Annotated in this window: 46 protein-coding genes (1 of these 46 running past the window's edge); 24 read left to right on the top strand and 22 right to left on the bottom strand. The window is 71.4% G+C overall.

The genetic code is table 11. From position 1 onward, the window contains the following. Positions 1 to 1,156: the 5' portion of an isoleucine--tRNA ligase gene (gene ileS / locus MT346_RS17555; RefSeq protein WP_243564387.1), read on the bottom strand. 2,108 nt of this gene lie to the left of the window's left edge; only the first 1,156 of its 3,264 coding nucleotides appear in the window; the start codon lies at positions 1,154 to 1,156; the stop codon falls past the left edge of the window. A 241-nt stretch (positions 1,157 to 1,397) separates the two neighbouring features. On the opposite strand from ileS, the gene MT346_RS17550 reads away from it, so the two are divergent. Continuing rightward, entirely contained in the window at positions 1,398 to 2,426 is a 1,029-nt protein-coding gene (locus MT346_RS17550) for a cation diffusion facilitator family transporter (RefSeq protein WP_243564386.1), read from the top strand. Here MT346_RS17550 and MT346_RS17545 read toward each other — a convergent pair. Together MT346_RS17545 and MT346_RS17540 are read right to left on the bottom strand one after the other, a co-directional pair. Then, positions 2,423 to 2,974 carry a hypothetical protein gene (locus MT346_RS17545; protein ID WP_243564385.1) on the bottom strand — a complete coding sequence of 184 codons (552 nt, stop codon included), beginning with the start codon at positions 2,972 to 2,974 and terminating at the stop codon, positions 2,423 to 2,425. The two genes, MT346_RS17550 and MT346_RS17545, sit on opposite strands and share 4 nt — an antisense overlap. 155 nt (positions 2,975 to 3,129) lie before the next feature. Continuing rightward, a complete protein-coding gene (locus tag MT346_RS17540; protein WP_243564384.1) occupies positions 3,130 to 3,729 on the bottom strand; it encodes a TetR family transcriptional regulator in 600 nt (199 codons plus the stop codon). 32 nt (positions 3,730 to 3,761) lie between these two features. Between MT346_RS17540 and MT346_RS17535 the strand changes: the two genes are divergently transcribed. From MT346_RS17535 to MT346_RS17520, 4 genes are read left to right on the top strand one after another with little or no spacing between them, the layout of a single operon-like run. Then, complete coding sequence (locus tag MT346_RS17535) at positions 3,762 to 5,393, top strand: ABC transporter substrate-binding protein (protein ID WP_243564383.1); 1,632 nt, start codon at positions 3,762 to 3,764, stop codon at positions 5,391 to 5,393. Between the two features lie 20 nt (positions 5,394 to 5,413). Further along, positions 5,414 to 6,439, top strand: coding sequence for an ABC transporter permease (locus tag MT346_RS17530; RefSeq protein ID WP_243564382.1), 1,026 nt, complete (start codon positions 5,414 to 5,416; stop codon positions 6,437 to 6,439). Beyond that, on the top strand, positions 6,436 to 7,311 hold the full coding sequence (locus MT346_RS17525) for an ABC transporter permease (RefSeq protein ID WP_243564381.1): 876 nt from the start codon (positions 6,436 to 6,438) through the stop codon (positions 7,309 to 7,311). Before MT346_RS17530 ends, MT346_RS17525 begins: the two co-directional genes overlap by 4 nt. Beyond that, entirely contained in the window at positions 7,308 to 8,906 is a 1,599-nt protein-coding gene (locus MT346_RS17520; RefSeq protein ID WP_243564380.1) for an ABC transporter ATP-binding protein, read from the top strand. The genes MT346_RS17525 and MT346_RS17520 overlap by 4 nt, the downstream gene beginning before the upstream one ends. 30 nt (positions 8,907 to 8,936) lie before the next feature. On the opposite strand, the gene proP is transcribed toward MT346_RS17520, so the two are convergent. Further along, complete coding sequence (proP, locus tag MT346_RS17515; protein ID WP_243564379.1) at positions 8,937 to 10,496, bottom strand: glycine betaine/L-proline transporter ProP; 1,560 nt, start codon at positions 10,494 to 10,496, stop codon at positions 8,937 to 8,939. Positions 10,497 to 10,742: 246 nt separating this feature from the next. On the opposite strand from proP, the gene valS reads away from it, so the two are divergent. Then, positions 10,743 to 13,340 carry a valine--tRNA ligase gene (gene valS, locus MT346_RS17510; protein ID WP_243564378.1) on the top strand — a complete coding sequence of 866 codons (2,598 nt, stop codon included), beginning with the start codon at positions 10,743 to 10,745 and terminating at the stop codon, positions 13,338 to 13,340. Positions 13,341 to 13,384: 44 nt separating this feature from the next. Beyond that, the gene (locus tag MT346_RS17505) at positions 13,385 to 13,636 is read left to right on the top strand and encodes a hypothetical protein (protein WP_243564377.1); all 252 of its coding nucleotides are present in this window, start codon (positions 13,385 to 13,387) and stop codon (positions 13,634 to 13,636) included. Between the two features lie 137 nt (positions 13,637 to 13,773). On the opposite strand, the gene MT346_RS17500 is transcribed toward MT346_RS17505, so the two are convergent. Then, on the bottom strand, positions 13,774 to 14,613 hold the full coding sequence (locus MT346_RS17500; RefSeq protein WP_243564376.1) for an alpha/beta fold hydrolase: 840 nt from the start codon (positions 14,611 to 14,613) through the stop codon (positions 13,774 to 13,776). Positions 14,614 to 14,732: 119 nt separating this feature from the next. On the opposite strand from MT346_RS17500, the gene MT346_RS17495 reads away from it, so the two are divergent. Together MT346_RS17495 and MT346_RS17490 are read left to right on the top strand one after the other, a co-directional pair. After that, complete coding sequence (locus MT346_RS17495) at positions 14,733 to 15,323, top strand: TetR/AcrR family transcriptional regulator (RefSeq protein ID WP_243564375.1); 591 nt, start codon at positions 14,733 to 14,735, stop codon at positions 15,321 to 15,323. Between the two features lie 53 nt (positions 15,324 to 15,376). Further along, positions 15,377 to 17,404: a M3 family metallopeptidase gene (locus MT346_RS17490; RefSeq protein ID WP_243564374.1), complete on the top strand. Its 2,028-nt coding sequence runs from the start codon at positions 15,377 to 15,379 to the stop codon at positions 17,402 to 17,404. Positions 17,405 to 17,618: 214 nt separating this feature from the next. On the opposite strand, the gene clpX is transcribed toward MT346_RS17490, so the two are convergent. Further along, positions 17,619 to 18,899 carry an ATP-dependent Clp protease ATP-binding subunit ClpX gene (gene clpX / locus MT346_RS17485; protein ID WP_243564373.1) on the bottom strand — a complete coding sequence of 427 codons (1,281 nt, stop codon included), beginning with the start codon at positions 18,897 to 18,899 and terminating at the stop codon, positions 17,619 to 17,621. A gap of 212 nt (positions 18,900 to 19,111) precedes the next feature. On the opposite strand from clpX, the gene MT346_RS17480 reads away from it, so the two are divergent. Both MT346_RS17480 and MT346_RS17475 read left to right on the top strand, forming a co-directional pair. Then, positions 19,112 to 19,855 (top strand): YcnI family protein, encoded by a 744-nt coding sequence (locus tag MT346_RS17480; protein ID WP_243564372.1) that lies wholly within the window; start codon positions 19,112 to 19,114, stop codon positions 19,853 to 19,855. A 38-nt stretch (positions 19,856 to 19,893) separates the two neighbouring features. Continuing rightward, entirely contained in the window at positions 19,894 to 20,505 is a 612-nt protein-coding gene (locus MT346_RS17475) for a copper resistance protein CopC (RefSeq protein ID WP_243564371.1), read from the top strand. A 266-nt stretch (positions 20,506 to 20,771) separates the two neighbouring features. Here the strand turns inward: MT346_RS17475 and MT346_RS17470 are convergent, their stop codons facing one another. From MT346_RS17470 to MT346_RS17455, 4 genes are all read right to left on the bottom strand, one after another. Next, positions 20,772 to 21,431, bottom strand: coding sequence for an ATP-dependent Clp protease proteolytic subunit (locus MT346_RS17470; protein ID WP_243564370.1), 660 nt, complete (start codon positions 21,429 to 21,431; stop codon positions 20,772 to 20,774). 26 nt (positions 21,432 to 21,457) lie between these two features. Beyond that, on the bottom strand, positions 21,458 to 22,087 hold the full coding sequence (locus MT346_RS17465) for an ATP-dependent Clp protease proteolytic subunit (protein WP_243564369.1): 630 nt from the start codon (positions 22,085 to 22,087) through the stop codon (positions 21,458 to 21,460). Positions 22,088 to 22,259: 172 nt separating this feature from the next. Then, positions 22,260 to 23,102, bottom strand: coding sequence for an aldo/keto reductase (locus MT346_RS17460; protein ID WP_243564368.1), 843 nt, complete (start codon positions 23,100 to 23,102; stop codon positions 22,260 to 22,262). Beyond that, positions 23,102 to 23,473: an FKBP-type peptidyl-prolyl cis-trans isomerase gene (locus tag MT346_RS17455; RefSeq protein ID WP_243564367.1), complete on the bottom strand. Its 372-nt coding sequence runs from the start codon at positions 23,471 to 23,473 to the stop codon at positions 23,102 to 23,104. The genes MT346_RS17460 and MT346_RS17455 overlap by 1 nt, the downstream gene beginning before the upstream one ends. A gap of 89 nt (positions 23,474 to 23,562) precedes the next feature. Between MT346_RS17455 and MT346_RS17450 the strand changes: the two genes are divergently transcribed. Both MT346_RS17450 and MT346_RS17445 read left to right on the top strand, forming a co-directional pair. Further along, positions 23,563 to 24,882, top strand: coding sequence for an MFS transporter (locus MT346_RS17450; RefSeq protein WP_243564366.1), 1,320 nt, complete (start codon positions 23,563 to 23,565; stop codon positions 24,880 to 24,882). Between the two features lie 340 nt (positions 24,883 to 25,222). After that, on the top strand, positions 25,223 to 26,299 hold the full coding sequence (locus MT346_RS17445; protein WP_243564365.1) for a YihY/virulence factor BrkB family protein: 1,077 nt from the start codon (positions 25,223 to 25,225) through the stop codon (positions 26,297 to 26,299). A 57-nt stretch (positions 26,300 to 26,356) separates the two neighbouring features. On the opposite strand, the gene MT346_RS17440 is transcribed toward MT346_RS17445, so the two are convergent. From MT346_RS17440 to MT346_RS17430, 3 genes are all read right to left on the bottom strand, one after another. Continuing rightward, a complete protein-coding gene (locus MT346_RS17440; protein WP_243564364.1) occupies positions 26,357 to 27,844 on the bottom strand; it encodes an aspartate ammonia-lyase in 1,488 nt (495 codons plus the stop codon). A gap of 378 nt (positions 27,845 to 28,222) precedes the next feature. Beyond that, positions 28,223 to 28,519 carry a hypothetical protein gene (locus MT346_RS17435; protein WP_243564363.1) on the bottom strand — a complete coding sequence of 99 codons (297 nt, stop codon included), beginning with the start codon at positions 28,517 to 28,519 and terminating at the stop codon, positions 28,223 to 28,225. After that, complete coding sequence (locus MT346_RS17430) at positions 28,519 to 29,775, bottom strand: inorganic phosphate transporter (RefSeq protein WP_243564362.1); 1,257 nt, start codon at positions 29,773 to 29,775, stop codon at positions 28,519 to 28,521. The genes MT346_RS17435 and MT346_RS17430 overlap by 1 nt, the downstream gene beginning before the upstream one ends. 115 nt (positions 29,776 to 29,890) lie before the next feature. On the opposite strand from MT346_RS17430, the gene MT346_RS17425 reads away from it, so the two are divergent. The 3 genes from MT346_RS17425 (at position 29,891) to MT346_RS17415 (ending at position 33,528) form a co-directional block, all read left to right on the top strand. Beyond that, on the top strand, positions 29,891 to 31,579 hold the full coding sequence (locus MT346_RS17425; RefSeq protein WP_243564361.1) for a sodium:proton antiporter: 1,689 nt from the start codon (positions 29,891 to 29,893) through the stop codon (positions 31,577 to 31,579). Between the two features lie 93 nt (positions 31,580 to 31,672). Beyond that, the gene (locus MT346_RS17420; protein WP_243564360.1) at positions 31,673 to 33,226 is read left to right on the top strand and encodes an ABC transporter permease; all 1,554 of its coding nucleotides are present in this window, start codon (positions 31,673 to 31,675) and stop codon (positions 33,224 to 33,226) included. 26 nt (positions 33,227 to 33,252) lie between these two features. Then, entirely contained in the window at positions 33,253 to 33,528 is a 276-nt protein-coding gene (locus MT346_RS17415) for a hypothetical protein (RefSeq protein WP_243564359.1), read from the top strand. Positions 33,529 to 33,559: 31 nt separating this feature from the next. Here the strand turns inward: MT346_RS17415 and MT346_RS17410 are convergent, their stop codons facing one another. After that, positions 33,560 to 36,307, bottom strand: a complete 2,748-nt coding sequence (locus tag MT346_RS17410; RefSeq protein WP_243564358.1) for an alpha/beta fold hydrolase — start codon at positions 36,305 to 36,307, stop codon at positions 33,560 to 33,562. Between the two features lie 141 nt (positions 36,308 to 36,448). Next, the gene (locus tag MT346_RS17405) at positions 36,449 to 36,982 is read right to left on the bottom strand and encodes an 8-oxo-dGTP diphosphatase (RefSeq protein WP_243564357.1); all 534 of its coding nucleotides are present in this window, start codon (positions 36,980 to 36,982) and stop codon (positions 36,449 to 36,451) included. A gap of 64 nt (positions 36,983 to 37,046) precedes the next feature. Here MT346_RS17405 and MT346_RS17400 point away from each other — a divergent pair, with 64 nt between their 5' ends. Together MT346_RS17400 and MT346_RS17395 are read left to right on the top strand one after the other, a co-directional pair. Then, complete coding sequence (locus MT346_RS17400) at positions 37,047 to 37,397, top strand: tryptophan synthase subunit alpha (RefSeq protein ID WP_308221925.1); 351 nt, start codon at positions 37,047 to 37,049, stop codon at positions 37,395 to 37,397. Between the two features lie 33 nt (positions 37,398 to 37,430). Beyond that, the gene (locus MT346_RS17395) at positions 37,431 to 38,321 is read left to right on the top strand and encodes an aminodeoxychorismate lyase (RefSeq protein WP_243564356.1); all 891 of its coding nucleotides are present in this window, start codon (positions 37,431 to 37,433) and stop codon (positions 38,319 to 38,321) included. A 66-nt stretch (positions 38,322 to 38,387) separates the two neighbouring features. Here the strand turns inward: MT346_RS17395 and MT346_RS17390 are convergent, their stop codons facing one another. After that, positions 38,388 to 39,584, bottom strand: a complete 1,197-nt coding sequence (locus tag MT346_RS17390; protein ID WP_243564355.1) for an amidohydrolase — start codon at positions 39,582 to 39,584, stop codon at positions 38,388 to 38,390. 92 nt (positions 39,585 to 39,676) lie between these two features. Here MT346_RS17390 and MT346_RS17385 point away from each other — a divergent pair, with 92 nt between their 5' ends. After that, complete coding sequence (locus MT346_RS17385; RefSeq protein WP_243564354.1) at positions 39,677 to 40,912, top strand: Fic family protein; 1,236 nt, start codon at positions 39,677 to 39,679, stop codon at positions 40,910 to 40,912. A gap of 9 nt (positions 40,913 to 40,921) precedes the next feature. Continuing rightward, a complete protein-coding gene (locus MT346_RS17380; protein WP_243564353.1) occupies positions 40,922 to 43,090 on the top strand; it encodes a S9 family peptidase in 2,169 nt (722 codons plus the stop codon). A gap of 91 nt (positions 43,091 to 43,181) precedes the next feature. Here MT346_RS17380 and MT346_RS17375 read toward each other — a convergent pair whose 3' ends face one another. Further along, positions 43,182 to 44,711 (bottom strand): CYTH and CHAD domain-containing protein, encoded by a 1,530-nt coding sequence (locus MT346_RS17375; RefSeq protein WP_243564352.1) that lies wholly within the window; start codon positions 44,709 to 44,711, stop codon positions 43,182 to 43,184. 66 nt (positions 44,712 to 44,777) lie between these two features. Between MT346_RS17375 and MT346_RS17370 the strand changes: the two genes are divergently transcribed. After that, complete coding sequence (locus tag MT346_RS17370; protein WP_243564351.1) at positions 44,778 to 45,050, top strand: mycoredoxin; 273 nt, start codon at positions 44,778 to 44,780, stop codon at positions 45,048 to 45,050. A gap of 117 nt (positions 45,051 to 45,167) precedes the next feature. On the opposite strand, the gene MT346_RS17365 is transcribed toward MT346_RS17370, so the two are convergent. Together MT346_RS17365 and MT346_RS17360 are read right to left on the bottom strand one after the other, a co-directional pair. Beyond that, on the bottom strand, positions 45,168 to 47,294 hold the full coding sequence (locus tag MT346_RS17365) for a DEAD/DEAH box helicase (protein WP_243564350.1): 2,127 nt from the start codon (positions 47,292 to 47,294) through the stop codon (positions 45,168 to 45,170). Between the two features lie 397 nt (positions 47,295 to 47,691). Continuing rightward, a complete protein-coding gene (locus MT346_RS17360) occupies positions 47,692 to 48,936 on the bottom strand; it encodes an aminoglycoside phosphotransferase family protein (RefSeq protein ID WP_243564349.1) in 1,245 nt (414 codons plus the stop codon). An 80-nt stretch (positions 48,937 to 49,016) separates the two neighbouring features. On the opposite strand from MT346_RS17360, the gene MT346_RS17355 reads away from it, so the two are divergent. After that, entirely contained in the window at positions 49,017 to 50,075 is a 1,059-nt protein-coding gene (locus tag MT346_RS17355; RefSeq protein WP_243564348.1) for an aromatic acid exporter family protein, read from the top strand. A gap of 20 nt (positions 50,076 to 50,095) precedes the next feature. Here the strand turns inward: MT346_RS17355 and MT346_RS17350 are convergent, their stop codons facing one another. Beyond that, positions 50,096 to 50,446 carry a hypothetical protein gene (locus MT346_RS17350; RefSeq protein ID WP_243564347.1) on the bottom strand — a complete coding sequence of 117 codons (351 nt, stop codon included), beginning with the start codon at positions 50,444 to 50,446 and terminating at the stop codon, positions 50,096 to 50,098. 203 nt (positions 50,447 to 50,649) lie between these two features. Here MT346_RS17350 and MT346_RS17345 point away from each other — a divergent pair, with 203 nt between their 5' ends. Beyond that, positions 50,650 to 51,327: a response regulator transcription factor gene (locus MT346_RS17345; RefSeq protein WP_243564346.1), complete on the top strand. Its 678-nt coding sequence runs from the start codon at positions 50,650 to 50,652 to the stop codon at positions 51,325 to 51,327. A gap of 19 nt (positions 51,328 to 51,346) precedes the next feature. Beyond that, complete coding sequence (locus tag MT346_RS17340) at positions 51,347 to 52,786, top strand: HAMP domain-containing sensor histidine kinase (protein ID WP_243564345.1); 1,440 nt, start codon at positions 51,347 to 51,349, stop codon at positions 52,784 to 52,786. 24 nt (positions 52,787 to 52,810) lie between these two features. On the opposite strand, the gene MT346_RS17335 is transcribed toward MT346_RS17340, so the two are convergent. Beyond that, entirely contained in the window at positions 52,811 to 56,269 is a 3,459-nt protein-coding gene (locus MT346_RS17335; protein ID WP_243564344.1) for an error-prone DNA polymerase, read from the bottom strand. A gap of 97 nt (positions 56,270 to 56,366) precedes the next feature. Further along, positions 56,367 to 57,671 (bottom strand): DNA polymerase Y family protein (locus tag MT346_RS17330; protein ID WP_243564343.1); only part of this gene is annotated, 1,305 nt, incomplete at its 5' end.

Raw genomic sequence — 57,671 nt, 5'->3', positions numbered from 1 at the left:
CGTCGAGCGAGAGCACGACGGGGATGCCCGCGGCGGCGCAGACCTCTTGGTCGTCGGCGCCGTACGCCGGGGCCTGGTGCACGATGCCGGTGCCCTCGCCCGTCTCGACGTAGTCGGCCACCAGGATCCGCCAGGCGTGCTCCATGCCCTCGGCCTCGGCCAGGAAGTCGAACAGGCGCTCGTACTCGACGCCGTCGAGCTCGGACCCGACGAGCGCTCGGGTGACCGCCGCGACGGCGTCGTCCGGCGACGCGTAGCCGAGGTCCTTGGCGTACGCGGCCACGGTGTCGGCAGCCAGCATGTAGGAGACCGAGCCGGCGTCGGCACCGTCAGCGGAGCCTCCAGGACCGGCGGGCAGCACCACGTACGCGACCGCCGGGCCGACGGCCAGGGCGGCGTTCGTCGGCAGCGTCCACGGGGTCGTCGTCCAGGCGAGCGCACGCACACCGGAGAGACCCAGCGCATCGGCGCGAGCGCCCCGCAGCGGGAACGACACCGTGACGGACTGGTCCTGGCGCGTCTGGTAGACGTCGTCGTCCATGCGCAGTTCGTGGTTGGACAGCGGGGTCTGGTCGTTCCAGCAGTACGGCAGGACGCGGAAGCCCTCGTAGGCCAGGCCCTTCTCCCACAGCTGCTTCCACGCCCACAGGACGCTCTCCATGTAGGTGACGTCGAGCGTCTTGTAGTCGTCCTCGAAGTCGACCCAGCGCGCCTGCCGCGTGACGTACTGCTGCCACTCGTCGGTGTACTGCAGCACCGACTTCCGCGCGGCGGCGTTGAAGACGTCGATGCCCATCGCATCGATCTCGTGCTTCTCGGTGATGCCGAGCTGCCGCATCGCCTCGAGCTCGGCGGGCAGGCCGTGCGTGTCCCACCCGAAGCGGCGGTGCACCTGCCTGCCGCGCATGGTCTGGTAGCGCGGGAAGACGTCCTTGGCGTAGCCGGTCAGCAGGTGCCCGTAGTGCGGCAGGCCGTTGGCGAACGGCGGACCGTCGTAGAACACCCACTCGTCGCAGCCCTGACGCGCCTGGATCGACGCCCGGAACGTGTCGTCGCCCTTCCAGAACGCCAGGATCCCCTGCTCGACAGCGGGGAAGGACGGCGACGGGGTGACGCCAGCGGGGGCGTCTGCTGGGCGGTTCAGTGGGTATCGCACCGGTTGCTCCTGTGGGTTCGGTTGCTCTCCACGAGGACGGAGCGTGCTCCGCGGTACCACCTCGCTTGCCGTTCCGGAGACCCGGGCCGACCGCTCGTTGCCGGGATGGTGACGGTCCCGAACCCGTCCGGTTCTACTGACGGCCCGCTCGCGTGGCCCGCGTTCTTCCGGAGACTCCCCGGTGATGGCCGGATCGACGCCTTGTGCACCCGAGTCTACCCAACGGGAGCATGCTGGAGGAATGCCCTCGTCAGAACAGCAGGACCGGCCCGAGTCCCTGACCACCGTCGTCATCGCCTTCGGCGCCAACCTGCTGATCGCGATCGCGAAGACCATCGCGTCGCTGCTGACCGGGTCGGCGTCGATGGTGGCCGAGGCGGCGCACTCGTGGGCGGACACCGGGAACGAGATCTTCCTGCTGGTGGCCGAACGCCGCGGTGCCCGCAAGCGTGACGTCAAGCACCCGATGGGCTACGGCCGCGAGACCTACATCTGGTCGATGTTCGCCGCATTCGGGCTGTTCACCGCGGGCGCGATCGTGTCGATCTACCACGGCATCACCCAGCTCGGCGAGACCGGCCCCGCCGAGGACGTCGTCCTCAACTACGTGGTGCTGGCCATCGCGGTGGTGCTCGAGGGGACGAGCTTCCTGCAGGCGTACCGGCAGGCGCACGGTGCCGCGACGAAGCGCCGCGTGCCCGTGCTGCGCCACGTGCTGCAGTCCTCGAACCCGACGCTGCGTGCGGTGTTCGCCGAGGACGCAGCGGCGCTGATCGGTCTGGTCGTCGCGTTCCTCGGCGTGTTCCTGCACCAGGTCACGGGCCTGGCGGTGTTCGACGCGATCGGCTCCATCGCGATCGGCGTGCTGCTCGGTGTCGTGGCGATCATCCTCATCGACCGCAACCGCCGCTTCCTGCTGGGCGAGAGCACGTCGCCCGAGCTCGAGAACGCCGTGCTCGTCGAACTGCTCTCCCGCAAGCAGATCGAGCGGGTGACGTACCTGCACCTGGAGTTCGTCGGGCCGTCGAAGGTGTACCTGGTCGCCGCGGTCGACCTCACCGGAAACGAGGACGAGTCGCACGTGGCGGTCCGGTTGCGCGACGTCGAGCAGTCCCTCGAGGACAGCCAGTACATCGAAGAGGCCGTCCTGACGCTGAGCCTGCCGGACGACGCCGCGCTCGTGCCGACCGGCGGCGACGTCCCCGAGACGGTGCGCGACGGCACCGTCGAGGACGTCGCCGCGGGCGGTGCGGGGACGCTGCGGGCCTAGCAGTCCGCCTTCGTGAAGGTCATGTCGATCGTCTTGCTGGACCCGTCGAACCCGTACGAGTACCGCATCGCGATGTCGCGGTCCAGCAGCTTCTTCGTCTCCGTGGTCGAGCAGAGCTGCCGCTCCACGCTGTCGTGCAGGGCGCTCTCGTCGAGCTGCGACGGGTCGGCCTGCACGGTGTAGCGGTAGTGGATGGTGCCGTCCTCGGCGGACACACCCGTCCACGTCGTGACCGAGTCCACCTGCTTGGGCAGGGTCGTCTGCGCCTTGATCTGCTTGACGCCCTCGTTGACGATGTCCTGCTTGGACTCACCGAACGCGGCGTTGAACCCCTGGCGGACGAGCACCGCGACGACGATCGCCACGACCACGCCGATGACCGCGACGAGCACGCGCTTGCCGCGGGACTGGCCGGTCGGCGGCGTCGGGGGCTGCTGCTGGTACGGCGGCTGGCCGCCGGGCTGGTACGGCTGGCCGCTCTGCGGGAACGGCGGCTGGCCGTTCGGCTGGAACGGCGGCTGGCCGTTGGGCTGGTTCTGCGCAGGCATGTCGGACATGGTCCCCCGGTTCGTCGGACGCGCCTTCCCCCGTGGGCGGCGCAGGCTGAACCTAACAGTTCCACGCGCGCCTCGGCAGGTGTCGTGCCGCGGCACGGTGCGGACAGGAGGCCCGGTGCCGGCCCGCCACCTGCCCGCGGTCCGTCTCAGCGCGCGTCGAGCCCCGCGACCACCGGCGTCAGCGCCGCGGCGACGTACTCGACGAGCGGTCGTCGCGAGACCCCGTCGGTGACCCACACCCCGAACGCCGCGGCAGCAGCGCCGAGCATCGCCCCCGCCACCGTCTGCGGCCACAGCGCACCCGCGTACTCCCCCGTCCGTCGAGCGACGTCGGCGGCGACCGCCGCGTGCTGCGCGGTCACCCGGGCCGCGACGCTCGCGACGAGTTCCTGCCCGATGCCCATCACCTCGGCCTGCGCGATCGCCCACGGCACCCGATCGGGATCGTGCGCCCGGGCGGCCGCGAGCAGGGCGCCCTCGACGGCACGGACCGCCGAGGTCTCGGTGGACGCGGCGAGCAGCTGCGGGAGCGACCCCACCGCGGCGTCGAGCTCGAGCCACATCACGTCGGACTTCGCCGGGAAGTAGTTGAAGAACGTGGCACGGCTGACCCCGGCGCGGACGGCGATCTGGTCGACCGTCGTGCGCGCGTAGCCCTGCTCGAGGAAGAGCTCGGCGGCGGCGTCCGCCAGCACCTCGGCACTGGAGCGGCGCGGGCGGCCTCCGCGGCGGATCGGTTCGTCCATGGGCTCCATTCAACCGCTAGACTCGGTCGGTCATGATCTTGGACCGAGTACAGAAACGCCGCACGCGCATCGCGGGCACCATCGCCGGAGCGACGGCACTGCTCGTCACCCTCACCGCCTGCACCGGCGGCGGCACGAGCACCGCGGACAGCACCCCGGTCGCCGGCGGCACGCTGACCTACGCGTCGGGCGACGCCGAACCCACGTGCCTGGACCCGCACGTCGGCGGCAACTACCCCCAGGCGCTGCTGTCGACGCAGTACATCGAAGAACTCGTCGGGCTGCGCGACGGCAAGCCCACGCCGGCGCTCGCGACGAAGTGGTCCACGAGCGAGGACGGCAAGACCCTGACGTTCACCCTGCGCGACGACGTCACGTTCACCGACGGCACGCCGTTCGACGCGGCCGCCGTGGTGGCGAACATCGAGCACGTGCAGGACCCGGCGACGGCGTCGAGCACCGGGTACCTGGCGCTGCAGTCCATCGCGAAGGCCACCGCCACCGACGACCACACCGTGACGCTGTCGCTCAGCCGCCCGGACAGCGCCCTGCTCGAGTCGTTCTCGCAGCCGTGGGTCGGCATGGAGTCCCCGAAGGCCCTGCAGCGCACCCAGGCGGTCAACTGCGAGTCCCCCGTCGGCACCGGTCCGTTCCGGATCACCGGCTGGCAGCACGGCGACCGCGTCACCCTGACGAAGAACAGCGGGTACTGGGGGTCGACGAAGCCCCGTCTGTCCGGTGTCACGTGGCGCTTCCTGCCCGACTCGACCTCGCGGTACGCGGCGCTGCAGTCCGGGCAGGTCGACGTGATCGACAACGCCCAGCCCGACCAGCTGCGGGCGGCGTCGTCCAAGGCCGCCATCCGTGACCTCGACGCACCCCGACCCGGCGCGTCGAACCGGCTCGAGCTGAACTCCGGGCACGGGGTGTTCCAGGACGAAGCGGTCCGCAAGGCCTTCATCGCCGGTGCCCAGATCGACCCGGGGATCCAGTCGCTGTTCCTCGGGACGGCGAAGCGCTCGTACTCGCTGCTGTCGAGCGTCGAGCCGTTCGGGTACTCCGACAAGTCGCTGTTCCGGTACAGCCCGTCGACCGCGAAGCAACTGCTCGACGACGCCGGCTGGAAGACGGGCTCGGACGGCATCCGCGTCAAGGACGGCCAGCAGCTCACCGTGACGTTCCCGGTGTCGACCAACCAGTCGGTGCCCGCCGAGCGCAGCCTGTTCCAGCAGATCCAGGCCTCCGAGGCCAAGGTCGGCATCAAGGTCCAGCTGCAGGAGCTCGACCTGTCCAGCTGGTACGCCGCGCTGGCGAAGAACCAGTACGACGTGGTCAGCGCGCCGTACACCAAGGTCGGCGCCGACGTGCTGCGCATCCTGTACGACAGCGCGAGCATCACGCCCGCACCGTCCGGCTACTTCGCGAACCTGGCGCAGCTCGACGACCCCGACCTCGATGCCCTGCTGCAGCGGGCCGCGCAGACCTCGGACCGCTCCGAGCGCGCCGCCCTGTACGAACAGGCCCAGCAGCGGATCCTGGCATCCCGCACGGTGCTGCCGCTCTACGACCAGCAGAACCACTTCCTGTACCGCTCGGCCGTGCACGGCATCCAGACCACGGCCGTCTCCACGCCGTGGTTCGGCACGGCGTGGATCGACCGCTGACGCGGTGACGCGGTGACGCGGTGACGCCCAGCAGGTCCGGCCCGGCTGGCAGGCGCTGGTCGCTGTGGGCGCTCCGGCGTCTGCTCGGCGCCGTCGGGGTGCTCTGGGCCGTCGCGACCATCGTCTTCGTCGCGATCCGGCTGATCCCCGGCGACCCGGCGCTCGCGGTCCTGGGTGGTCCGGGGTCACAGGCCTCACCCGCAGCAGTGGCCCAGGTGCGCGCGGAGTACGGCTTCGACCGACCGGTGATCGTGCAGTACGCGGTGTTCCTCGGTCGTCTGGCGTCCGGGCAGCTCGGCGACTCGTACGCCTTCCGGACCCCCGTCGCCACCCTGCTGGCGCAGCAGCTGCCCGTCACGCTGACCCTGGCGGTCGCCGGTCTGGTCGTCGCCTGGGCGCTGGCGCTGGTCGCCGCGTGGTGGTCCACCCAGCGCGGTCGGGTCGCCGCGGGGCTGACCTCGGCGATCAGCGTGACCGCGAGCGTCATGCCGCACTTCTGGCTCGGCAGCGTGCTCATCGTCGTGTTCGCGAGCGCGCTCGGCTGGTTCCCCGCGGTCAGCGACGGCACCGTCCGGGGCTGGGTGCTGCCGGTGCTGACCGTCGCGGTGCCCGTGGCCGGCTACCTGGCGGAGACGGTGCGCGACGGCGTGGTCGATGCGCAACGGTCCGCGTTCGCGCTCGCCGCCCGCGGTCGTGGTGAGACCCGTGCGGGGCTGTTCGGCCGGCACCTGCTGCGCCACGCGGCCCTGCCCGGGATCGCCCTGTCGGCGTGGGCGTTCGGCTCGCTGGTGTCCGGAGCCGTCGTCGTCGAGTCCGTCTTCGCACTGCCCGGCATCGGTCGCGCCCTGGTCACGGCGGTGACCCAGCGCGACATGCCCCTGGTCGCGGGCATCGCCCTGGTGTCGGCGCTGGCGTACGTCGTCGTGCTGACCGTCGCCGACCTGGTCGAGCGCGTGGTCGACCCCCGCGAGTCCCGACGCGCCCGCACGACCGCACTCGGGCAGCGACCACGCGCTCTCCCCCGCCCCGAGGCGGACGCGCGATGAGCGGGATCGCCGAGCCGAGCCTCCAGGCCGGCACCAGCGCTGCGGACGTGTCGGTCGGACGGGGTCGCCGCCGGGCACTCGGTGTCGCGGGGACGGTGGCGGCCGCCGTCGTCGCCGTCAGCGTGCTGGCCGCGATCTGGCCGCAGGGGCTCGGCGGTGCCGCTCCCCTCGCGGTGCACCCGGCCGAAGCGCTGCTGCCACCCGGCCCCGGGCACCCGTTCGGCACCGACGAGTCCGGGCGCGACGTCCTGGCCCGGGTCGTCGCCGGCACCCGCGCCAGCCTGGTGGTCGGCGTCGTCGCGACCCTGGTCGGCGGCGGTGTCGGCGTGCTGCTCGGGGTCGTCGCCGGGCTCGGTGGTCGGGTCCTCGATGCCGTCATCGGACGCGTGACCGAGGTCGCGTTCGCCCTGCCCCTGCTGCTCGTCGCGCTGGTCGTCATCGCCGTCACCGGTCCCGGTCCGGTCCCCGCGATGCTCGCGGTCGGGTTCGCGACCGCGCCCGGGTACGCCCGCATCGTCCGCGGCCTGGTCCGCGCAGCACGCTCGTCGCAGGTCGTCGAGACGGCCGTGCTGCAGGGGCGGTCCCCGGCGCGCATCGTCGTGCGGCACGTGCTGCCGGCGGCCCTGTGGCCGGTCGTCGCGGTCGGGACGCTCGGCATCGGCCAGGCGATCGTGTGGGCGTCCGCCCTCAGCTACCTGGGCGTCGGGACACCGCCGCCCGCACCGGAATGGGGCGCGATGCTCGCCGACGGCCGCACCTACCTGCAGACAGCACCGTGGATGAGCACCTTCCCGGGACTGGCGATCGTCGTGCTGGCCGCCGCGGTCACCGTGCTCGGACGCGCCCTCCGCCGGACCGGGGCCCTGCGATGAGCGCGGTCCTCGACGCCCGTGGGCTGCACGTCGCCATCGGCGGGACCCCGGTCGTCGCCGGTGTCGACCTGCACGTCGATGCGGGCGAGTGCGTCGCGCTGGTCGGCGCCTCGGGTTCCGGCAAGACCGTGACCGTCCGGGCGCTGCTCGGCCTGTCGGCCGCCGGGTCCGCCGTCCGGGCCGACCGACTCGACGTCGCCGGGCTCGACGTCCGCGCGTTCTCCGACCGGCGCTGGCGGTCGGTGCGCGGAGCGCGTGTCGGCTACGTCGGACAGGAGGCCCTGGGCGCGCTGGACCCGCTGCGTCCGGTCGGACGCGAGGTCGACGACGTCCTGCGGCTGCACACCGAGATGACCGCACGCGAGCGCGTGGACGCCGTGCGCTCCGCGCTCGCCGACGTCGGGCTCGACCCGGCGATCGCGACCGACGGACGACTCGCGGGGACCCTGTCGGGCGGGATGCGCCAGCGCGCGCTCATCGCCGCTGCGACCGTCGGCTCGCCGGCGCTCGTGGTGGCGGACGAGCCGACGACGGCGCTCGACGCAGGGGTCGCCGTGCGCGTGATGGAGCAGCTGCGACGGCCGCAGGAGCGTGGCGCGGGGCTGCTCGTCGTGACGCACGACCTGGGGCTCGTCGCCGGGTGGGCGGACCGCGTGGTGGTGATGGACGCCGGGCGGGTCGTCGAGCAGGGCACCGTGCAGGCCGTGCTGCGGGCGCCGAAGCACCCCGTGACGCAGGCGCTCGTCGCTGCCGCCGGCGCGGGCACGGGCACGGGCACGAAGAAGGGTGCAACCCCGCACGGTGCGGGTCTGGTGCTCGAGGCGCGGGACCTCCGCAAGGCGTACGACGGCGTCGCGGTGGTCGACGGGGTGTCGTTCGGCCTGCAGCCCGGGCGGGTGCTCGGGGTCGTCGGGGCCTCGGGTTCGGGCAAGACGACGGTGGCCCGGATGCTGCTCGGGCTCGCGACGCCGGACACGGGGACGGTGACCCTCGACGGTGCCGCCTGGGCGCCACTCCCCGAGCGCGAGCGCCGCGCCCGACGCCCCCGGATCGCGGCCGTCGTGCAGGACCCCGGCGCGACGTTCGACGAGCGCTGGGACGTCGAGCGTGTGCTGGCCGATGCCCTGAGCGACGGCGATGCCCGGCGTGCGACGGGTCCGCTCGGCCCGCAGGTCGACGCGGCGCTGCGCCAGGTCGACCTGGACCCCGGGCTGCGCGGCCGGTCACCGCTGACGCTCTCCGGCGGGCAACGGCAGCGGCTGGCGATCGCCCGGGCGCTGACGACCGCGCCCGACGTGCTCGTGCTGGACGAACCCGTGACCGCCCTCGACGCGACGGTGCAGGACCAGGTGCTGACGCTGCTGGAACAGCTGCGCGACGACACCGGCGTGGCGATGGTGTTCGTGTCGCACGACCTGCGGGCCGTGCGACGGATGGCCGACGACGTGCTCGTGATCGACGCGGGCACCGCGGTGGAGCACGGTCCCGCGTCGCGGGTGTTCACGCACCCGGCGCACCCCGTGACGATCGCGCTCCTGCGGTCGGCCGAGCGCCTGGCAGCCGGCCCCGGGACGGACCCGGGCCCGACGCGCTGACGCGGGTCGGGCCTCCTGGCCGTACGTCCGTCAGCTGCGGGACGCAGCGGAGTCGTCGGCGGACACGACCGGGATCTCGCTGGTCGAGAACTCCTTGGCCCAGTCCGACTGCGCGAACTCGGACGACGGGTCGTTGTACTCGTCGATGACCTGGGCGACCTCGTCTTCGGACGCGACCGTCGGGCCCGAGCCCATGAGCGGGGTGGCGGCGGTCTCCTTCGTGAAGTACACCGCCACGAGACCGATGAGCGCCGCGGCCATCAGGTAGAACGCCGGGATGTCCTCGGCCCAGCCCAGTCCCGCGTCCTTCGCCGCGTTGATGAGCGCCGCCGTCGCCAGCGGCGTGGTGCCACCGAACAGCGAGACCGACACGTTGAACGCGATCGCCAGCGCGCCGTAGCGGATGATCGTCGGGAACAGGGCGGGGAGCGTCGAGGGCATCGTCGAGGTGAAGGTGACCAGCACGACGCCCAGGATGAGCAGACCGAAGAACACCCCGACCCCGCTGCCGGACTGCACGAGCTGCAGGGCCGGCCACGAGAACAGGAAGAAGCCGATGCACCCCGCGGCGAGCACGGGGCGGCGGCCGAACCGGTCGGACAGGCGCCCGCCGAACGTGATGACGACCATCATCAGGATCATCACGATGACGATCAGGATCAGGCCGAACGTGGCGTTCTGGCCGAGGTTCTGCTCGAGGTAGGTCGGCATGTACGACAGCAGCATGTAGTCGGTCACGTTGAACACCAGCACCAGGCCGATGCAGATGACCAGCGCGCGCCAGTTCTCGGCGAACAGCTTGAGGAACGGGGTCTTCGCGGACTCACGCTCGGCGGCCTGCTCCTGCTGCTTCTGGAAGGCCGGGGTCTCCTCGAGCTTCAGGCGCAGGTACAGCCCGATCAGGCCGAGCGGACCGGCGACGATGAACGGGATGCGCCAGCCCCAGCTCAGCAGTGCCTGGTCGGACAGGCCGAACTGCAGCCCGGTGACGATCGAGGCGCCGAGCACGTAGCCGGCTAGCGTGCCGAACTCCAACCACGAGCCCATGAACCCACGACGCTTGTCGGGCGAGTACTCGGCGATGAAGGTCGCGGCCCCGCCGTACTCGCCACCGGTCGAGAAGCCCTGCACGAAGCGGGCGACGAGCAGCAGGACGGGGGCCCAGAAGCCGATCGCGTCGTACGACGGGATCAGGCCGATCATGAGCGTGCCGGCAGCCATCAGGATCATCGTGAGCGCGAGGACCTTCTGCCGGCCGATCCGGTCACCGATCGGACCGAAGACCGCACCGCCGATCGGGCGGACGATGAACGCGGCGGCGAAGAAGCCGAACGTCGCGACGATGTTCGACGCCGGGTCGCCCTGCGGCAGGAAGACCTGCGAGATGGTGACGGTGAGGTAGGCGAAGATGCCGAAGTCGAACCACTCCATCGCATTGCCGAGGGCCGCGGCGGCGACGGCACGCTTGAGCAGCGACTCCTCGACGACGGTGACGTCGTCCGTGGTCATCGTCCGGCGAGCACGCTTCGCAGCGCCCTTCGTCCGCAGCGGCCGGTCGCCGTGCGTGTTCGGTGCGGTGTTCGGTGTCAAGGGTGTTCCTCCGGTGTGCTGAGCGTCCTTCGGGCGTCCGACGGGACGGCGACGTTGCAGCTCCTACGAACTCGCGTTCGCCGGACAAACCCCGACAGACTAGCAGGTCGCAGTGGAGCGCTCCAGTGGAGGCCGTCGACGAGTCGCGGACAACCGGTACGATCGAGGGCACCACGTGCCACACGTGGACACTCAGGCACCTCATCACGGACTCGGTGCCGCACATACCGATCGAAAGGCGCAGCCATGACCAAGCCCATGCCCGACAAGCCCACGGTGGACGGACTCGAGCAGGTCTGGGGCCCACGATGGGAGCAGGACGGCACGTACCGCTTCGACCGCGACGCCGCCGGCCACCGCGACGCCGTCTACTCGATCGACACCCCGCCGCCCACCGCCTCGGGCTCGCTGCACATCGGCCACGTGTTCTCGTACACGCACACCGACCTCAAGGCACGGTTCGAGCGCATGCGCGGCAAGCACGTCTTCTACCCGATGGGCTGGGACGACAACGGTCTGCCGACCGAGCGTCGCGTGCAGAACTACTACGGCGTCCGCTGCGACCCGTCACTCCCCTACGACCCCGACTTCACCCCGCCGTTCCAGGGCGGTGACGGCAAGTCGAGCAAGGCCGCCGACCAGCTGCCGATCTCGCGCCGCAACTTCATCGAGCTGTGCGACCAGCTGACCGTGCAGGACGAGCAGCAGTTCGAGGAGCTCTTCCGCACGCTCGGCCTGTCCGTCGACTGGACGCAGTCGTACCGCACGATCGACGCCACCTCGCGTGCGAGCGCCCAGCGGGCGTTCCTGCGCAACCTCGAGCGCGGCGAGGCCTACCAGGCCGACGCCCCGACGCTGTGGGACGTCACGTTCCGCACCGCGGTGGCCCAGGCCGAGCTCGAGGACAAGGAGATGCCGGGCGCGTACCACGGCATCGCGTTCCACCGCGCGGACGGGCAGGGTGACGTCGTCATCCAGACCACCCGCCCCGAGCTGCTCCCCGCGTGCGTCGCCCTGGTCGCGCACCCCGACGACGAGCGCTTCACGGACCTGTTCGGCACGACGGTCCGCTCCCCCCTGTTCGACGTCGAGGTGCCGGTGCTCGCGCACCACCTGGCACAGAAGGACAAGGGCGCAGGCATCGCGATGGTCTGCACCTTCGGCGACACCACCGACGTGGTGTGGTGGCGCGAGCTGCAGCTGCCGAACCGCGCCATCATCGGGTTCGACGGCCGCGTGCGCTCCGACGAGCCGGCGTGGATCACGTCGTCGCGTGGCCAGGAGCTGTACGCCGAGATGGCCGGCAAGACCGTGTTCTCGGCCAAGAAGGTCGTCGTGGACGCCCTGACCGAGTCCGGTGAGCTGGTCGGTGACGTGAAGACCATCCAGCACCCGGTGAAGTTCTTCGAGAAGGGCGACAAGCCGCTCGAGATCGTCTCGACCCGCCAGTGGTACATCGTCAACGGCGCCCGCGACGAGCAGCTCAAGGCCACCCTGCGCGAGCGCGGCCAGCAGATCGGCTTCCACCCCGACTTCATGCGCGTCCGCTACGACAACTGGGTGGGCGGCCTGTCCGGCGACTGGCTCATCTCGCGCCAGCGCTTCTTCGGCGTGCCGATCCCGGTCTGGTACCCCCTCGACGCCGACGGCAACCCCGTGTTCGACCAGCCGATCGTGCCGACCGAGGCGCGGCTGCCCGTCGACCCGTCGTCCGAGCCCGCCCCCGGGTACCAGGACGACCAGCGCGGCGTGCCGAACGGCTTCGTCGGCGAGCTCGACGTCATGGACACCTGGGCCACCTCGTCGCTGACCCCGCAGCTGGCGGGCAAGTGGGAGACCGACCCCGCGCTCTACGACCTGGTGTACCCGTACGACGTCCGCCCGCAGGCGCAGGACATCATCCGCACCTGGCTGTTCACCACCGTGCTGCGCAGCCAGCTCGAGGCCGACGTGGTGCCGTGGAAGCACGCCAGCATCTCCGGCTTCATCGTCGACCCCGACCGCAAGAAGATGTCGAAGTCCAAGGGCAACGTCGTCACGCCGATGTCGGTCCTCGAGCAGCACGGCGCCGACGCGGTCCGCTACTGGGCTGCGTCGTCGAAGCTCGGCACGGACGCGGCGTTCGACCCGCAGAACCCGAAGCAGATCAAGGTCGGCCGCCGTCTGGCGATCAAGGTGCTCAACGCGGCGAAGTTCGTGTACGGCTTCGACCTGCCCACCGGAGCCACGAGCGTCACCGAGGCACTCGACATCGACATGCTCGCCGCCCTGGGCACCACGATCGAGCAGGCAACCACCGCGTTCGAGGGCTTCGACCACGCCCGCGCCCTCGAGGTCACCGAGCGCTTCTTCTGGACGTTCTGCGACGACTACCTCGAGCTCGTCAAGGAGCGCGCCTACGGCACCGCGCCGGACGCGACCCACGAGACCCAGGCGAGCGCGGTCCTGGCACTGCGCGCTGCGATCGACGCGCTGCTGCGCCTGCTGGCACCGTTCCTCCCGTTCGCGACGGAAGAGGTGTGGGCCTGGACCCACGACACCAGCGTGCACACCGCCGCGTGGCCGACCGCTGCCGACCTGCCGGTCGACGCGGCCGAGACGGGGCTGCTGGCCGCCGTCGGCCAGGCGCTCATCGGGATCCGCGGCGCGAAGACCGCGGCCAAGGCGTCGCAGAAGACCCCGGTCACCCGGGCCGTCGTGGCCGCGCCGGCGTCGACGCGCGAACTCGTCGAGCGGGCCGCCGTGGACCTGGCGGCCGTCGGGCGAATCGCGAACCTGTCGTTCGTCGACGGGCCGGAACTCGCCGTCGTCGAGATCGAACTGGCCGAGCAGCCCACCGCGTAGGCGGCGGTCCGCCGGTCGTCACCACACACAGCCAGGAGGCTCGGATGCAGTTGGGCACACGATGGAACGTCGGCGCCGTGGCACCGTCACGGCTCGACGCGGCCCTGGTGGCCGCGGTGCAGCAGGTGGAGGCCGAGCTGGTCTCGGCGTCGGTGGACACCGCGGGGTGGGGCTGGACGCTGACGTACCTGGAGGGCAAGCCGCGGGTGGAGCTGGACGACGGCACGTCGATCCACCTGGATGACGCCGGGCACGCCCAGGTCACGAACCCGGACGACGCGGCCGAAGAGGACTGAGTCCGGGTCGTCGTGCGCGTTCGCACGGCCCCGTTCGAACGGCGCGTTCGCACAACAGGAAGCACCCCGAGCCACGCAATGCCGTGGTTCGGGGTGCTTTCGGTTGTGCGGTGTCGCTCGGGCTGAGCCCCGGCGGGTCAGGCCTTGGCGAGCCAGCCGAGCAGGACCTCGTTGACCTCGGCGGTGTGCGTCGTGAGCAGGCCGTGCGGGGCGCCCTCGATCTCGACGTACTCGGCGTGCGGCAGGGCCTTGGTGAACCGGCGGCCCGTCGCGTCGATCGGCAGGATGTTGTCCGACGTGCCGTGCACGATGAGCGCCGGCACGGTGACCTTCGGGATGTCCTGGCGGAAGTCGGTCGGCCAGGTCAGGGGTGCTGCTGCGCTCGCGATCGAACCGGAGCCCGCCGCGACGTTCCAGGCGTTGCGGACGGCCTCTTCCGAGATGCGCGAGCCGAGGTTCTCCGACAGGTTGAAGAAGTCCTGGGTGAAGTTCGTGAAGTACGCGTACCGGTCCTTCTTGACGTCGGCCGCGATGCCCTCGAAGAACGACATCGGGCCGGCGCCGTCGGGGTTGTCGTCGGTGATCGCCAGGTACGGCTCGAGCGAGGCCAGGAACGCGACCTTGGCGATGCGGTCCTCGCCGTGACGGCCGATGTAGCGGGCGATCTCACCGGTGCCCATCGAGAACCCGACCAGGATCACGTCGTGCAGGTCGAGCGTCGTCAGCACGGTGTGCAGGTCGTCGGCGAACGTGTCGTAGTCGTAGCCGGTGGACGGCTGCGAGGACTGGCCGAACCCACGGCGGTCGTACGTGATGACGCGGTAGCCGGCGTCCAGGAGCGGCGGGACCTGACCCTCCCACGAGTTGCCGTCGAGCGGGAACCCGTGGATCAGCACGATCGGCTGGCCCGTGCCCTTGTCTTCGTAGTGCAGCTGGATGTCGACGCTGTTCTCGGTACCGACGGTGATCGAACCCATGATGTGCCTCCCTGATCCGGGGAGAACGAGCGTTCCCCTCCGGTGTGCCCTACGATAGAGAACGGCCGTTCCCAGCGCAACTCGGGTCCGGTGAACACGCAGGGAACGAGGTACGACACATGGCAGCCACGACAGCGGGTTCGGTCGCCGACGACACCAGGGCACACATCGTCGACGTCGCTGACGAACTCTTCTACACGCGCGGGATCCAGTCGGTCGGCATGGACCAGATCCGGACCGACGCCGGCGTCTCGCTGAAGAAGCTCTACGCCGCCTTCCCCGGCAAGGACCAGCTCATCGCGGCGGTGCTGGCGGGCCGTCACGACCTGTGGGAGCGCGGCATCGAGCAGGCGGTGCAGGCGGCGACCACCCCACGGGACAAGCTGCTGGCGATGTACGACTTCCTCGAGTCCTGGTTCGGTGACGACACCTTCCGCGGCTGCGGCTTCATCAACGCGTTCGGCGAGCTCGGCGCGACCTCGCCGGCCGTCGCTGCGATCGCGAAGGACCACAAGGAGTCCTTCCAGCGCTACGTCGCCGGGCTGACCTCGCAGGCCGTCCCCGACCCGGCGCTGGCCGACGAGCTCGCCGCGCAGCTCGCGCTGCTGGCCGAGGGCGCCCAGACCACCGCTGCGATCGCCGGCGACACGGCGCCGGCCCGGCACGCGCGCCGCGCGGCCGCCACCCTGATCGACGCCGCCACGCGGTAGCGCTGCCAGGGGTGCGTCCGAGGGCTGCCAGGGGTGCGTCCTAGGGTGGGGTGATGACGACGACGCCGTTCGATGCCCCGAGCACGCTTCCGTACGCACTCCCCCCGTTCGACCAGATCCGACTCGAGCACCACCGCCCCGCGTTCGACGCCGGCATGGCCGAGCAGCGCGACGAGGTCGAGGCGATCGCCACGAACCCGGATGCGCCGACGTTCGACAACACGCTCGTGGCGCTCGAACGCTCCGGGCAGCTGCTCGGTCGGGTCAGCGCGGTCTTCTTCACGCTGTCCTCGGCCGACTCGACGCCCCAACTCCACGACCTCGAGGCCGAGGTCTCGCCCCTGCTCGCCGCGCATCGCGACGCGATCACGCTGGACGCGCGGTTGTACGCCCGGGTGCAGGCCGTGCTCGACGGCGCCGAGGCCGCCGGGCTGACGGGCGAGGACCTGCGCCTGGTCGAACGCACCGCCACCGAGATGACCCTGGCGGGAGCCGGCCTCGACGACGCCGGCAAGGCGCGCCTGACCGCGATCAACCAGGAGCTCTCGACCCTGACCACCACGTTCGAGCGCAACCTGCTCGACGAGACGAACGACCTTGCCGTGCACGTCACCGACGAGCAGGAGCTGGTCGGTCTGGACGACGGCGCGAAGTCCGCCGCCGCCGCTGCCGCCGCCGACCGCGGGCTCGAGGGCTGGCTCATCACGCTGCCGCTCTACACCGGACACCCGTGGCTGGCCTCGCTGGCCGACCGCGGCCTGCGCGAGCGGATCATGCGCTCCTCGCTGTCCCGCGGTCGTCGCGACAACGAGCACGACAACCGCCCGGTGTTGCTGCGCATCGTGCGTCTGCGTGCCGAACGGGCCGAGCTGCTCGGGTTCCCGAACCACGCCGCCGTCGTCACCGCGGACGAGACCGCCCGGACCCCCGAGGCCGTCGACGGGCTGCTGTCCTCGCTCGTGCCGGCCGCCGCCGCGAATGCGGACGACGAACGTGCCGTCCGCGCCCGCACGCTCGGGCACGACGTCGAGGCCTGGGACTGGGCGTACGCCACCGAGATCCTGCGCGGCGAACAGTTCGCCGCCGACAGCACGGCCCTGCGCCCCTACCTCGAGGCGGACCGGGTGCTGCACGACGGGGTGTTCTTCGCCGCGAACGCGCTCTACGGGCTGAAGTTCACCGAGCGCCCGGACCTGCACGGGTACAACGACGAGGTCCGCGTGTTCGAGGTCACCGACGACGACGACACCCCCGTCGGGCTGTACCTGCTCGACCTGTACACGCGTGACGGCAAGCGGGGCGGCGCGTGGATGAACCCGATCGTCGAGCAGTCCGCACTCATGGACACCCTGCCCGTCGTGATGAACAACCTCAACGTCGCCAAGCCCGCGGCCGGCTCCCCCACGCTCCTGATCCAGGACGAGGTCGAGACGCTGTTCCACGAGTTCGGGCACGCGCTGCACGGGCTCATCGCCCGCACGACCTACCCCCGGTTCTCGGGGACGAACGTCGAGCGGGACTTCGTCGAGTTCCCCAGCCAGGTGAACGAGATGTGGGTGACGTGGCCCGAGGTGCTGGCGAACTACGCCAAGCACCACGAGACCGGTGCCCCGATGCCGCCGGAGCTCGTCCTGGGCCTGAGCGACTCGGCCGGGTTCAACGAGGGCTTCGGCACGACCGAGTACCTGGCAGCGGCCCTGCTCGACCAGGCCTGGCACCGCCTGTCGAAGGCCGAGGCCGACGCCGTCACCGACGTCGAGGCCTTCGAGCGCCAGGCGCTGGCGGACGCGGGCATCGCCGTCTCCGCGGTGCCGCCGCGCTACTCGTCGACGTACTTCGCGCACACCTTCTCGGGCGGGTACGACGCTGGCTACTACGGGTACATCTGGAGCGAGGTGCTCGACGCCGACACGGTGGAGTGGTTCCGCGACCACGGCGGGCTCGACCGCGCCGCCGGCCGTCGCTTCGCCACGATGGTGCTCGCTGTCGGTGGGTCGAAGGACCCGATCGAGGCCTTCCGCGAGTTCCGCGGCCGCGACGCCGAGGTCGGGCCGCTGCTGCGTCGCCGCGGCCTGCAGTAGGCAGCGGCCGGGCGCCACGCTCCCGCCGTCACGGCTGCCGCGCCGTCACGGCTGCCGCGCCGTCACGGCTGCCGCGTTGGCACGGCTGCCGCGTCGGCACGGCTGCCGCGTTGCACCCCCGGACGAACATCGCGCCCCGGAGAACCGGGGCGTGATGTTCGTGCGCGGGTGCGAAGCGCGGCGGGACCGTGCGACGCACGGCGGACCGCTGCGGCTAGGCCGACTTCTCGATGCGCCCGGCCTGCTGACGCGGCACGATCGTCGGCGCGGCGTTCTCGAGCACGGACTCGCGGGTGACGACCACCCGGGCGACGTCGTCGTCCGATGGGACGTCGAACATGATCGGCCCGAGGACTTCTTCCATGATGGCGCGCAGCCCGCGAGCACCGGTCTGGCGCAGCACGGCCAGGTCAGCGATCGCCTCGAGGGCGCCCTGCTCGAAGTCGAGCTCGACGCCGTCGATCTGGAACATGCGCTGGTACTGCCGGACCAGCGCGTTCTTCGGCTTGGTCAAGATCTCCATGAGCGCGGACTGGTCGAGCTGGGACACCGTCGTGACGACGGGCAGACGACCGATGAACTCGGGGATGAGCCCGAACTTGTGCAGGTCCTCGGGCAGGACGTCGGCGTACAGGTCCTGCTGGTCGAGCGGGCTGTGCAGCTGCGCCCCGAACCCGATGCCGCGCTTGCCGACGCGCGAGGACACGATCTCCTCGAGCCCCGCGAACGCACCGGCCACGATGAACAGCACGTTCGTCGTGTCGATCTGGATGAACTCCTGGTGCGGGTGCTTGCGACCACCCTGCGGTGGCACCGATGCAACCGTGCCCTCGAGGATCTTGAGCAGGGCCTGCTGCACGCCTTCGCCCGAGACGTCGCGCGTGATCGAGGGGTTCTCGGCCTTGCGCGCGATCTTGTCGACCTCGTCGATGTAGATGATGCCGGTCTCGGCGCGCTTGACGTCGTAGTCGGCGGCCTGGATCAGCTTGAGCAGGATGTTCTCGACGTCTTCGCCGACGTAGCCCGCCTCGGTCAGGGCCGTGGCATCGGCGACGGCGAACGGCACGTTGAGCCGCTTGGCCAAGGTCTGCGCCAGGTACGTCTTGCCGCAGCCGGTCGGACCGATCAGCAGGATGTTCGACTTGGCGATCTCGACGTCGTCGCGGTCTTCGGCGGCGGTGATGGTGCCCTGCGCACGGATGCGCTTGTAGTGGTTGTAGACCGCGACGGCGAGTGCACGCTTGGCCGGGTCCTGCCCGATGACGTACTCCTGCAGGAAGTCGAAGATCTCGCGCGGCTTGGGCAGCTCGAACTCGCCGCTGCCGGTCTCGTCGCTGGCTTCTGCCAGGCGTTCTTCGATGATCTCGTTGCAGAGCTCGACGCACTCGTCACAGATGTAGACGCCGGGACCGGCGATCAGTTGCTGTACCTGCTTCTGGCTCTTGCCACAGAAGGAGCACTTGAGGAGGTCCGCGCTCTCTCCGATGCGTGCCATGCCCGAGCCTTCCCTGGTCGACGTGCACCGATGCGCCGGTGCACGAGGTCGTCGTGGGTCCGAGCCTAACCGCATCCGACGACACTGACGGCGACGCCGAGCGCGTTTCGAGGGGCGCGTTCGCCGTGGGCGTTGCGTCCTGCTAGGTTGGAGCCCGAGGTTCTACAAGTTGTAGAGCAAACCCCGGTGACCACCGTGAGAGGAACCACCCCATGCAGAAGCGCCTCGCCGTCGGCAGCGCAGCGACCCTCGCCGTCGCCGCAGCCATCGTCCTGGGCACCGCCGCCTCCGCCAGCGCCCACGTCGAAGCGACGAGCACGAGCACCGCGGCGAACTCGTACACGACCGCCACGTTCTCGGTCCCGCACGGCTGCGACGGCTCCCCCACGACGACGCTGCAGTTCCACATCCCGTCCTCGATCATCGAGGTCACGCCGACCGTCAACCCGAACTGGGACATCACGAAGGCCACCGAGCCGTACACCAGCACCAAGGCCGCGTCCGACGACGAGTCCGCCGCCGACGCCGGTGAGCGCGTGACGAGCGTCACCTACACGGCGAAGACCCCGCTCCCCGCCGACGAGCGCGACACGTTCTCGCTGTCGTTCTCGCTGCCCGACGGCAAGGCCGGCGACGTCGTCGCGTTGCCCGTCACCCAGACCTGCGAGAAGGGGTCCACCGAGTGGGACCAGGCGCAGAAGGCCGGGCAGGCCGAGCCCGAGCACCCCGCGCCGTCGATCACCCTCACCGCCGCATCCACCGCCGCCGGTGACGACGACGACGCCGCCGCGACCGACGACGCCGCCACCACCGCGTCCTCGTCGTCGTCCGCCACCACGCCCGCCACGTCCCAGCCCGACCTGGTCGGTCGCTTCCTCGGCCTGGGCGGACTGGTCCTCGGTGCGGCCGGACTCGTCGTCGCCGTCGCCGCGACCCGGCGCCGCAGCACCAAGTGACCAGAACCGGTCGCCGGCACGCACCGGCCAGGAGGATCGTGGCGGGCGCCGCCACGATCCTCCTGGCCGTCGGTGGTGCCGTCTTCGGGCTCGCCGGTCCGGCGAGTGCCCACAACTACATGATCGCGTCGACCCCCGCGGTCGGCGGCACGCTGACGTCGCTGCCGAAGGCGTTCGAGATCACCACGAACGACAAGCTGCTCGACATCGGCGGCACCGGATCCGGGTTCGCCTACCGCATCGTCGGGCCCGACCAGCGGTACTACGAGGACGGCTGCGTCGCGATCGACGGCCCGTCGATGACCACGAAGGCGGCGCTCGGCGCCTCGGGGAAGTACCGGGTCGAGTGGCAGATCGTCTCGGCGGACGGGCACACCGTGTCGGACGAGTACGCGTTCACGTGGAAGGCCCCGTCCGGGTCCACCCCGGCGACGGGCTCGGCGAAGCCCCCGACGTGCGCCACCGCGGGGTCGACCGCGTCGTCCGACAGCACGACGGGCACGGCATCCGGCAGTGGGGACTCCCCCGCGTCCGACGCACTGTTCATCGGCGCTGGCGGGCTGGTCGTCGTCGCGGCGATCGTCGGGGTGCTGCTGCTCGTGCGGCGCCGTCCCGCGCCCGAGGCCGACACCGACGACACCGACGCCTGACGACCCCGACGGCACCGACGACCCCGACGCCTCACCGGTCACAACACCCCGCTCACGTTCGTCCACCGGTCGGTGATCGTCGCTGCCGGCCCCACCGACCGACGATTCCCGACCGGCCGGCGCTCGACCGACGGGGTGTCGTGACCAGTCGACCAGCGCCGCAGGCGTCCCGACCCACCGCCCCACCGCCCGCCGGCCCGCCCGCCACTGCCCCACGCACGACGAAGGCCCCGCACCAGATCGGTGCGGGGCCTTCGTGCGTTGCGCTACTTGACGAGTGCCGGCAGGTTCTTCCGGCTCGTCAGGACCTGGTCGATCAGGCCGTACTCCACGGCTTCGGCAGCGGACATGATCTTGTCGCGCTCGATGTCGTGGTTGACCTGCTCAGGCGTCTTGTTGGAGTGCTTCGACAGCGTCTCCTCGAGCCAGGTGCGCATGCGGAGGATCTCCGCCGCCTGGATCTCGATGTCGGACGCCTGACCGCCACCCTGCTGGGTCGCGGGCTGGTGGATGAGCACGCGGGCGTTCGGCAGCGCCAGACGCTTGCCGGGGGTGCCGGCAGCCAGCAGCACCGACGCGGCCGAGGCAGCCTGGCCGAGGCAGACCGTCTGGATCTGCGGACGGATGTACTGCATCGTGTCGTAGATCGCCGTCATCGCGGTGAACGAGCCACCGGGCGAGTTGATGTACATCACGATGTCGCGGTCGGGGTCCATCGACTCGAGCACGAGCAGCTGGGCCATGACGTCGTCGGCCGACGCGTCGTCGACCTGCACGCCGAGGAACACGATGCGGTCCTCGAACAGCTTCGCGTACGGGTCCTGCCGCTTGTAGCCGTAGGCCGTGCGCTCTTCGAAGCTCGGGAGGATGTACCGATCAGAGGGAGCCGGGACGTTCTGCGCGCCACCGAGCATGGGGAGATGCATTCTCGTTTCCTTTTCTTCGGTGGGGGTCAGGACTGGGCGTCGGGCTCGGCCGCGGGGGTCTGCGTCTCGCCGTCGCTGACGGTGCCGCCACCGCCGATGACCTCGGCGCTCGATGCGCGGAGGTGGTCGACGAAGCCGTAGTCGAGCGCTTCCTGCGCCGTGAACCAGTTGTCACGGTCGTTGTCCTTGAGGACCTGGGCGACCGTCTTGCCGGTCTGCTCAGCCGTCAGCTCGGCCATCCGCTGCTTCATGTCGAGGATGACCTTGGCCTGCGTCTGGATGTCCGCGGCGGTCCCGCCGAAACCACCGGACGGCTGGTGCAGCAGCACGCGGGCGTTCGGCGTGATGTACCGCTTGCCCGGGGTGCCGGAGGACAGCAGGAACTGTCCCATCGACGCGGCGAGGCCGATGCCCACCGTGACGATGTCGTTCGGCACGAACTGCATCGTGTCGTAGATCGCCATGCCGGCGGTGATCGAACCACCGGGCGAGTTGATGTAGAGGTAGATGTCCTTCTCAGGGTCCTCGGCGGCGAGCAGCAGCAGCTTGGCTGCGATCTCGTTCGAGTTGTCGTCGCGGACCTCGGAGCCGAGCCACACGATCCGGTCTCTCAGAAGGCGGTCAAAAACACTGGGGTTCAGTGTTGCTTCGGCCATGGAAAAGCTCCCGTTCAGTTGTCGCTTGATGTCGAACTTATCGGTTGCAACGCACCAGTTCGCGCCTGTTCGCTGTCGGCTGTGCGGGTCGCGGGAAACGCGGCCGGAACACACAGGAGGCGCGGTGCCAGCTGGCACCGCGCCTCCTGTCCGACGCGTCAGCGCGTCAGCGCTACATCTCCTCGTGGGTCAGCGGGTCACCGTCCCACAGGCGGCCGCGCTCGAGACGCGAGATCGCCGTGACCTCGTCGTCGGTCAGCGTGAACCCGAACACGTCGAGGTTCTCGCTCTGCCGGTCGACGTCGCCGGACTTCGGCACCGGTACCGCGTCGAGCTGGGTGTGCCAGCGGAGCACGACCTGGCCGGGCGAGACCCCGTGCGCGGCGGCCGCGTCGGTGATCGGCCGCTCGGTCAGCAGCTCCGAGCGCTTGGCCAGCGGGCTCCAGCTCTCGGTCACGATGCCCCGCTCGGCGTGCGCCCGACGGAGTTCCGCCTGCGGGAAGTACGGGTGCAGCTCGACCTGGTTGACGGCCGGGGCGACCCCGGTGGCGTCGATGATCCGGTCGAGGTGCTCGGGCGTGAAGTTCGAGACGCCGATCGAGCGGACCTTGCCGCTGTCCCGCAGGTCGACGAAGGCCTTCCACGTCTCGACGAACTTGTCGACCGACGGGTTCGGCCAGTGGATCAGGTACAGGTCCACGTGGTCGAGCCCGAGGTTCGCCAGGGTCTCGTCGATCGAGCGGTGCGCCTCGTCGTAGCCGTGGTGGCGTCCGGGCAGCTTCGACGTGACGACGAGCTCGTCGCGCGGCACGTCAGCGTCGCGCACGGCACGGCCGACGGCGTCCTCGTTGCCGTAGTTGAGCGCGGTGTCGAGCAGCCGGTAGCCGCTCGCGATCGCCGCACCCACGGCCCGGGCGCCCTCGTCGCCGTCGAGCGAGTAGGTGCCGAGGCCGAGCAGCGGCATCCGGTGGCCGTCGTTCAGCTCGACGGTGGGAGCCGGGGTGACGGCCGGCATCAGCGGACGCCGAGCAGGTCGATGACGAAGATCAGGGTCTTGCCGGACAGGAAGTGGCCGCCACCGGCAGGGCCGTAGGCCAGCTCCGGCGGGACGACGAGCTTACGGCGCCCGCCGACCTTCATGCCGGGGATGCCCTCCTGCCAGCCGCGCACGAGCGCCGCGAGCGGGAAGTCGATCGGCTCGCCGCGGTTCCACGAGCTGTCGAACTCCTCGCCGGTCTCGTACTCGACGCCCGCGTAGTGCACCTTGACGGTCGAACCCGCGGTCGCCTCGTCGCCGGAGCCCTCGACGATGTCGGTGATCACCAGGTCGGTCGGGGCGGGGCCCTCGGGGGCGTCGAACTCGGGCTTGCTGTTGAGGTCAGTCATGTCGGCAAGTCAACCAGAGCCTCCCGATCGCGCATCGACCCCGGCACCGTCGCGCGCGTCGCGGCCGGACGCACCAGAATGGTTCCACCGTGACACAACCCACCCCCGCACCGCCGCGCCGCAGCCTGTTCGCCGACCTCACCCCGCTCCGCCGGTCCCCCGCGTTCGCCCGGCTCTGGGCCGGCACCGCGGTCGCCGGCATCGGCACGCAGATGACCACGGTGGCCGTCGGACTCGAGGTGTACGAGATCACGAACTCGACCTTCGCGGTCGCACTCGTCGGGGTGATCGCGCTGCTGCCGATGATCGTCGCGGGCCTGTACGGCGGGATGCTCGCCGACGCCTTCGACCGCCGCACCGTCGCGCTGGTGTCCTCGATCATCGCCTGGGCAGCGGTGGCGCTCATCGCCACGCACGCCTGGCTCGGGCTGCACAGCGTGGCGCTGTTGTACGTGCTGGCCACCGTGAACGCCGTCGCCGCGACGGTGAGCAACGCATCCCGTTCGGCGATCGTGCCCCGCCTGGTCGGCACCGACCTGCTCCCCGCGGCGAGCGCCCTGGGCGGCATCGCGTCCGGGTTCCAGGTGACCGTCGGACCGGCGATCGCGGGCGTGCTCATCGCGAGCGTCGGTTTCGCACCCACGTACACGATCGACGTCGTGCTGTTCACGTTCGCCTTCGCCGGGGTCTTCACGCTCCCCCGGATGGCTGCCGACCACGGTGCCCTGCGCCCCGGGCTCGGGTCACTCATCGAGGGCGCGAAGTTCCTGCGGCGGTCACGCAACATCACGATGACCTTCGTGCTCGACATCATCGCGATGACGTTCGGGCAGCCGCGCGTGCTGTTCCCCGCGATCGGCGCGCTCGTCATCGGCGGCGGTGCCATCACCGTCGGCACGCTCACGGCGGCGTACGCGATCGGTGCCCTGCTGTCGAGTGTGTTCTCCGGCCCGCTGGGACACGTCCGCCGCCAGGGCGAGGCCGTCGGCTGGGCGATCACGGTCTACGGCGCCGCGATCGCCGCGTTCGGCGTGGTCGTCGCGCTGGCGCACGTGCTCGGTGGTCGGCAGGGCGAGGCGTTCAGCAGCGGGCTCCTGCCGGCGCTGGCGCTCGCGTCGTTGTTCCTGGCGCTGGCCGGTGGCGCCGACAACGTCAGCTCGGTGTTCCGCAACACGATCCTGCAGGCGGCCTCGCCGGACGGCATGCGGGGGCGGCTGCAGGGGATCTTCATCGTCGTGGTCACCGGCGGGCCACGGCTGGGTGACCTGTACGCCGGACTGGTGGTGGCCGCGGGCTTCGCCTTCCCGCCGATCCTGGGCGGCGTGCTGATCATCGGGCTGGTCGCGACGCTGCTGCGCCTGGTGCCGTCGTTCCGCCGCTACGACGCGCTGCACCCGAACGCGAACTGAGCCGCTGGGGCGGGGCACGGCCGGCCGGCTTCCGCGTGCCGAGTCTCGGCCCACCGGACAGATCGCGGCGTCCGAACGCCGCAGACTGTCCGCCGCGCCGAGACTCGGCGACGGGCGGCGTGGCCGCAGTGGGCGCGCCGAGACGGACGGGAGGCGCGGGTCGGGCCCGCCCCGCGCCTCCCGTCCGCGTTCCGTGCGCCATGGCGACGGATCGCGCGTCCGACGCGCCCACCCGTTCGCGACAGCGACAGATCGCCGCGGACTGTTCGCGGGGAACTGTCGCTTTCGCGAACGGGAGGGTGCGGGACCAGGACCGCGCCGCGCCGGTAGATTCGACGACATGTCGGAACCGAGTGTGCGGGACCTCCAGCGGACCGGGGTCCGCGCGGTGGCGCGTCGCACCTACCACTCGGTGATCCGACACCGGGTCGTGGATGCCGCGGCCTCGTTGACGTTCTTCGCGCTGCTGACGGTGTTCCCGGCGGCGCTGACCGTGGTGTCGGCGCTGGCGATCGTCGACCGACAGGGCGACAGCCTGACGGACATCATCCAGGTGATCGGGTTCATCGTGCGGCCCGAGACGGCTGCGCACCTCGAGGAACCGCTGCGGCAGCTGCTCACCCTGGACAACCCGTGGCTCGGCTTCGCGACCGGGGTCGTCCTGACGCTGTGGTCGTTGTCCGGGTACGCCACCGCGTTCGGCCGCGCGATGAACACCGCGTACGAGGTCGAAGAGGGCCGGCGCATCTGGAAGTTCCGCAGCATGATGCTGCTCGTCACACTGCTCGTCATGGTCGGCGGGGCGATCGCGATCGTGATCCTGCTCGGCACCCCCACGATCTCGGCCGCGATCGTGCTGCAGATGGGATGGCCGACGTGGATCGACGACCTGTGGAACGTCGTCAAGTGGCCGGTGCTGGCGGCGGACCTGGTCGTCATGGTCGCCGTGCTGTACTTCGCGACACCGAACGTCCGGACGCCCCAGCTGCGGTGGGTGTCGGCCGGTGCGGCGCTCGCGATCACGGCGTGGGCCATCGCCACGTTCGGGTTCGCGCTCTACGTCGAGACCGTCGGCGGCGGCAACAAGGCGTACGGCTGGCTGGGCGGCGCGATCCTGCTGCTCGTGTACCTGTACATCTCGAACTTCGTGCTGGTCGTCGGCGGCGAGCTCGACTCCGAGGTGATCCGCCTGCGGCAGCTGCTCGCAGGGATCGACGCCGACGAGTCGATCCGTCTGCCGCTGCGCGACGTCACCCGCAACTTCACGCTCGCCCGCTGGCGGGACGCGGACATCGCGGCGGCGCATGCGGTCCGCACCGCCGCGCTCGAACTCCCCCGCGACGAACAGCCGGACGAGGACGAGCTGCGCGAGGTCGCGGACAAGCTGCGTGTCGACGAGCCGCCGTTGCCGCGGTAGCCGGGGCGGCGGAGCGACGTCAACCGCGGCCGCCCTGCCCGTCAGCGGCGTCGCCGCTCAGCTGCGGCGCTTGGCCTCGGCGTCCAGCATCGCCTCGGTCACGATCGGGATCGCTCCCGTGGCGAGTTCGATGCCCGACAGCCGGGCGGGGCTCAGCACGCGCTGGACCTGGTCCTCGTCCATCAGTCCGGCGGCGATGACGAGCGTCGAGATCGGCGTCGAGGTCGTCAGCGCCGTGTGCGCGATCGACGCCGCGGCCGCGTAGCCGATGTAGGGCGTCAGGGCCGTCACGACGCCGACGTTCGTGTCCACCTGGGCCGCGAGCTTGGCCTCGTTCGCCTCGATGCCCGTGATGCAGTGCTCGCGCAGGGTCGCGCAGCCGCGGGTCATCCACTGCAGCGACTGCAGGATCGAGTGCGCGATGATCGGCTCGAAGGCGTTGAGCTGCAGCTGTCCGGACTCGGCGGCCATCGTCACGGTGGTGTCGGCACCGGCCACGGCGAACGCGATCTGGTTGACGACCTCGGGGATCACCGGGTTGACCTTGCCCGGCATGATCGAGGACCCGGCCTGGCGTGCCGGCAGGGTGATCTCGCCGAAGCCGGCCTGCGGACCCGAAGCCAGCAGCCGCAGGTCGTTGCAGATCTTCGACAGCTTGGCCGCGCTGCGCTTGACCGCGGCGGACAGCGTCATGAACGCCCCCGCGTCGCTCGTCGCCTCGATCAGGTCCGGCGCCGTGACGACGTCGATGCCACTCGCCTCTTGCAGCTGCCGGCGCACTTCGTCGCGGTAGAGCGGGTCGGCCGTGATGCCGGTGCCGATCGCGGTCGCGCCGAGGTTCATCTCCGCCAGCAACGGCGTGACCTTGCGGAGCAGGACCGCGTCTTCCTGGATGGTGTGCGAGAACCCGGTGAACTCCTGCCCGAGGGTCATCGGCACGGCGTCCTGCAGCTGCGTCCGACCGACCTTGAGCACGTCCGCGAACGCGCGCCCCCGCTCGGCGAACGCCTCGGACAGCTGCTCGAGCTGGTCGATCAGCCGGTGCACGCCGAAGATCATCGCGATCTTGACGCTGGTCGGGTACGTGTCGTTCGTCGACTGGCTGCGGTTCACGTGGTCGATCGGGTGCAGGTACGCGTAGTCGCCCTTCACGCGCCCGAGGATCTCCAGCGCCCGGTTCGCGAGCACCTCGTTCGTGTTCATGTTCGTGCTGGTGCCCGCACCGCCCTGCACCACGTCGACGACGAACTGGTCGCGGAAGGCACCGTCGCGCACCTCTTGTGCCGCGCGGTCGATCGCCTCGGCCCGTTCGGCGTCGAGCACACCGATGGCCCGGTTCGCCCGGGCCGCCGCCTGCTTCACGGTCGCGAGCGCCTCGATCAGGTCCGGGTAGACCGCGATCGGCACGCTCGTGATCGGGAAGTTCTCGAGGGCGCGGAGCGTGTTGATGCCCCAGTAGACGTCGTCCGGCACCTCCCTCGAGCCCAGGGAATCGGTCTCGGTGCGGGTACCAGCACTCACGTGCGCCTCCTCGTCGTGGTTCACGCGTCCGAGGCTAGTCCAGTCCGTCCAGCCGGTGCGGTGGGCGCGCCCGCTTGCCCGTGGGCGCGGGCGCAGGGCGCGCCGGTGCGGGCGGCGGCGCACGGTGCGGGCGGCCGGGCGGGCGGGCGGCGCGGCGGCGGGCGCCCCGTGCCCCGTTGGTGCCCCGCACCACCCTGCCAACCGCGCACGAGCCGCGATCGCAGCACCGTGCGAGCGGCGCCACAGACCGACAGGAGGCCCAGCACCAGCCCGCCGCGCGCCTCCAGTCCGCAGCCGCGCACGCGGACCTCGTGACGGGTCAGCAGCCCCGTGCCCGGTTGGTGCCCCGCACCACCCCGTCAACCGCGCACGAGACGCGAACGCAGCACCGTGCGAGCGGCGTCAATGGAACTGCGGGACGATCAGGTAGATGCCGTAGAGCACGACCACGCCGCACAGGACGAAGCAGGCGACGGCCAGCGCGCGGAGCCCGCGCACCGCGGCCGAGGCGCCCTGCGGGTTCGGGAAGCCGGCGGTGGCGGGGCCGATCGTGCCGTCCTCCTTCACGGTGAACTTGCCGGCGCGGGTGTCGGCGGCGCTCCAGAAACGCAGGCCGACCGAGTACACGGCGACCACGAAGCAGGCGGAGACCACGGCGACGAGCGCCACGGTGACGAAGGCAAACCAGTCGATGCCCATCAGCGTCGTCCCCCGTTCCGTCCGGACATGCGGCGCAGGGTGCGCTCGCGGCTGAGCTCGGCGCGTCGGGCTGCCACGGCGTCCGCGCGCTTCTTGCGCTGCAGGTCGCGCAGCTCCTTGCGGGTGTAGACCGCGTTCGCGGCGACGTCGACCTCGATCGCCGAGGCCTGCTCGTGCGGCTTCCGCAGCGACCACAGGTACAGGCCGAGGATCACCGCGGCACCGACGACCGCGTCGATGACCAGGCCGATGATGCCGAACCGGGCGATGCCCGACGCCACGGCACCGACGGCGGCAGCCGCGGGCAGCGTGATGAACCAGGCGATGACGATCTTGCCCGCGGTGGACCACTGGATCTTCGAGCCGCGTCGGCCGAGGCCCGCGCCGATGATCGAGCCCGACGACACCTGCGTGGTCGAGAGCGCGAAGCCGAGGTGGCTCGAGGCCAGGATCGTGGCCGCGGTGGAGGCCTCGGCGGCGAAGCCCTGCGTCGCGCGGATCTCGGTCAGACCGGAGCCCAACGTGCGGATGATGCGCCAGCCACCGGTGTACGTGCCGAGCGCGATGGCCAGGGCACACGCGACGACGACCCAGAACTGCACGCCCTGGTTCGCGGACTGCGCACCCGAGGCGATCAGCGTCAGCGTGATGACGCCCATCGTCTTCTGCGCGTCGTTCGTGCCGTGGGCCAGCGACACCATCGAGCTGGTGAACACCTGCCCGATGCGGAACCCGCCGCGCTCGTTCGGGAACACCGGCCGGCGCGTGATCCGGTAGGCGATGCGCGTCGACAGCAGCGACACGAGCGCCGCGATGACCGGCGACAGGAACGCGGGGATGATCACGACGGTCAGCAGTGCCGCGTAGTTGACGGACTGGAACCCGGCACCGACGATCGCCGCCCCGATGAGCCCGCCGAACAGCGCGTGCGAGGACGACGACGGCAGTCCGCGCAGCCACGTGATCATGTTCCAGACGACCGCGCCGATGAGCCCGGCGAAGATCATCTCGGGGCTGATCGCGACGCCGCCGGGGCCCTCGTTGATCAGCCCGTGGGAGATCGACGTGGCGACGGCGGTGCTGAGGAACGCACCGACGAGGTTGAGCACCGCGGCGACCGTGACCGCGACCTTGGGCTTCATGGCCCCGGTCGCGATCGGTGTCGCCATCGCGTTGGCGGTGTCGTGAAAACCGTTTGTGAAGTCGAAGAAGAGGGCCAACGCGATGACCAGGACGACTATGAGTGTGATGTCCACCGCGGGCAAGTGTCCCGCATGAGCGCCTCGCGGGCAAACCCGGTCGGCAACCTCGCGTTCACCTCGGCTTCACGTTCGTTCAGTTCCGGAAGCATGCCGATGGGAGAATGAGCGCATGGACATCGCCGAGCTCCTCATCCTGCTGGTCGGATCACTGGTCGTGACCGGCTTCGCACGGGCGAAGGGGCTCCCCGCTCCGCTGCTCGTCACCGCGGTGGCGCTCGCGGTGTCCTTCATCCCCGGGCTGCCCCACATCGAGATCAACTCCGAGCTGATCCTGACGGTGATCCTGCCGCCGCTGCTGTACTCGGCCGCACTCGACGTGTCGTGGCAGAGCTTCCAGCAGTCGATCAAGCAGATCCGACGCCTCGGCATCTTCCTGGTCATCATCACGGCGCTGGCCGTGGCGGTGGCCGCGTACGTCATCATCCCGGACATGGACTGGCCCGCGGCGATCCTGCTCGGAGCCGTCGTCGCCCCGCCGGACGCCGTGTCCGCTGCCGCCATCGGCCGCAAGCTCGGGCTCCCCCGGCGGGTCATGACGGTGCTGTCCGGCGAGAGCCTGATCAACGACGCGGCGTCGCTGACGCTCGTGCGGGTGTTCACGCTCATCGCCGCCGGCACCTCGCTGACCATCTGGCAGGACCTCGGCATCTTCGGCCTGGCGATCGGCGTCGGCCTGGCCGTCGGGATCGTGCTCGGCGTGCTCGTGCACTGGATCCGGATGCGCATCAACGACCCGGTCGTCGAGACGATCATGAGCATCCTGCTGCCGTTCGTCGCGTACATCCTGGCCGAGGACCTGTCCGGTTCCGGGGTCATCGCGGTCGTCACGGCGGGGCTGTACATCGGCTACAACTCGCCGAAGGAGGGCTACGCCACCCGACTGCAGGAGCGCCCGCTGTGGACGAGCATCGACGTCATCCTGGAAGGGTTCGTCTTCGCGCTCATCGGACTGCAGCTCAACACCGTCGTGCAGGACCTGATCGAGAGCGAGCGCAGCCTCGGGCAGACGATCACCGCGGCCGTCGTGGTGCTGGTGGTGGTGATCCTCGTCCGGCCGCTCTTCGTGTTCGAGTCCTACGTCCGCAACCGCTTCAACGGACGGTGGTTCCGGCCCCTGCGCATCCGGATGTCCCGCGGGCACCGATGGCTGCGGTGGATCCGTGGATCGGCGGAACCGAAGCTCAACTGGCGCGAACTCACCGTCATCTCGTGGACGGGCATGCGTGGCGTGGTGACCCTGGCTGCGGCGGTGTCGGTCGTGGCGAGCCCCGTGCAGGTCAAGGCGCAGGACACGATCTTCGTGATCGCGTTCATCGTGACGATCGGCACACTCCTGCTGCAGGGCCTGACGCTGCCCTTCGTGATCCGGTCCCTCAAGGTGTCGGACCCGTCCGAGGGCGAAGCGGACATCCGCAGCGAGATGCGGCTGAACCAGCGCACCACCGAGGCGGCGATCGAGCTGCTCGACGCACGGCGTGCCGAGTGGGCCAAGCGCTACGGCGACCAGGCGATCGACACCGTGGTCAGCCGGCTCAAGGCGCGACTCGAACGCCAGGCCGAGGTCTTCCGGCAGGACGCCGAAGAAGAGCAGGACGAGGAGCGCAACTCCCCCGTGCGGCTCCGGGGAGCGCAGATCCAGGACATCCGGCGCGAGCTGCTGGACCGCCGTCGCGAGATCGTGCTGGAGGAGCGCGAGCGCGGCAACCTCGACGAAGAGGTCATGCGCCGCGTGCTCGTGACGCTCGACGCCGAAGAGCTCGCGATGGACTCGGCGCAGGCGTCCCGCAGCCGGTCCTAGCCGGTCGCCGCGGTCGCGCGGTCGCCCGGACCGCGGTCAGCCCTTCGGCGTATCCTGACGTCTTCTCGACCAGACCAGGAGCACAGCGCGCCAGTGAGCACCCCGCGGAACGACGTCCCCCAGCACAGCGACACCCCGGACCGCCCCGGGGCTCAGCGGTCCGCGCCGAAGCAGCGCCAGACCCGGCCCTCGGCTCGCGGTTCCGGTCCACGTCGCGGTGCCAAGGTCGCCGGCTCCACGCGCCCGGTCCGTCGTCGTCAGGCCCCGGTCCCGCAGCCGCAGAAGATCAGCGCCTGGCGCCGGTGGTACAGCACCCTGCACCCGTCCCTGCAGCTCATCGGCCTGCAGCTGTGGATGCCGCTGTTCTTCATCGTCGGCTTCTGTCTGTGCTACGTCTTCGCCTTCCACGCCCCGCACCCCCACGACGTGCCGATCGCGCTCATCGGCAGCGACCCGACCTTCGTGCAGGCGGTGCAGAAGGCGCTGCCCGGCGAGTTCGTGTTCCACACCTACGACTCCCTGGTCGCCGCCAAGCGTGACGTTATGGCCGGCTCGATGGCCGTCGCGTACGACCCGTCGAACAACGAGTTCTTCAAGGCCAGCGCGCACCAGTTCCAGGTGGCGAGCCTGGTGCCGGCGACGCTGACCGCCGTGCTCACCGCGATCGGCGTCGCGACACCGAAGGTCACCGAGCTCGCCGCGCTGCCGTCGTACGACGAGTACGGCACCGTGCCGATGTACGTCATGCTCGCGTGGTGCATCGGCGGCTACATGGTCGCGATGTTCATCGGCATCATGGGCGGTCCGCTCCGCCACCGGGTCCGCATGGCGGTGATCGTCATCGGCGGTCTCGTCATCTCGCTCATCACGAACACCCTGGCCGGCCCGGTCGTCGGTGCCATCCACGGGCACTGGATCGAACTCGTGCTCATCGCCTGGGGCTGGATCGTCGCGATCGGCCTGGCGGTCAACGGGCTGAGCTACTTCGTCGGCCGGTTCATCGCCGCGCCCGCCATGATCTGTTTCGTCTTCCTGTCGATGCCCTCGTCCGGCGGGGCCTACCCGAAGTGGTTCATGCCCGAGCCCTTCGCGTGGCTGAACAACGTCGTGGTCGGGTCGAGCATGGTCGACATGATCAAGCACCAGGTCTACGGCGTCGGCCCCGGCCCGGCCCGCGGGCTCATCACGATGGCCTGCTACGCGGGCGCTGGCCTGGTACTCATGTACTTCGGCAAGATGCTCTGGGAGCGTCGCCGCATCCGCGCGATCGTCACCGGCCGCACGACGATGTTCCAGGACGCCCAGACCGCCAACCGCGAGTTCCTCGGCAGGCAGCGCGACGTCGAGCTCGAGCGCCACGGGCTCGCCTCGACCGAGACGGGCACGCTGCAGGTCCTGCGCGACGACGACTGGGAGGACGACCGCGTCAGCGGCGACGTCTTCACCGGTGGGCGCGACGGGCTCGAGAACGAGCCACTCACGACCGGGCGCATCGCCGTGGTCCGGCAGGCGGACCGCCAGAGTGTCGGCGGCCGGAGCGGAGGCTCGGGGTCGGGTCCGCGCGCACGTCCCGCGTCCGGGCCGGACACCACCGGTGCGCCGGCGGATCCGGGCGACAAGCCCCGCCACCGGCACGCGGCCCGCTGACGCCGGCGCGGTATCCTGGGCCGATCATGACCCGTTCCGCCTGGCACCGCCTGCTCGTCACCGCCGTCGTCGTCCTGCTCGTGCTGACCGCGGGCCTGTGGGTCGCGAGTGTCGCGCTCGCCCCGGCCGACGGGCGCAACACCGCCGGGCTGTTCGTCGGCTGGGCGATGTTCGCCCTGGTCGCCGCGATCGCGGTGGGCATCGTCGACTTCTTCGTCCGGCCGCTCGGCGGGCAGAGCGGGGACGCCGACGTCATCGCCGCGGCCGAAGAGGCCCGGACCGGCAGCACCCGCACGCGCTGACCAGCAGGACGCGTCAGCCCAGCCGGACGCGTCAGCCCAGCTGGTCGCGGAGCGCGTCGGCGAGTTCCGCGACGTAGGGCTCCCGCAGCACCGAGCTGTGCTCGCTGTGCATGCGCACCACGTCCGGGCCGTCCACCAGGAACGGCGCCCAGCGCTCGGCCCCGGAGTCGTTGCCGTCCGCGACGACGAGCGTCACCGCGCCGGAGTACACCGGCGGCCGGTAGCGCCGCGAGACGATCACCGCGTGGTCGAAGAACGCGCGGAACTGCTGCTGTCCCTGCCAGCGGAACACCCCGGCGCCGTACGCCCGTGCACGACGCCCGATCTGGCCGAACGGTGCGAGCACACGGTCACGGAGGAACTCGGTCCTCGACGCCAGGGCCTTGCGGACCCGACTCCGGGTGGCGGTCGACCCGCGCCCCAGGTCCAGCTCGCCGAACTCGACGACGTCGACCTGCTCGGCGCTCTGCTCGGGCAGGTACGTGTCGACGAGCACGACGCGGTGTACCTGCTGCCCCGAGGCCGTCAGGATCGACGCCATCTCGAGCGCGACCAGGCCGCCGAACGAGTGCCCGGCGATCGTGTACGGGCCACGGGGCTGCACGACGCGCATGAGCTCGATGCTGCGCTTCGCCATCGCGGGGATGCTCCAGTCGGGCACGGAGCGACGTTCGAGCCCGTGCTGCTGGAAGGCGTACACGGCACGGTCCCCGAGTCGTCGCGACAGCGGTGCCCAGGTCAGGCCGAGCGCACCGGCTCCGGCGACGCAGAACAGCGGGGCGTTGGTGCTGCCGGCGCCGTCGGCCAGGGTCATCACGTCCGGGTGGCTCGGGACCGCGGTGGCGCCGAGGCGTGCACGAGCGGCGAAGGTCCGGACGGTCGGGAACTCCAGCAGGTCGGTGGACGGCAGCTCGACGCCGAGTCGGTCGCTCACGGTGGCGAGCATCTCCTCGGCGGACAGCGAGTCCCCGCCGAGTTCGGCGAAGTCGTTGTCGAGCCCGACCGACGGCAGCTGCAGCGGACCGACCGCGGGCAGTCCGAGGACCTCGGACCAGATCTGCGCGACCGCGAGCTCCCACTGGTCGTACGTGTCGGCGTCGGGCAGCGCTGTGCCGCCCTCACCCAGGGTCATCGCGAGCGACGGCGCCTCGGGCAGGGCTGCCCGGTCGACCTTGCCGCGTTCGTTGCGGGGCAGTTCGGCCATCGGGACGATCGCCGTCGGCACCATGTAGTCCGGCAGCATGTCGCGCAGCGCCTTGCGGATCGCCGCGGGTGATGCTGAGCGCCGCCCCCGCTTCGTGACGACGTACGCGACCAGGCGGGTCGGTGCCGGCGGGGCCTTGACCGCGATCACGGCGGCCTCCTGCACGGTGTCGACCGTGCGCAGGGCGGACTCGACCTCGCTCGGCTCGACCAGGTAGCCCCGGACCTTGACGGCGTCGTCGGCGCGGCCGAGCAGGGTGATGCGACCGTCCTCGTCGAAGCGGCCCAGGTCACCGACGGCCCACGAGGGGGTACCGTCCTCGGCGGTTCCGGCCCGGGTCGCCGTGGTCTCGGGGGCACCCCAGTAGCCGCTCGTCATGGCGTGTGAGATGCAGACGATCTCCCCGGACTCGCCGACGTCGGCCGTGGTGCCGTCCGGTCGGCGCAGCACGATGCGCTTGCCGGCGACGATCCGACCGGAGGGGATGCTGCGCTCCGGGATCGGGTCGGTGGCCAGGATCTCGTTGACGGCGTAGACGTTCGTCTCGCTCGAGCCCGTCCAGTTGCAGAACGACGTCGTCGGTCCGAGCAGCGGTCGGAGCGCGGCCAGGTCCGGACCGGTCACGGCCTCGCCGACGGTGGCGACCATGCGCAGGCCGCGCAGCCGGTCGTCCGCAGCGTCGAGTGCGCCGACCAGGGACCGGACCAGGTGCGGGGTGGTGTGCAGCGTCGTCAGCTCGGCGTCGTGGATCCAGGCGGCCAGGCCGTCGACGCCGGTGCGGCGCGGGTCGGCGACGTGCATCGAGGCGCCGGCCAGCAGCCCGGACAGCACCAGCGAGAACCCGGCCGAGAAACCGTGGGGCAGCACCGACGCCAGCCGGTCCTCGGCCGTGAACCGGAAGACCTCGCGTTCGGCGACGGTGTCGGCCATGGCCTGCCGGTGCGTCATCACGACGCCCTTGGGGGCGCCGGTCGAACCGGAGGTGAAGATGATCACGAGCGGGTCGCGCCCGCCTCGGCCCTGGGCCGCCGCGACGTCGCGGATGTCGGCGTCGGTGGCGGCGACCGCGCGGGCCTCGGCCACGAGCGGTGCGAACAGCAGGACCGTGCCCCGGTCCGCCACCAGGGTCGCGGCCTGCGCAGCGTGCGCCCGGTCCGCCACGATGTCCACGATGCCGGCCAGCGACATCACGTGGCGCAGTCGGGCCTCGGGCAGGAACGGATCGAGCGCGACGATGGTGCGGCCGGCACGGATCAGCCCGAGCGTGGCCAGGACGGATCCGACACCGTGGGTGACGAGCACACCGACGGGGACGGACGCACCGCCCTGGGGGACGTCGACGCCGAGCCCGCTGTGGTCGTCCGGGGTGAGTCGTTCGTCGAGCAGGACCCCGACGGCGCGGGTCACCCGGTCGAGTTCGGCGTGGGTCAGGGACAGGTGCTCGTCCGTCACCGCCAGGGCATCCGGCACCCGCCGCGCGACGTCCGACAGCCCCGCCAGCAGCGAGGTCTCGGGCACGTCGGCACCACGGTGGTCGGACAGGGAGCCCGGCAGGGTTCCGGAGGAGGTGAGCACGTGGGCCCCTTCACGGTGCATCGACGGCGGCGGTCGACCGACGCTAACTCCGGGTCGAGGTACTCCGACGGGTTCGTACGCCCGGATGCGGGAAGCCGCCGAAGGGTGCGACATGCCGCAGGGGGTCCGGCGGTGCCGCCGTCAGTGCGCTCCGTGACCTTCGGGCGCGACGACGCCCGTGCCGCTGAACCCCACGACCGTGGCGTCGTCGTCGGCGAACGTGAACCGCGCATCGACCGTCCCGCCCGCCAGCACGCCGGGCAGCCAGTACCGCGCATCGTCCCACATCGCGTCGTAGGGGACGTCGTCGACTGGCACCCACCGCGCGGCGAGCTCGTCGCTGGCGGTCGGCGTGCCGGACCAGCGCCGACCGACGAACACGTCGGAGACCTGGGACCAGGACGGCCGGTACGGGAACCGGTAGTCCAACGTGCCCCGGGCCTCCAGGTCGGCCGGGTCGAGCCGCAGGCCGACCTCTTCGGCGACCTCGCGCACCGCGGTCTCGACCGCCGTCTCGGCGCCCTCGCGCTTGCCGCCGGGCCCGACCACGCGCCCCGCGCCGAGGCCCCGCCGCTTCTCGCCGAGCAGCACCTCGTCGCCCGTGACGCCGCTGCGCAGCAGGTACACGACCACGACCCGGGGGTGCTGGTTCTTGGTCTCGTCGCGCTCGCTCACGTGTCCAGTCTGGCCGACGATCTGGCGTACGCTCGATCCATGGCAGGCGTGCTGCGGGGGCGTCGTGGCTGAGCACCGGCGATTCGGGCGCAGCCTCGAAGTGCTGCGCGCCGAGGCCGCCGAAGAGATCTCGATGATCGTCGAGCACCGGTCACGCCAGGGCGACGATCCCTGGGAGTTCATGCACCTGCTGCCCACCGTCGACGAACAGGTCGTCCTGATCCTGCGCGAGGAAGCGCTCGAACTCGATGCCGCCATCGGCCAGCGCAGCGCGCAGTGGTCCTCGCACCCGGCGTCGGGTCAGGGCACCCGGCTGGGCGAGGAGTACCACCGGCTGCGGCGCATCGCCCTGCAGCACCCGGAGCTGACCGCGACGGTGTGGAAGCTCATGGGCGCGCTCCCCGAGCGGTCCTGACCGGCACCACGGCTGCTGCGGTTGGATGGCCGCATGACCGAAACCGTGCTCGCCGTCCTGAACCAGCCCTCCCGAGACGCCGCGGCGCACGACCCGTCCGCTGACGCGTTCACGTTCGAGGCGCCGCTGGACCACCAGCTCGAGGTGCAGGACCTGGGCGTCGTCCGCGGTGACGGCGTGTTCGAGACCATCACCGTCGTGGACGGCCGTCCGCAGGCGCTCGAGGCGCACCTGGCACGGTTCGTGCGGTCCGCCGGCATGCTCGACCTGCCGCTGCCCGACCTCGACGCGTGGCGGCGGGCGATCGAGGCCGTGTGCGCCGAGCTCGACCCGGTGCGCGAGGCCTTCGCGAAGACGGTCCTGACCCGCGGCGTCGAGGGATCGGGCCGGCCGACCGGCTGGGTGTACGCCGCCGCGTCCGGGGACTCCACCCCGGCCCGCACCGAGGGCATCTCGGTGGTCACGCTCGACCGCGGCTACCGGCACGACGTCGAGCGCACCTCGCCGTGGCTGCTGCAGGGTGCGAAGACGCTGTCCTACGCGGTGAACATGGCGGCGCTGCGCGAGGCCACCCGACGGGGCGCCGACGACGCCCTGTTCGTGACGACCGACGGGTACGTGCTCGAGGGCACCCGGGCCAACCTGGTCATGTCGGTCGCCGGACGCCTGGTCACGCCGCGCACCGACATCGGGATCCTGGCCGGTACCACGCAGGCGGACGTGTTCCGGTTCGCCGAGCAGCAGGGCATCGAGACGTCCTACGAGCTGGTCACGATGGACGACCTGCGCGCCGCGGATGCCCTGTGGCTCGTGTCGAGCGTGCGCCAGGCGGCGCCCATCCGCTCGGTCGACGGCCACGAGCACGCGATGGACCTCGCGATGACCGAGCAGGTCAACGACTTCCTGCTGTCGCGCGAGTCGTGACGTGACCCTCTGGAGGCCCGGTGCCGGTCCGTCGGACCGGCACTGCGCCTGCAGGCGGTCACCGTGTCACCAGCGGGGCACGGTCGTGCCGACGCCGTCGGCCCACGTGTAGACCTGGTTGCCCTCGATCCACACGCGCGTCGCGCGGCTGGTGGCATCGAGCGGGTCGCCCGTCCACAGCACCAGGTCGGCGTCGTGTCCGACCGCGAGCTGCCCCACCCGGTCTCCGAAGCCCAGGAAGGTGGCGGGGTTCACCGTGAGCGCCTCGAGGGCCGTCTGGTGCGGCAGGCCCTCCTTCACCGCGGCGATCGCCTGGTCGACGAGCATGTTGATCGGGACCACGGGCGCGTCCGTCGTGATCGCGACCCGGACGCCGGCCGCGGCGAGCGCCGCGAGGTGCGGGATGCCGCGGTCGCGCAGCTCGACCTTGGACCGGCTGGTGAACAGCGGCCCGTAGATGACGGGGATGTCCTTCGCTGCCAGCACGTCGGCGATCTTGTGCCCCTCGGTGCCGTGGTTGACGACGAGCCGGTAGCCGAACTCCTCGGACAGCCGGATCGCGGTGGCGATGTCGTCGTGGCGGTGGGTGTGCTGGTCCCACGCGAGTTCGCCGTCGAGCACACGCACCAGCGTCTCCTTGGTCAGGTCACGCGCGAACGGCTCGTCCTTGCGGGCTGCAGCGTCGCGGGCGGCCCGGTAGTTCTGCGCGTCGACGAAGGCGTCGCGGATGACCTTGGCCACGCCCAGCCGGGTCGAGGGCGTCTGGCCCTTGTCGCCGTAGACGCGCTTCGGGTTCTCGCCGAGGGCGCTCTTGACGCTGACCGCGTCGGAGATGAGCTGCTCGTCGATCGTGCGTCCGCCCCAGGTCTTGATGGCGACGGTCTGTCCGCCGATCGGGTTGCCGGAGCCGGGCTTGACGACGATGCTCGTGACCCCGCCGGACAGGGCGTCGCGGAACCCCTCGTCGTCGATGTCGACGGCGTCGATCGCCCGGACGCCGGCCATGTTCGGACCGGTCAGCTCGTTCGTGTCGTTGCCCGCGGGGCCGTTCGCCTCTTCGTGGATGCCGACGTGCCCGTGGGACTCGACGAACCCGGGGACGAGCCAGGCACCGGCGGCGTCGACGACCGGCAGCCCGGCGGGCGGGGTCAGGTCCGGGCCGAACGCGGTGATGCGGCCGTCCTCGACGACGACCGCTCCGTCGAACTCGGCGGAGGTGACGGGGACGACGTGCGCACCGGTGATGACGAAGGAGTTGGGCATGCGGTCCACGGTAGTCGCCCTGCTTCGGGGACAACGGAATACAACATACGAATTCGTTGCACCACAGGGCGCGCGGTCCCTACCGTGACGACATGCCGCATCACCCACCGTCCCGCCACAGCACGCTGCCCGAGCTGGCCGTCCACACGTCCGCGCTGGTGCCGTGGCGCAGTGCGTTGCGTGGGTCGCGAGCGGACCGCCTGACGACGTCGATCCGGGTGTCCATCCCGCCGCACATCGCCGACATCCGGTACCGACCGCAGTGGGACCACCTGCCGCTGCTCGACCGTGCCACGGACGCCCTGCGCGACCTCGACCAGACGCACGGCGAGCGCCTGGCTCCGCTCGGCGGGCTGCTCACTCGGACCGAGGCCGTCGCGTCCTCGCGGATCGAGGACGAGCACGCCGACCTGGTCGACTACGCCCGGGCGGTCGTCGGCTCCCGAGCGAACGACAGCGCTTCGCTGATGGTCGCGGCGACCACCGCCCTCCGTCGCATGCAGGACGACGCCGCCACGGGTGCGGTCACCACGGCGTCGCTCCTGCGCGCCCACCACGACCTGTTACGCGACGACCCGGTCGACGGCCACGACGCCGGTCGGTGGCGCACGGTGCAGAACTGGATCGGCGGCGGTCGGTCGCCGCGGCTGGCGTCGTACGTCCCACCACCGCCCGAGCTGGTGCCCGAGCTGATGGACGACCTGCTGGCGTTCGTGGCGCGCGACGACCTGCACCCCGTGGCACAGGCTGCGATCGCACACGCCCAGTTCGAGTCGATCCACCCCTTCACGGACGGCAACGGACGCATCGGCCGCGCGCTGATCGGCGCGGTGCTGCGACGTCGCGGTGTCACGAGGTCGACCACCGTGCCCGTGGCGACCGCCCTGGTGGCCGATCGTGCGCGGTACTTCGACCACCTGGTGCGGTACCGGTCGGGCACCGTGCACGACTTCGTCGCCGACCTGGCCGTGGCGATCGGGACTGCCTGCGACGAAGCAGCCCTCACCGCGCTGGTGCTCGACGAGCGCGCGGCGAGCGGGGACCCGCTGCACGTTGAGCGCGCAGGCAACACGGACCCACTGCTGACCGACGTCGTGCTCACCGAGGACCAGGCCGACGCGTTCGCCCATGCCGCGGGCACCACGACGGACGGGTTCGTCGACCCGCTCGTCCGGACCGGCCGGCTCCGGGCGGTCACCACGCGCCGCCGCAACCGTGCGTGGCTCGTGGTCGACGTCGCCGACGAGCTCGACGCGCTCGCCGAACGCGTCGGTGCCGCCGTGCACGAGCGGGCGCTCCGGAGCGGACTGCACGGGCGCGCGGCCTAGGGTGGTCGGGTGAGCGACGAGCACGGATCCACCACCCCGCCGACCGCCGACAAGCGGCCGATCACCCGAACGCACCACGGCATCGACTTCGTGGACGACTACGAGTGGCTCCGCGACAAGGAGTCCCCCGACACGCTGCGGTACCTCGAGGCCGAGAACGCCCACACCGCGGCCTCGACCGACCACCTCGCCGACCTGCGCGAGCGCGTCTTCGCCGAGGTCAAGGGCCGCGTGCAGGAGACCGACCTGTCGGTGCCGGTGCGCATGGGTCACTGGTGGTACTTCACCCGCACGACCGAGGGCAGCCAGTACGGCGTGCAGTGCCGCGCACCGATCACCGGACCGGACGACTGGACGCCGCCGACCCTCGACGAGGACACGACGACCCTGCCCGGCGAACAGGTCGTGCTCGACGGCAACGCCCTGGCCGAGGGACACGACTTCTTCTCCCTGGGTTCCTACGACATCACCGACGACGGCACACGGTTGGTCTACGGCGTCGACGTGGCGGGCGACGAGCGGTACACGCTGCACGTCCGTGACCTGACCACGGGCGACGACCTGGCCGACGTCGTCGAGAACACCGGTGCCGGTGCCACGTTCGACCCCTCGGGCCGGTACGTGTTCTACCCCACGGTCGACGACTCGTGGCGTCCGGACCGCATCTGGCGGCACACCGTCGGCACGCCCGCGTCGGCCGACGTCGTCGTGTTCGAAGAGCCCGACGACCGCTACTGGGTCGGCGTCGGCGTCACGCGCTCGTCGCAGTACATCGTCATCGAGCTCGGGTCGAAGATCACCTCCGAGGCCTGGATCCTCGACGCGGCCGACCCGACCGGCGACTTCCACGTGGTGTGGCCCCGGCGCGAAGGGGTCGAGTACGAGATCGAGCACGCCATCGTCGGCGGCAGCGACCGGTTGCTCGTCCTGCACAACGACGGTGCCGAGAACTTCGAACTCGTGGACGTCCCCGCGGACGACCCCACATCCGAGTCCGACCGCCGGGTCGTCGTGGCGCACCACCCCGAGCGCCGCATCGAGTCGGTCGACGCGTTCGCCGGGCACCTGGCGCTGGAGTACCGCGCCCAGGCACTCCCCCGGGTCGCGATCATCCCGATCGACGGTGACGGCTACGGCGAACCCGACGAGGTCCACTTCGACGAGACCCTGTTCTCCGCCGGCCTCGGTGGCAACCCGGAGTGGCACCAGCCCACGCTGCGCATCGGGTTCACCTCGTTCGTCACCCCGTCCGAGGTCAGCGACCTCGACCTGGCGACCGGACACGTCACGGTGCTCAAGCGCCAGCCGGTGCTCGGTGGCTACGACCCGACCGACTACGTGCAAGAGCGCGACTGGGCCACGGCGTCCGACGGCACCCGCGTGCCGATCTCGCTCGTGTGGCGACGCGACGCGGTGGACACCGACACCCCGGCGCCGCTGCACCTGTACGGGTACGGGTCGTACGAGCACTCGATCGACCCGGGGTTCAGCGTGATGCGCCTGTCGCTGCTCGACCGCGGCGTCGTGTTCGCGGTCGCGCACGTCCGGGGCGGCGGCGAACTCGGACGGCACTGGTACGAGAACGGCAAGACCCTCACCAAGAAGAACACCTTCACGGACTTCGTCGCCGTCGCCGACCACCTCATCGCGACGGGCCGCACGAGCGCCGACCGCCTGGTCGCCGAGGGCGGCAGCGCGGGCGGACTCCTGATGGGCGCGGTGGCGAACATCGCCCCCGACCGGTTCGCGGGCATCCTGGCCGCCGTGCCGTTCGTCGACGCGCTGACCAGCATCCTCGACCCCGACCTGCCGCTCACCGTGATCGAGTGGGACGAGTGGGGTGACCCGCTGCACGACGCCGAGGTCTACCGCTACATGAGCGAGTACACCCCGTACGAGAACGTCCGCGACGACGTGCAGTACCCGGCGATCCTGGCGGTCACCTCGATCAACGACACCCGCGTGCTGTACGTCGAGCCCGCCAAGTGGACCGCGAAGCTGCGCGAGGTCGGGGCGCCGGTGCTGCTGAAGACCGAGATGTCCGCGGGCCACGGCGGTGTCAGCGGGCGCTACGCGTCCTGGCGCGAGCGCGCGTTCGAGATCGCGTGGATCCTCGACACCCTGGGGCTCGCCAAGGACTCCCCCGCCACCAGGCCCGCCGCCGCGCCCACCGCCTGAAACATCGAGCGAGCAGCAATCGTCGGGTGGTCCACACGGACCCGACGACTTCTGCTCCCTCGACCGCGCACGGCGCGCACGCGCGACGCGCTCACACGCGGTTGAGTGCGTGCACCGCCTCGTCGTAGGACTCCTCGGCCAGCCGCACGCGGTCCCCGGCCAGCACGCCGTACGCGAACGTGCTCTCGCCGGCGCGCTCGGCGATGCCCGACAGCGTCCGCAGTGCGTCGAGCGCCCAGAGCGACCGCACCCGCTCCGTCAGCACCTCGGCCGCGGTGCCGATCCGCTTCCACAGTGCGTGCGGGAAGGCGTCGTCGCCCAGCACGTCCATCGCGAGCCGGGCGCGCATCGTCCCCTGCCAGGCGAGCTCGGTGGCGGCGCGGTCGGCTGCCTCGCGTGCGGCTGCGGTGTCCGAGGTGTCGTCGGCCACCGCGTCACGGACGAGTTCGCGCACCTCGGGCTTCACCGTCGCGGTGACGTCCTGAGCGACCTTCTTCGGCGACCGCAACGACCACGGGGTCGGTGTCGGCCGCTCGACCGCGTCGTCGAGGGCGTCGAGCAGTTCCAGGAACGGTTCGCCGTGCAGCGCGGTCACGACGTCGCGGACCGCTTCGTCGCGGCGCTCGCGGGTCGCCGCCAGGATCCGCTCCCGCGTCATCGCGTCGACCAGCTCGTCCTGGGCGGGGCTGCTCGCACGCGGCAGCCGCTCGACCAGGTGGTCGGCCAGTGCGGCGCGCGCGGTGACCTCCGCCAGGTCCTCGGCGCCGGCAGCTGCGCGGTCGAAGACGTCCCCGTCGGGGAAGGCCGGACGGTAGGTCTGCAGGATCGCGGCGAGTTCGAGGGTGGTGGCGGCCGTCTCGCGCAGCTCGGCGTCCTCGCCGGACCGCAGCCGGGCCTCCTGGACGAGCAGCGCGGAGCGCAGCTTCCTGAGCCGCTTGGTGATGACGCGGGCGGTCGTGCCCTTGTCGGGCTTGTCGGCGGTCTGGAGGCGCGGTGCCGGTGCGCCGGCCAGCCCGCGTGCCAGCTTGGATGCGACGGCGGCGGGGCCGGCCCCGACGGCCTGGAACCGGCCGTCCAGCGATCCGAGGAACTCGTGCGCGATCTGCGGGTCGACGCCCGGGACGGTCTCGACCTCGACCTCGCGCCAGGTGCGCGGGTCGGCCGGCGCGTCGGCGTCCAGCCGCTGGGCGCTGACGCGGTCGTCGGCGAGCTCGGCGATCTGGTCGCCGTCCTCGTCGAGCAGGCGGGTGACGGTGCGCGTGGTGGTGATCCGCACGACGGGCTGCAGGCCCCGTCCGCGGCGCTCGGTGAACAGGGCCGCCAGGACCTCCACCGGCACGGTGTCCGCGTCGTCGGTGAGGGGGAAGTGCTGCTCGTGCCGGACGGTGTCGGACTCGGCGCGCTTGATGTGCCACCCGGCGTCGTGGCCACCCGTGCGACGACGGACGGTCACACGGGCGGCGACCAGGTCGTACCGCGCGGTGTCCCAGTAGGTCGCGTCGAGTTCGAAGGGTTCCTGGTGGTCGACCTGCAGGATGCCACCGACCCCGATCAGGTCCGGCAGGTCGGCAGTGTCGGGCAGGTCGTACGTGCGCTCGATCTCGAGGTGCGTCTGGGTCACACGTCCCTGTCTACCAGGGCGCACCGGTGGACCGGACCGCTCAGACGCCGGGGTTAGCCTGAGGGGATGAGCGAGACGATCTCCCGCGACGCGTTCGTGCCCCAGGCCGGCGGCGTCACGATGTTCACGACCACCTGGTGCGGCTACTGCAAGCGCCTGAAGAGCCAGATGTCCAAGGCCGGCGTGCCCTTCACCGAGGTCGACATCGAGCAGACCCCCGGCACGGCCGAGCTGGTCGCCGAGGTCAACGGCGGCAACCAGACCGTGCCGACGCTGGTGTTCCCCGACGGCAGCACCGCGACGAACCCGTCCCTGGCCGAGGTGCAGTCCCGCATCTGAGGCCGGTGCGGCTGGTGCGGCGCCGACGCGTGCTGGTCGCACGGTTCGCACAACCGAGAGCACCCTGCGCCACGTGAATCCGTTGCGCAGGGTGCTTTCGGTTGTGCGTGCCGGGTCTCAGCCCTCGAGCGCGTCGGTCAGCAGGGCCGCCATCGCGTCGAGCTGGATGTCACCCGAGTCGACCAGTTCCTCGTCGGAGCCGTCGAGCGCCCGCGCGGCCAGCCCGGCCTTGGAGTCGATGAGCTCGGCGATCTTGGTGTCGATCGTCTGGGCGGCGATGATCCGCCACGCGGTGACCGGCTCTGCCTGCCCGATGCGGTGCACGCGGTCGATCGCCTGGGTCTGCTCGGCGCTCGTCCACGACAGCTCGGCCAGCACCACGTTCGACGCCACCTGCAGGTTCAGCCCGACACCCGCGGCGGTGAGCGAGCAGACGATCACCGCGACGTCCGGGTCGTTCACGAACGCATCGATCTGTGCGGTGCGCTGCGTGGGCGTCTGGTCACCACGGATGGTGGCCGTGCGCAGACCACGGCGGGCGAAGACCTCTTCCGCCTGGTCCATCACGTCGAGGTGCTTGGCGAAGAACACGACCTTGCCGACGTTCGAGGCCAGCTGCGCCGCGTAGTCCGCCGCCAGCTGCGCCTTGGCACGGCCGATGCGCCGCACCATCGAGAACACGTTCTCGCCGGTGGACGATGCGTCCTGGTCCTCGAGCTCCCAGCGGGCGACCTGGCGGACCAACTTGTGGTCGATGCCCTCGACCGGCGCCTGACCGGTCCGGGCGTCGAGCGCCTGGTGGTAGCGCTGGACGAGCTTGGCGGTGAGTTCGCGTTCGGCGTCGCGGATCGAGCGGCCCTCGTCGCCGTCGAGCTCGACCGGGATGTCGGCGATGCGCCGCGCGGGGATGTCGGCCGCGACGTCGACCTTGCGGCGCCGGACGATGCCGAGGTCGATCACGGCACGACGAGCCTCGGAGAAGAACCCCTGGTCTGCCGGGGTCAGCCCGATGTCCTCGAGCTCGTTCATGAGCTTGGCACGAGGCTTCTTGTCGTCGATCCAGCCGAGGTACTCCCAGATCGTGCGGAAGTCCTCGACGGAGTTGATCAGCGGGGTGCCGGTCAGCGCCATCATCAGGGGCGCAGCCGTCCGAGCGCGGATCGCCTCGGCCAGCTGCAGCACGAACTTCGAACGCTGCGAGTCCTTGTTCTTGATGAAGTGCGCCTCGTCGACGACCATCCCCTTGAACCCGAACGCGCTGAGCCAGCCGACGTGCCGGTCGAGGATCTCGTAGTTCACGATCACGACGTCGGCGAAGCCGTCCAGGTCGTCGCCGTCCCCGTGGATGACGGTCGCCTGACGGTTCGGCACCCAACGGGCTGCTTCACGCGCCCAGTTCGTCTTGACCACGTTCGGCACGACGACCAGCAGCGGGTACGCCCCGGCTGCCTCGGCCGCCAACAGCGACTGCGCGGTCTTGCCGAGGCCCGGCTCGTCAGCGAGCAGGAACGTGCGGTGACCCTCGGCCACCGCGGCGACGAGCTCGGCCTGGTGCTTCATGAGGTTGGTGCCGGAGAGCGTGCCGAGCGGACCCGGGTCGGGCAGGTCCATCGACGCCGCGCCACCACCCGCGCCGTACTCGAACGACTTGAAGAGCGGACCGAACAGCTCCCAGTTCGCCAGGCGTCGCGGGTGCGCGACGGGCTGGTCGGCCAGGGCGAAGTCCGGCGGCAGGAACGGGTTGGCGAGCTGGCGCTGCACCACGGCCTGCGGGACGACGGCACGCTCCTGCGCGGTGGACGCCGGCGCCGGCTCGGCCGCGATGACCAGGTCCTCGGGCTGCATCTCGACGCCGCCCGCGATCATCATGTCGCGCTTGACCGTCCGGGTGGCCTCGGAGACCGAGGCTTCTTCGGTGAGCAGCTGGATCACGCTGGTGTCCCGCGCTGCCGTCTTCGCCAGGATCGTCGCCACGCCGTCGAGCCGCTTCATCTGCTCGGCGCGCTGCGCGTCGGTCAGTGTGGCGTCCGCCTTGACCCGCGCACGTTCCTCGCGCATGAGCAGGGCGACCGCCTGGAACTTCGTGCGGTTCGTCGTCTTCAGCGGTCCGCGCTGCGCGGCTGCCTCGACCTCGCGCACCGCGCGGGCGAGCACCGGGATGACGCCGTCGTTGTCGAGCGGCCGGGTCCGGCGCGACGCGGTCCGCGTCCCACCGGCTGCACGCCGCGTGCCTGATCGAGCCAAGGCTCCTCCTGTTCCGCCCCGCGACCGGGGCGAGCCGCCCGACCGGGCGGAAGTCTCGTCGATGCGTCCGTCGCACCGATGCCGGCGACGGGCCAGGGTGGCCCGCCGATCCCCACGACGTCTGTGCGACCGATCCCATCGAGGGCGCCGGGTGACGTCCTGCCGATGCGACGGTCTGCGCGGAGGGATCCGGCGCCGTCGCACGCACGCGAGGCTGCAGGGCTGGTCGCCCCGGGCGTTCGCGGACCCGGTGCCCACGTCGACCACGTGGTCGACTCGTTGCGCCAGAGGACGACGCGACGCGCGGGCACGCGGTGCGTGCGCGGTCAGTTTACTCCCGGACCACCCGTCCAGGCGACTCCGCGATCCCCGCGCGCGTCGGCGCGGGGGACGGGCGTCAGCGCTGCGGTGCGGACCGCGGGCGGCTGGCCGGGTCGGACGGGAGGAGCGGGGCCGGTACCGCGAGCGCCGCACGCGTCGCCGCCAGCAGCTGTTCCGCGGTGGCGATCCCGTTCGCGGAGCCCGTGGTGGCCTGGCCGCCGGCGTGCGCCAGCAGCTGTGCGCCGATGGCCGGCCCCAGGCGTTCAGCCTCGATCGGGTTGCGCGCCGCCCAGTCGCGGGCGATGCCGTCGGCCAGGCGCTCCGCTGCCGCGCCGCGGTCTGCGTCGCCGCGCGAACGGTGCCACAGCCCGGTGACGACCAGGTGTGCGACCACGGCACCGATGTCCCGGACGGCGTAGCCCCAGCCCGCCGTGTCGATGTCGAGCAACCCGGAGATCCGCCACGGCTCGGCCTCGTCGACGAAGACCTGCTCGAGGTGCAGGTCGCCGTGCACGACCTGTTTCGTCGCCGCGGCCCAGCCGATCGAGCGACGGCCGATCGCGTCGTAGAGCTCGTCGATCTGCTGCGCGTCCTGGGGCAGCGCGGACACCAGGGTGCGGCGGTGCCAGTCGGCGTGGTCCATCGCGTCGGCACGGGCCTGCTGCGTCATCGGCACCGTCGCGATCCGCCCGGTCAGCGCGGCGAGCGAAGCGACGAACCGCGGGTCGTCGGCGATGTCGAGGATGCGACTGCCCGCCGGCACGCCGCGGATGCGCTCGAGGACGAGCAGTCCGTCCCCGCGGCTCGACAGCACGCGCGGCACGGGGAGCCCAGCGGCGACGAACTGCTCGTGGGTCCGCACGATCGGCGCGACCCGGTGTGGCCGGACGACCTTCAGGAAGAGCGTTCCCTCGGGCGCGTCGACCCGCACGACGGCGCGCTTGCCCGGGCGGTAGGCCGCGACGGTCAGGGTCGGGTTCGTCACCGGCATGCCGAGGGTCGTCAGGAGTTCGGCGACGGCGTCACGGTAGGTGACCTGCGGCAGGACGGGCAGTCCCGGGTCGTTCGGGTACGCCCACACCGACACCGGCTCGTTGGTGGCGGGATCGGTGACGAGCGCACTGTTCTGGTCGTGGTTGCCGCCGGTGTCGACGTAGGTCAGGACCGTGGCGCGCTGACCGGCCCGGTCGACGGTGTCGACCTCGTAGCCGTACAGGTAGCCGTTGCCCGACGGCTCGACCGAGTGGGCCCGCGCGGCCACGACGGACGTCCCGGAGCCGACGAAGGCCTCCGGGATGACGCGCTCGTGATTCGGCCACACGGGATCAGTCAACCGTGTCGGCACCGTTTCGTCGCGTTCGTGCACGGCTCGGCGTGCGGACCGTGGCTAGCGTTGGGGTCGTGAACCCGGTCGCGCGCCTCCGCAGCTCGAAGCGCACACCCCTGCTGCAGGTCGTCAAGACCGCCGTCGCCGTGGTCGCGGCCGTCCTGCTCTGCCGCCTGCTGATCCAGGGACCGTTCCCGACCTTCGCGGCCATCGCGGCGCTGCTCGTCGTGCAGCCGAGCATCAACCAGTCGTTCGTGAAGGGCCTCGAGCGGAGCGCCGGCGTGGTCCTCGGGGTCGTGCTCGCGACCGGGTTGCACTTCCTGCTCGGGGACTCGGTGTGGGTCGTGCTGCTCGTCATCGTGCTCGCGATCACCATCGCCTGGGCACTGCGCCTGACGCCGACCTCGGCCACCCAGGTCGGCATCAGCGGCATGCTCGTGCTGACGGCCGGCGTGGTGACGCCGAACTACTCGGCCGACCGGGTGCTCGAGACCGTGCTCGGCGCCGCGGTGGCCCTGGTCGTCAACGCCGCCATCGTGCCGCCGGTGCTGCTGCGCCCGGGGCACCTGGCGGTCGCTCGGCTGGCCCGGGACACCGCGGTCGCGTTCGAACGGGTGGCGATCGGCCTGACCGAGGGGTGGGACCACGACCGGTGGCACGAGGCGCTGCTCCGGGCGCGGGCGCTCCGCCAGCAGCACGCGCAGGCCGAGGCGTCGCTGGGGTCGGCGCAGGAGTCGCTGACGATGAACCCGCGGGGTGGCCGGCTGCGGACGGTCCTGGAACGGGACGTGGTCGTCGCCGAACACCTGCGGGTCCTGGTGACCCGCGTCACGGGCATGACCCGGGCGATCCGGGACAACACCGCCCCCGACCTGCGTGACGACCCGATGGTGGGACGCATCGCGACCGAGGTGGCGCGCATCGGCGCCGACCTGCGGGCGCTCGGGGCACAGGTCGAGACGACGGAGCTCGCCGTGACCCAGGACCTGCACGTGGGCGACGACCCGCACGAACCGGCCCTGACGGCGCCGCTCGCGGTGGTGCGACCGAACTCGCGGCACTGGATCCTGATCGGCGCGCTGCTCGAGGACATCCGCCGCGTGCGCGAGGAGCTGCTCGGCGAGGACGACTGAGCTCTGGCGGCGGGCCGGCGCTACCGCCGGGCGCCGGTGACCGGGGCGGGGTCGTGGGCGGCAGCCATGGCGGCGACCGACGCCATGTCGACGATCTCGCCCCAGATCGCGCACGTGGGCCGTTCCGCGTCGGTCGCGTCCACGTCGATGTCGGCGAACCGTCGGATCTCGGCGACCACCGCCTGGTGTCCGGCCTCGTGGGCTGCTCGACCCGCCATGTCCGGCACCGCACCACGCAGCTCGGCGATGATCCGCGCGCGCAGGTCGTCGTCGACCTCGGCGAGGGTGCGCATGCTCTTCCAGGCGGCGTCGAGTTCGACGCGGAGGCGGGCGATGGCCGGGTGGTCGGCTCGTTCGGGTCGGTCGATCATGGGTCCCCCAGAGACAGGACGTTCTGTCGGGTACAGCGTCCACCGCGGAGCTTACCAAGCGCTCAGGGACCGCTCATGTCCCTCGATCGCGGGCCACCGGGCGCGTCCGCACGGGTCCGACTGTGACGAGATTCAGTCAGGATGCTCGTGGGAACGCCACGAACGTGACGTTCGATGCCAGAGTGGGTCCCAGGAGGTCCACTATGCGGTTGTTGGTGGTCGAGGACGACGACGAGATGCGCGCCCTCATGGAACGCGGGCTCGCTGCCGAGGGGTACCGCGTCACGGCGGTCGAGAACGGTGTCGAGGCGCTCATCGCGCTCGGCGAGCAGGCGTTCGACCTGGCGGTGGTCGACGTCATGATGCCCGGCATGTCCGGGTTCGAACTGGCTCGACGGATCCGCGAACGCGAGGACCCCGTGCGGATCCTCCTGGTGACCGCGCGCGACGCCGTCGACGACCGGGTGTTCGGTCTCGACGCCGGTGCCGACGACTACCTCACGAAGCCCTTCGCGTTCGCCGAACTGACCGCCCGGCTCCGCGCACTCGGGCGACGCGAGGCCACCGGCGCCCCGCGCACGATCGAGGTCGGCGACGTCTCCATCGACTCCGAGGCCCGCCGGGTCTCGATCCAGGGCCAGCGCGTGGCCGTCAGCCCGACCGAGTTCGCGCTGCTCCGACTGCTCGCCCGCTCCGTCGGCACCGTCGTCGACCGGCCCAAGATCCTCGAAGAGGTCTGGGACGGGTCGCAGCACGTCGACCCCAACGTCGTCGAGCAGTACATCTCGTACCTGCGCAAGAAGCTGACGTCGCACGAGGCAACCGTCGCCATCGCCACCGTGCGCGGCCGGGGCTACCGCCTCGACCTGCTCGGTTCCTGACCCGCAGACCGCACTCCCGATGCGTCTGATCAGGCCGCTGGGCCTGCTGTCCCTCCGGTCGCGGATCACGATCGGCTCGACCGCCATCGCGGCCGTCGTGATCGTGTTGCTCGTCCTGGTCATGCGGTTCCAGGTCGTGAGCGTGGTCGCGTCCGCCACGCACACCCTGCTCGACGCGGACGCCGACCCCTACGTCGCCACGCTCGAGGTGGACAGCGACCCCGCACTGTCCTCGCCCGGCAACGCCCAGCTGGTCGCCGTGGTCTCACCGACCGGCGAGATCAAGCTCTCGACGATGCCGAGCCGGGTCGAACGCGCGCTCGGCAGCCTGCGGTCGACCGAAGCCGGTACATCCGTGATCGACGTCTCCGGGTCCGAGTACCGCGTGGTCGTCGAGCACCCGGTGAACGGTGCCGGCCGGTGGACCGTCGTGGCGGCCCGCAACTCGCAGGCCGAGGCCCTGGTCGTCGACGACCTGACCACCACCCTGTCGATCACCGGCCTCGCCATCCTTGTGGCGTTCGGCATCGCATCGTGGGTGCTCGCGACCGCGGCACTGCGCCCCGTGAACCGGATGCGCCGCGAGGCCGAGCGGCTGTCGGTCGCCCCGGAACGGGCCGAACTGCCCGTCGGTCCGGCGCAGGACGAGCTCGCCTCGCTGGCGACCACCCTCAACGCGTTCCTGGCCCGCACACGGCAGGCGACCGAGCGCGAACGCCAGATGGTGTCCGACGCGTCCCACGAGCTGCGCACCCCGCTGGCGATCCTGACGACCCAGCTCGACCTGGCGTCGCTCGACGCCGACGACGCCCAGGCGCTCGCCGGCCACATCGAGCGGGCGAAGAACAACGTCGCCCGCCTGTCCCGCCTGGCGAACGACCTGTTGACGCTGTCCCGCATCGAGGAGTCCGAGCGGCGCTCCGAGGACGGCGACCAACGCCCGCTGACCGCCTGGTCAGACCTGGGCGACGAGGTGATGGCCGCCGTCGACCGGGTCCGTCTCATCGCGAGCACGAAGGACGTCACCGTCGACTTCGACCTCGAGGCACCCGAGTCCGGTGCCACCGAGCCGCACTACCACCTGGACACCGGCGGGATGGCGCAGCTCGTCACGAACATCGCCGGGAACGCCGTGGCGGCGCTCCCCCGCGGCGGCGGCATCCTGGTGACCTGGCGGACGGACGGCGACGTGGGCGAGCTGCAGGTCACCGACGACGGCCCCGGCGTCCCCGAGACCTTCGTGCCCGTCGCCTTCGACCGGTTCACCCGACCCGACGAGGCACGCAAGTCCCGCCCGGCACCCGACCCGGCGACCGGCGTGATCCCGCTGCCGGGTGGCTCGGGTCTGGGGCTGGCGATCGTGCGTGCGGTGGCCGAGCGTGCCGGCGGGACCGCGTCGCTGCGGAACGTGCGGTCGGGGGGCCTCGAGGTCACGATCCGCGTGCCGGCGGCGCACTGAGCACGCTGGACGACCCTGCGGCGGTCACTGGAAGTCGCGGGACCGTGTCCGCACGGACAGCGACAACCGCTCGATGCGGTCGGCGACCACGTTGACCACGCCCTCGGGTGAGCGCTCGAGGATCCCCCGCACCACCACGGCCGGCGACTCGCGCGCCACCCGCCGGTAGCGTCCCCACACCCCGACGCTGCAGATCACGTTCACCAGACCGGTCTCGTCCTCGACGTTGAGGAACGTGATCCCCGACGCCGTCGCCGGACGCTGCCGGTGGGTCACGATCCCGCCGACCTCGATCCGCCGACCGGTTTCTGCCGCTGCCAGGTCCGCCACGCTGAGCACCTTCCCGACGGACAGGCGCTGGCGGACGTGGGACACGGGGTGGTCGTCGGTGGTCATGCCCGTCGACCACATGTCGGCGATCAGGACGTCGCCGCTCGTCATCTGTCCGAACAACGGCGGCTGCACGACGACCTGGGTGTCGGGCAGCTGGTCGGGGCGTTCGGCTGCCGCCTGTGCCGCGGACCACATGCCCCCGCGGCGGTCGACACCGAACGGCGCGAACGCGTCCGCTGCCGCCAGGGCCTCGAGCTGCGCGGTGGTCAGTCCGACCCGGCGCGCCAGGTCGGACATGTCCGTGAAGGGACCGTTCGCGTCGCGCTCCGCGACGATGCGTTCCGCGGTGCGTCGACCGAGCGAGGCCACCTCGACCAGCCCGAGCCGCACTGCCGACCCGCCGTCCCGCCGGTGCCGGGCCGTGTCGTCGGGCCGCGTCCTGTCGAAGGGCAACACCGGCGGCTGCTCGGTCTGCAGACAGGCATCGTCCCCGAGTCCGTTGGCGGTCCCGCTGGGACCCTGCCCGTCGTCCCCGGACCCGGCAGTACCCTCGATCGGCTCGAGCGTGGCGTCGACCCCGGACCGCAGGATGTCCGGCCGGAGCACCTGCACCCCGTGCCGTCGGGCGTCGGCGACCAGCGTCTGCGGCGAGTAGAAGCCCATCGGCTGCGCCCGGAGCAGGGCGGCCAGGAATGCGCCCGGGTAGTGCAGCCGCATCCACGCGCTGGCGTAGACGATCAGGGCGAAGCTGATCGAGTGGCTCTCGGCGAAGCCGAAGTTCGCGAACGCCTGGATCTTCGCGTAGATCGCGTCGGCGTCCGCCCCGTGGATGCCGTTGTCCGCCATGCCCGCGTAGAGCTTGTCGCGCAGCCGGTCGATCTTCTCGTGCCCACGTTTGGACCCCATCGCCCGCCGCAGCAGGTCGGCGTCGTCCCCCGAGCAGTTGCCGACCGCGATGGCCATCTGCATGAGCTGCTCTTGGAACAGCGGCACGCCCAGGGTCCGTTCCAGCACCGGTTCGAGCGACGGGTGCATGTAGGTGATGGGTTCTTCGCCGGTGCGGCGACGGATGTACGGGTGTACGGCGCCACCCTGGATCGGCCCGGGACGCACCAGTGCCACCTCGATCACCAGGTCGTAGAACCGCCTGGGCAGCAGCCGGGGCAGCGTGCCCATCTGCGCGCGGGACTCGACCTGGAAGACCCCGATCGTGTCCGCCCGGCACAACTGGTCGTAGACGCCCTGCTCCTCTTTCGGGATGGAGTGCATCTCCCAGCGCTCCCCGCAGTGTTCTGCCGCCAGGTCGAACGAGTACTGCAGCGCCGCGAGCATGCCGAGCCCGAGCATGTCGAACTTCACGAGCCCCATGTAGGCGCAGTCGTCCTTGTCCCACTGCAGCACCGTGCGGCCGTCCATCCGTGCGTGCTCGATCGGCACGACCTCGCCGACGGGGCGGTCGGTCAGCACCATGCCGCCCGAGTGGATGCCGAGGTGCCGTGGGAACCCGAGGACGTCGCTGGCCAGCCCGACGACCGCTGGTGGGATGTCGTGGTCCTGGCTCTCGGTGATCGATCCCCACCGCTCGACCTGCTTCGACCAGGCGTCCTGCTGACCGGGGCTGTGGCCGAGCGCCTTCGCCATGTCGCGGACGGCCCCCTTCGGCCGGTAGGTGATCACGTTCGCCACCTGGGCCGCGTTGTACCGGCCGTACTTGTCGTAGACGTACTGGATCACCTCTTCGCGCCGGTCGGAGTCGAAGTCGACGTCGATGTCGGGCTCTTCGTCACGCATGGCCGACAGGAACCGTTCGAAGGGCAGGCCGTACCGGATCGAGTCCACCGCGGTGATCTCCAGCAGGTAGCAGACGGCCGAGTTCGCCGCCGAGCCACGCCCCTGGCACAGGATGCCGCGACCCCGGGCGAACTGCACCATGTCCCGCACGATCAGGAAGTACCCGGGGAAGTTCTTGTCCTCGATCACGGCCAGCTCGCGCTCGATGCGTGCCCGCTTGTGCGGGTCGACCCCGTCGGCGCTGCCCGGGTAGAACCGCCTGGCGCCGGTCCAGGTGAGCTCGCGCAACCACGACATCGCGGTGTGCCCGTCGGGGACGTCCAGGTCGGGCAGCCCGGGCTTGACCGTCTTCAGCTGGAACCCGATCTCGTCCGCGATCCGCACGGTGTTCTCGATCGCACCCGGGTACCGCGCGAACCGTCGGGTCATCTCGACGCCGGACCGCAGGTGCGCCGTGTCGGCCGCCGGCAACCAGCCGTCGAGCTCGTCGAGGCTGCGGCGCGCCCGGACCGCGGCGAGCGCCGTCGCCACCGGGAAGCGGTCCGGCGTGGCGTAGTGGACGTTGCCCGTCGCCACGAGCGGCAGCGCGTGCCGAGCGGCGAGCGTGGCGAGCAGGTCGTTCCTGGCGCTGTCGAGTGGGTCGCCGTGGTCGAGCAGCTCGACCACGACGTTGCCGGTGCCGAACCGGTCGAGCAGTGCCCGCAGTGCGGTGTCGGCCGCCGACTCGCCACCCTGTTCGAGCGCCTGGCGCACGGTGCCCTTCCGGCACCCCGTGAGCACCCGCCAGTGCCCGTCGCCCCGTGCGGCCAGGTCGTCGAGGTCGTACCGCGGCCGTCCCTTCTCGGACCCGGCGGCCAGGTGTGCGCTCGTGATCGCTCCCGCCAGCCGGTGGTAGCCGTCCTGCCCGTCGGCGAGCAGCAGCAGGTGCGAGCCCTCGGGGTCGGGCACACCGTTCTGCGGCGCCGTCAACCCGAGTGAGAGCTCGGTGCCGTAGACGGTGCCGACGGTCGGGTACGCCTCGGCGACCTCGGCCATCCGGGCGGCGCCGTACAGCCCGTCGTGGTCGGTCAACGCCAGGGCGTGCAGGCGCAGGCGGGCGGCTTCCTCGAAGAGGTGCTCGGGCTGGCTGGCGCCGTCGAGGAAGCTGAAGGTCGAGTGCGCGTGCAGTTCGGCGTACGGCACCGCGGGCGGCCCGTCCGTGCCGTCCGGCACCGGTGTCTGGGGCGCGTAGGGCTCACGCTTGCGCGACCACGCCGGGCTGTCGCCGCCGTCGCCGTCGTGCGAGGACCCGGGGCTCCGCTTGTCGGACAGGGCGCGCTCGAACGCCGACCACGAGATCGGCGGGTTGCTGTAGCCCATCAGGCCCCCCTCGTCGTCGTCACCGCAGGCGGTGCGACCGTCACCGCACGCATCGTCACCGCACGCGGTGCACTCGTCATCACACGCATCGTCGTCGTCACGTCGCGATCGCCTCGGCCCACCAGCGGTGGTCCGCCAGCACGAGGTACCAGGCGCGACCCTCGGCGTCGACGAGCTGCAGCCGGTGCAGCCGCCGCCCACCGGCTTCCCACCAGCGCACGACGAGCGGCCACGGTCCGGCCCACGCCGTCACCGCCGCGAAGCCCCCACCGCGGTCGCCCTCGGCACGGAAACGACCGGGGACGCCCGACAGGACGCCGCGCTCGTCGACGTCGACGCTGGTGCCGTCCACCGCGACCACGTCGACCGGACGCGGTCGTTCGAGCACCGTGGCGGGTGGTGGCCCCGGCAGCTTGCCGGGCCAGGGCCGGTCGCGCACGGTCGCCAGGGCGCGCTCGCCACCGGGCGGGGCGTCACCCCAGGGAACCAGGACGATGCGCTCGGACAGGGTGCGCCCGCCGCCGACCCGGGGGCTGACCACCCCGTCGTGACCGACCATGCCCTGGATGCGGGCGAGGCCGTGGTGCACGCGCTCGTCCGGTCCGGAGCCCCAGAGCCCGCGCTCGTGGTTCGCCATGTCGTCGACGGCCACGGGTTCGAGCACGACCGAGGTCACCGGGGCTTCGAGCCCGGTCGGGTCGACACCACCCGCCAGCTGCCAGCGCACCCGGTCGACCACGTCGGCGGCGTCGAACCAGCGGGGGTGCGCCCACGTGCGCTCGAGCAGGATGTCCCGCTCGTCGACGATGCCGACACGGATGGTGGTGGCCACGAGCCCCGCGGCCCGGAGTCGCGTCGCGAAGTCGTCCGCCGACCGCCGGAACGCGAACGCGATCTGGTCGGCGCGGTCGAGCGGGGGCTCGAACGCGGCTTCCACCCGGAGCTCGGGCGGGACCGCGCGCGCAGCGATCTCGCGCGGGTCGCGCCCGGCTGCCAACCGGTGCAGGAACGCCCCGGGCACGCCGAACCGGTCGCGGACCTGCTCGTCGCTGAGCGCCGCGAACTGCCCCAGGGTGACGATGCCCAGCCGGTCGAGCACGGTCGCCAGCTCCGGGTCGCCGAGCACGCCGAGGGGCAGCGACGCCAGGAACTCGGCCGAGGCCGCAACGGGCACGATCCGCACCCGCTCCCCCGGGCGCACCGGACGGGCACGGGCGGCCTGTTCTGCCGCGAACGGGGTGTCCGCCACCCCGGCTCGGACCATCGGGGCGCCGTGGTCGGCCGCGATGCCCGCCAGGGTCGACGCGGCGGCTCGTTCACCGCCGTAGTAGCGCGCCGGCCCCCGGGAGCGCAGCGCGAGGGTGCCGGGGCGGACCACCTCGACGCCGGGCACTGCGGCTTC

The sequence above is a fragment of the Curtobacterium sp. VKM Ac-2922 genome, from assembly GCF_022815645.1.
GTDB lineage: Bacteria > Actinomycetota > Actinomycetes > Actinomycetales > Microbacteriaceae > Curtobacterium.
This window is presented reverse-complemented; position numbering and strand designations above follow the sequence as displayed.

Excerpts from the sequence above, each read along its gene's own strand:
- MT346_RS17550 (WP_243564386.1), top strand. The coding sequence starts at position 1,398 with ATGCCCTCGTCAGAACAGCAGGACCGGCCCGAGTCCCTGACCACCGTC.
- MT346_RS17545 (WP_243564385.1), bottom strand. The coding sequence starts at position 2,974 with ATGCCTGCGCAGAACCAGCCCAACGGCCAGCCGCCGTTCCAGCCGAAC.
- MT346_RS17540 (WP_243564384.1), bottom strand. The coding sequence starts at position 3,729 with ATGGACGAACCGATCCGCCGCGGAGGCCGCCCGCGCCGCTCCAGTGCC.
- MT346_RS17535 (WP_243564383.1), top strand. The coding sequence starts at position 3,762 with ATGATCTTGGACCGAGTACAGAAACGCCGCACGCGCATCGCGGGCACC.
- MT346_RS17525 (WP_243564381.1), top strand. The coding sequence starts at position 6,436 with ATGAGCGGGATCGCCGAGCCGAGCCTCCAGGCCGGCACCAGCGCTGCG.
- MT346_RS17520 (WP_243564380.1), top strand. The coding sequence starts at position 7,308 with ATGAGCGCGGTCCTCGACGCCCGTGGGCTGCACGTCGCCATCGGCGGG.
- valS (WP_243564378.1), top strand. The coding sequence starts at position 10,743 with ATGACCAAGCCCATGCCCGACAAGCCCACGGTGGACGGACTCGAGCAG.
- MT346_RS17505 (WP_243564377.1), top strand. The coding sequence starts at position 13,385 with ATGCAGTTGGGCACACGATGGAACGTCGGCGCCGTGGCACCGTCACGG.
- MT346_RS17500 (WP_243564376.1), bottom strand. The coding sequence starts at position 14,613 with ATGGGTTCGATCACCGTCGGTACCGAGAACAGCGTCGACATCCAGCTG.
- MT346_RS17495 (WP_243564375.1), top strand. The coding sequence starts at position 14,733 with ATGGCAGCCACGACAGCGGGTTCGGTCGCCGACGACACCAGGGCACAC.
- MT346_RS17490 (WP_243564374.1), top strand. The coding sequence starts at position 15,377 with ATGACGACGACGCCGTTCGATGCCCCGAGCACGCTTCCGTACGCACTC.
- clpX (WP_243564373.1), bottom strand. The coding sequence starts at position 18,899 with ATGGCACGCATCGGAGAGAGCGCGGACCTCCTCAAGTGCTCCTTCTGT.
- MT346_RS17480 (WP_243564372.1), top strand. The coding sequence starts at position 19,112 with ATGCAGAAGCGCCTCGCCGTCGGCAGCGCAGCGACCCTCGCCGTCGCC.
- MT346_RS17470 (WP_243564370.1), bottom strand. The coding sequence starts at position 21,431 with ATGCATCTCCCCATGCTCGGTGGCGCGCAGAACGTCCCGGCTCCCTCT.
- MT346_RS17465 (WP_243564369.1), bottom strand. The coding sequence starts at position 22,087 with ATGGCCGAAGCAACACTGAACCCCAGTGTTTTTGACCGCCTTCTGAGA.
- MT346_RS17460 (WP_243564368.1), bottom strand. The coding sequence starts at position 23,102 with ATGCCGGCCGTCACCCCGGCTCCCACCGTCGAGCTGAACGACGGCCAC.
- MT346_RS17455 (WP_243564367.1), bottom strand. The coding sequence starts at position 23,473 with ATGACTGACCTCAACAGCAAGCCCGAGTTCGACGCCCCCGAGGGCCCC.
- MT346_RS17445 (WP_243564365.1), top strand. The coding sequence starts at position 25,223 with ATGTCGGAACCGAGTGTGCGGGACCTCCAGCGGACCGGGGTCCGCGCG.
- MT346_RS17435 (WP_243564363.1), bottom strand. The coding sequence starts at position 28,519 with ATGGGCATCGACTGGTTTGCCTTCGTCACCGTGGCGCTCGTCGCCGTG.
- MT346_RS17425 (WP_243564361.1), top strand. The coding sequence starts at position 29,891 with ATGGACATCGCCGAGCTCCTCATCCTGCTGGTCGGATCACTGGTCGTG.
- MT346_RS17415 (WP_243564359.1), top strand. The coding sequence starts at position 33,253 with ATGACCCGTTCCGCCTGGCACCGCCTGCTCGTCACCGCCGTCGTCGTC.
- MT346_RS17395 (WP_243564356.1), top strand. The coding sequence starts at position 37,431 with ATGACCGAAACCGTGCTCGCCGTCCTGAACCAGCCCTCCCGAGACGCC.
- MT346_RS17390 (WP_243564355.1), bottom strand. The coding sequence starts at position 39,584 with ATGCCCAACTCCTTCGTCATCACCGGTGCGCACGTCGTCCCCGTCACC.
- MT346_RS17385 (WP_243564354.1), top strand. The coding sequence starts at position 39,677 with ATGCCGCATCACCCACCGTCCCGCCACAGCACGCTGCCCGAGCTGGCC.
- MT346_RS17370 (WP_243564351.1), top strand. The coding sequence starts at position 44,778 with ATGAGCGAGACGATCTCCCGCGACGCGTTCGTGCCCCAGGCCGGCGGC.
- MT346_RS17350 (WP_243564347.1), bottom strand. The coding sequence starts at position 50,446 with ATGATCGACCGACCCGAACGAGCCGACCACCCGGCCATCGCCCGCCTC.
- MT346_RS17345 (WP_243564346.1), top strand. The coding sequence starts at position 50,650 with ATGCGGTTGTTGGTGGTCGAGGACGACGACGAGATGCGCGCCCTCATG.
- MT346_RS17340 (WP_243564345.1), top strand. The coding sequence starts at position 51,347 with ATGCGTCTGATCAGGCCGCTGGGCCTGCTGTCCCTCCGGTCGCGGATC.
- MT346_RS17335 (WP_243564344.1), bottom strand. The coding sequence starts at position 56,269 with ATGGGCTACAGCAACCCGCCGATCTCGTGGTCGGCGTTCGAGCGCGCC.